Origin of the sequence: Paraburkholderia sp. BL18I3N2, from assembly GCF_003001875.1 — a bacterium.
In the GTDB taxonomy this organism is placed as follows: Bacteria; Pseudomonadota; Gammaproteobacteria; order Burkholderiales; family Burkholderiaceae; genus Paraburkholderia; species Paraburkholderia phytofirmans.
Genome location: NZ_PVNC01000017.1, coordinates 114,104 through 169,522 on the forward strand (window position 1 = coordinate 114,104; position 55,419 = coordinate 169,522).

Here is a 55,419-nt window from a genome sequence, read left to right on the forward strand (position 1 = left end):
ATGACATCGATCGAGCCGGCCTTGCAGGAAGCCGAACGGCGCAAGCTGATCACGCGCGACCACGAAAAGATCGCGCCCACGCCGCTCGGCCAGGCGTTCCTGAATGATTTGCAGGAGCTGTTTCTGAAAGATCCGCAGTGATTGTGAATCGACCGGGCGCCGCAGCGAGGTTTTTTCAGGTTACAATTTACGGCTTGGAGGTGTGGCCGAGTGGTTTAAGGCACCGGTCTTGAAAACCGGCGAAGGAGCAATCTTTCCGTGAGTTCGAATCTCACCGCCTCCGCCAGGACGTCTGTTTTGAACCGTCCGGTTCAATCTGAATCAATCACGCAAAGCCTTACCAGCTAAGGCTCTCAGCGCAAAATCCCAAAAAGTAGTTGTCCGGTTTCGTTGCAATTAATCGCGTTCAGTCGTAAATTTTATGGTGGACTGGATGGTGGACTAGCGTTGGTGGACCAGATGGTGGACTGCCGGCGCGTCGAAACGAGCAACGATGCCTAAGAAAGCCAAGGAACTCGGCCCGCTGGCCGTGAAGCGACTAACGACGCCGGGAAAGTATCCCGTGGGCGGCGTCAACGGCCTGTACCTGAAGGTAGTCACTCCAGAGGCTCGCTCCTGGGTGCTGCGCGTCGTCGTCGCGGGCAAGCGCCGCGAGATTGGCCTAGGGCACTATTCCGAAAGCGCCATGGGCGTCGCGGCTGCTCGCGCTAAAGCGCTGGCGACGCGCGAAGACATCGAGCGGGGCATCGATCCAGTGATGAAGAAAAAGGAGGCGAAAAGCCTCCTGCGTGCCAGCCAGGCGCTTGAAATGACTTTCGAGCAGGCTGCCAAGCGCTTTATCACAGCCAAAGAGCCCGAATGGCGCAACTCCAAGCACGGCGCCCAGTGGACGTACACGCTCGAGGAGTTCGCCTATCCGCTAATCGGCAAAATGATGGTGCGGCACGTCACGCGTGCACACGTGACCGAAATCTTGGAGCCGATCTGGACGACGAAAACGGAGACTGCATCGCGCCTGCGCGGCCGCATTGAGGCAATTCTCGACTGGGCGCGCGTGAAGGGCTTCCGCGACGAAGGCGTGAACCCGGCTGCATGGCGCGGCAACCTAGACAAGCTGCTGTCGGCTCCGAAGAAAACCAAGCGCGTGCGCAATCACCCCGCCCTGCCGATCGTCCAGATGGGCACGTTCATGGTGACGTTGCGCGCGACCGAGGGCGTGAGCGCGCGCTGCCTCGAATTCTCGATATTGACCGCGGCGCGATCCGGCGAGGCCCGCTTTGCCGAATGGCCGGAAATCGACTTGGAGAAAAAGGTGTGGTCGGTGCCCGCCGAGAAAATGAAGGCGAAGAAAGAGCATCGCGTCCCGCTCTCGCCGGCGGCGGTGCAGCTGCTGGAGTCGATCGAGCGGAAGAAAGACGTTGACCTGATATTCCCGAGCCCGCGCTCGGGCCGCGCGCTGTCCGATATGTCGCTGCTGGAGTTGATGCGTCGACAGAAACTTGAGGCGACGCCGCACGGCTTCCGATCGACATTCCGGGACTGGGCAGGCGAGTACACGAACTACCCGCGCGAGCTGGCTGAGGTGGCGCTGGCGCACATCAAGGGCGATGCGACCGAGGCCGCGTACTGGCGCGGCGACGTGCTCGAAAAACGCCGGCGCATGATGGTCGACTGGGCCGCATTCATAGCCACGCCGCACGAAAGCGGCGACGTGATACCGATCAACCGAACGGCGTGACAGTTTTGCTACAGGGCAAGCAATGAAAAAACAGTACATAACGAATTTCTCGCCGGCGGAGTATTTCGGTTGCGACGGTGCCGACCCCGCTACAGGCCCATGGGCGGAATGGTTTGCTGGCAAAGCTGATTTCTTCGACCCTGACTACGCGCAGTTCGTGTGGTGGCACCTTTGCGAGATGCAATTGCTGTTCTGCGACATAAGCATGGCGCTCGGCAAGCCCGTCGGCCGCTCACCCGAAGAATTCGAAGCATCGATCAATTGGCACCTAGGACTGGCGGAATCACATTTGGGCGGCTCGCTTCAGCTTGATAATCCCTTCGCCTTTGATAGTGATGTGAGTGATATGCATGACGCAGACGGGCGACACTCAGCAATGACATTGCTGGCATATGCGATCTGGTGCATTGATCGCATGATCGACGCTCTTCGTGCTAGCGACGCAAAGACGGCTGCCGCTGCGGCCGCATATGGGCTTCGTGCGCTTGAGCTGACGCACGAATACCGCGATGACTTCCCCGAGGTAAAGGCGCGGCTCGAAAGCGCACGGCAGCGTGAGCGCGCAAATGCCAGACACGCCAAGGATGAAAAGCAAGTCGATAAGAATTTTGTTCGAGGGTGCTGGCTCGAATGGCAAGAGCAACCCGACCGCTACAAGGGCAAAGCCGCATTTGCGCGCGATATGCTCGAAAAATCCAAGCATCTCCAAAGCACCAAAGTCATAGAGGATTGGTGTCGAGAATGGGAAATAGAAAACCGTAAGTCTGCCGGCAGACTGCGCATCGTTCCGGTAGGCGGATAACCCTGCGGCACACTGCGCATCCTGCCGGGACGCAGGTTTTCAGGCCTGAAGCGCATGCATAGTCTTCGCATTGACCCGTCCAATCCCGGACGCTTCAGAGTCAATGCCGATGAAAACAGCAAACACCCTCAAGAGCTTTGACGACCTGCCGAACGCGGCGGCCGTCGATGTCAAGACAGTGGCCGCTCTCTGTGGCTGCAGCACGTCAACGGTATGGGAGCGCAGCAAGCGCGGTGCTCTCCCCGAACCTATCAAGATCGGCGGCGCGGCCCGCTGGAACGTCGGCAAGCTCCGCAAGTGCCTGATGCCGGAGGCCGCATAAATGACGGGGCAAAAAAATAGCGCCCCGAAGGGCGCCGGCAAAGAAAACCTCATCAACGGCCAGCAGGTTAACACAGACAGCGAATGCCTGGTGCGCTTCCTCGATGCAGTGAAGAACGCCAGCGAGCGCGTACGCGTCGACGTTAAAACCTATCGTGGCAACACCTACATCGACATTCGCGTGTGGTATGTGGACGCCGGCGGCGAGTATCACCCGTCGAGCAAGGGCATCATGGTCAAGCCGACGCTTGCGCCCGAGCTGCTGCGCGGCATCGCACTGGCGGCTCAATCCTTCGATCCGAAGGAGGTGAATTAATGCGGCGTCTGTACGGTTGGCAATTGACAGAGGTACCCAAAGGGCCTACATTAGCATTTCAGGTTCGTGCACGTCGCAAGGACCGTTTCTCCGAAAGGAAGCCCCTCATGAAGACCCATCTTCGTGCGCGCCAGCTCGCGCCAAAACAAAATGACCTATACACCACCTTCGCCGGACGACATGGAGCGCCTCAAGCAGGAACTGGGGAAAAGCAGCACCGAAATGGCGGAGCTGTTCGGCGTATCGTCCGGACGTCAATGGCGCAAGTACATGGCAGCGGACGCGACCAACAGCCGGGACATGGGCATGCACATGCTGTTCTTTGCAATGGCGCGGTTGGAACTCGACCCGCAGACGCTGGAACGCATACTCGATCGAATGAGAGCAGCCGGCGCGACGATCGAATTGAACAAGCCTTAACCCCCCGCGCACTCACGCAAAACCCTTCCGCAATCGTCAATCAAGCGCTGCGCGACGCCGCGCTTGCTTTGACGCCCAACGCCGCAATCGACCTTCTGGCCGATGCTCTGCTGGCGCTGGTAGTGATGGCTCACCCGGTCGAGGTGAACCATGGCTGATCGCAAAGACGTCGCCAAGCGCGCGGGCCATGCCCTCGCCGATGCTTCCGCCCGCTTTGACCGCTCGCGCGTGCTTTTCGAAATGATCGAGCGCGCCAACGCGGAGGGCGAAACAGACCACGTGCTTCTGCTTTCTCAGATCGGCATTGAGATTAGCTACAGCGCATACGGCACGACTGGCGATACGGCCGATCGGTTTCTCGCGGAGGCCGACCATGATTGAACAGATCGACACCAAAGAGATTTTCAGCCTGGTCGACAACGCGTCCGGTAATTTCGCGTTCGCTCATGAGTCGTTCGCGCAGATCGCAGCCTTGTTCGAAGCAATCGCGGCGAGCTTGCCCGATTACAGCGTCGGGCACCGGCTGGCAAAGCTTGGAGAGGACGTGTGCGACGACCGCACATCTACCTTCGAAAGCATGCGCGACGAATACAACGGCCATGTCGAGCGGTATCTCCCTCACTTCTATGGCGCCGAGGGCCGCGCACTTGTCGCTTGCCAAACTCGGCGTACCTCAAGCGCTGAGCAGTCCTCACGAGGTGACGCATGAATGTACAAGCTGAAGAGGACCGCATCCGCGCGGCGCTGAGCCACGTCCCCGCCGACAGCCGGGACACCTGGGTGCAGATGGGAATGGCGGTTAAAGCAGAGCTCGGCGACTCAGGTTTCGACCTATGGGACGACTGGTCGAAAATGAGCCAGGCCTACAGCGAGAGCGACGCGCGCGCGGTATGGCGCTCGTTCAAAGCGGGCGGCATCACGATTGCCACACTGTTCAAGGAGGCAATCGCCCACGGCTACACCGAGAGCGAGCCGCTCAAGCCAATCGACCCGGCCGAGCACGCCCGGCGCCGCGCGGCGCGCGAGCAGGAAGCGAAGGAAGCCGCGGCGCAGCATGAGCGCAGCCAGGCCGAAGCCGCAGACAAGGCCCGGGAATTGTGGGAGCGGGCCGGCAAAGTTCACGCCGACCACGCCTATATCCGCTCGAAGAAGATCAAACCCTACGGCGCGAAGCAACTGCGCGAGCAGCTCGTCATCAGGATTCAGGACGTGGACGGCACCCACCATTCCGCCCAGTACATTCAGGCGGACGGGAGCAAGACGTTTCAGACCGGCGGCCGCATCAGCGGATGCTTTGCGGCAGTGACAGCCGGCGCCAGGCCGAACGCCAGGACACCCCTGTTGATCGCCGAGGGCTTCGCGACCGCCTGTTCGCTACACGAAGCGACTGGCTACCCGGTGGCCGCCGCGATGAACGCCGGCAACCTGCTGAACGTCGCGAAGGCGTGGCGGGCCAAGTATCCGCGCGTGCGCATCGTGATCTGCGCCGACGACGACACCGAGACGGCAGGCAATCCGGGCATGACGAAGGCCACGGAGGCGGCGCGCGCGGTAGGCGCATTGCTCGCCGCGCCCGACTTCGGCCTGGATCGGCCTGACCGCTCCAGCGACTTTAACGACCTGCACGCGCTTGACGGGCTCGACGCTCTACGCCGCTGTGTGGACGCGGCCACCGCGCCCGGCGGTGTCGCCAAGCCCGCGGCGGCCCGCCCGACCGCCCTGCTCACGCGCGCGAGCGACATCGTTCCCGAGGCAATCCGCTGGCTGTGGCCGAACTGGCTGCCTGAAGGAAAGTTGACGCTGCTGGCGGGCTCGCCGGGCACCGGCAAGACAACGCTGGCGCTGGCATTGTCGGCAACGGTGTCGCGCGGCGGCAAGTGGCCGGACGGCACCGCCTGCAACCGCACCGGCGACGTGCTGATCTGGTCGGGCGAAGACAATCCGGCCGATACGCTCGTCCCGCGCTTGATGGCGGCCGGCGCGGATACGCATCGAATCCACATCGTCACGGGTAGCACCGACGCAAACGGCGAGATCCAGCCTTTCGACCCTTCCAACGATATTCCGCTGCTGGCAGAACGGCTCTCGGAGATGGGCGGCGCAGCAATGCTGATTGTCGACCCGATCGTCTCAGCGGTATCCGGCGACGCCCACCGGGTCAACGATGTACGCCGCAACCTGCAAGCGTTGGTCGATATGGCTGCGAGCTATCGGTGCGCGGTGCTGGGTATCAGCCACTTTGCGAAGGGCACAAAGGGCAGTTCGCCGGCCGAGCGGGTTATCGGCTCTCAGGCGTTCGTGGCGCTCGCCCGCATGGTGCTGGTGGCAGGCAAAGACGAGGCTGCCGAGCGGCGCATCCTCGCGCGAGCCAAGTCCAACATTGCACCAGACGACGGCGGCGTGAGCTATACGCTCGAAATGGCAGATGCGGGCGGCATTCAGGCAAGCCGGGTTGTGTGGGGCGACATGATCGAAGGTACGGCTCGCGACATTCTCGGCGACGTCGAGCAGCTGGACGACGAAGAGCGAACCGGCCAGGACGAGGCTCGCGAGTTTCTCGCAAGCATTCTTTCGGACGGTCCGAAGCGCACACGCGAACTAAAAGCCGACGCAGACGGCGCTGGTTACAACTGGAAAATGATGCAGCGCGCGGCGTCGAAACTCGGCGTCGAGAAGCGCAAAATCGGAATGAAAGAAGGATGGGAGTGGGCACTCCCGAAGGGGACAAGCTACGAAGAAGACACGAAGGGGACCGCTCTCTATACCGTGTCCCCTTCGGTAATCCATGTCCCCTTCGGCTCTGGCAAGGGTTTGCGGGCGGTCGAATTTCCGGCTTCTGCCGAAGGGGACATCGGAGAGAGAGTGACCCCTTCGGAGAATTTGCCCGAATCTGAGACCGACGAACCGGGGGACGAACTGTGAATATCAGCGATCTCATTCAGGAGGCCAAGGCCGCAGGAGTTCGTCTCTACCTGCACGACGGCAAGGTGAAACTGCGCGGCGATGCAGAGGCCATGAAAGCGCTGCGGCCCAAGCTCGCACCGCACAAGGCGGAGATCCTCGCGTACCTGCAAGGCGCCGAGCAGCAAGCCAGCGAGTTTTGGCCGTGGGCACCGTATCTCACGACGGCAGACGTAGAGCGATTCCGAACCGAGCTCGTCGGGACCATTGAGAAGCTGGCCGACATGGAGCACTGGCCGGACGAGCATCGCGACGACGTGCTGAGCCGAGCGATACGCGGCCCGCTCGCCGACCTGTTGCCGAACCTGCACCACTTCAACCAACGATTGACGGAAGCGACCGCCGAGGCGGCGGCGCGCGAAGCCACCAAACAGCACACCTGGAGATTTGACCGATGAATAGCACCGAAAAGACGATTGCCAACTACCAGACGGCCGTAAAGCACCTTCTGCAAGCTGCGTTCAATCAGCAGCGGGTCGAGAACCCGACGCAGTACGCCAACTGTTCCGTGATCCTCCAATCCGGCGGCATGGTCCAACTGCGCAGCAACGCAATGGCCGGCGGCGTGCTGGAGACGGTTATCGATGTCGTTGACGCGGCCGGCGAGTCGTTCGAAGTATGTCGGCTCGAAACAGGAGTTGTTAACCACTGAGTAGTCCTGTACGATTTGGCTTGACAGAACACCCGCATGTATGCCGTGCGCTACATGCGGGCAATCCTCAACCTGAGGACGTTCCTGCATAAGGCTGCACGCCTCGCGCTGCAGTAACCACACTGAACAGCAAAGCCGAGCGCTGCTGGGCGGGTCGTGACGAAACTCCCCAAATTCATTTTGTGAGGCATCACATGCATTCGTTTACCCAAAAACCGATCGCGCGCGGCATCCAGTCTATTCGCGCTGAAGGTGGCAATTCGAACCCGGCTGTAGCCGCGATGATGGAGAACGTCACCAAGGCGTTCGCCGCGTTCAAGGAAACGCACCAAGCCGAGCTTGCCGAGCTGCGCGAAGCGGTCGATTCGCATTCTGTTCTGATGGCATCGCAGCAGATGAACAGCAACGGCGGCGCGGCGGCGCGTACCGAGCAAGAGCCGATCTACGCGGCGCGCGGGCTGCGTGCAGCACAAATCAGCGCGCACTATGCGGGGCTGTCAAAGCAGCTTGACGAAGACAAGACCATCACGATGGGCGATTTCGTGCGCGGCGTGGCCGGGGTGCGGACGACCGACGGCGTCAAGGCTGCACTCAGCGTTGGATCCGATCCGGCCGGCGGCTACAGCGTGCCTGCCATCACGATGCCCGGCATCCTTGATGCGCTGGTCGACCAGTCCGCACTGCTGTCGGCTGGTGCGTCCATCGTGCCGGTCGACGGCGGGAAAAGCTTCACGACCGCTGCTATCGACACGCTCCCGGTTCCGGCGTGGCGCAACGAGGCTGGCGCTGTGGCCGGGACTCAACCGACCTTGCGGGCCGTGACCGCGACGCCGCGCAGTCTCGCCTGCATCGTGCTCTTCAGCCGTGAGCTGCTGGCCGACTCGATCGACATTTCCCGCGCCGTTACCACGTCGATCAGTCAGGCGTTCGCGCTTGAGTTAGATCGTGCTGGCCTTGTCGGTTCGGGTGTCGCGCCGATGCCGCTTGGCCTGTACGGCATGGAGGATGTGGCGAAGATCGATCAGGTTGGCACCAAGTTTGGCTATGCCGACCTGCTGGGCGCGTACCAGGCACAGCTTGAACGCTCTGCGCCTGCGCCGACTGCGGTCATCATGGCACCGCGCACGCGTGTCGGCTTGGCCGGCTTGACGGACACGACGGGCCAGCCGCTCAACGCTCCGCCGCTGGTGGCAGACCTGCGGCAGTTCTCGACCAACGGCGTGCCGATCAATCTCGGCGCCGGCACTAACGAGAGCTTGGCATTCGTTGGTGACTTCCGGGTTGTGCAATACGTGATGCGTGAGCGCCTGAACATCGGCGTGCTGCGCGAACTCTACGCGGGCACTGGTCAGATCGCCTTCCTGTGCCACGCACGCGTCGATGTGGTTGTCACCTACCCGTCGTGCATCAGCGTCATCGATAAGGTCGTGAGCACGGCCGCAGCGTAGCCAGCGAAGCCCGCCAAGGTCGTCGGCAGCAGCGCGGCCTTGGCGGCGGCCGAGTTATCCACAGATCGATGTGTCGCCCCCTCACTTACCCACAGATAGGCCGGGGGCATCCAAAGTTGCCTGTGGATAACTTTCTAGACCCCACGTTCCCACACGCGCAGAAAATTTTCCCCTTTTGAAAAAGGAATTCAGCAAATGGCAGGCGTCAAAGGCAAGTCCGGAGGGCCGCGAGCCAATAGCGGCGGGGCTCGGCCGGGCGCTGGCAGGCCGAAGAAATCAAAACCCGCGCCCACGCCGCTCGACGAGCGCGACATGCTCCAACTTTTGCAGGACATCGCGCTCGGTCGCGTCGACGCAACCGTGATTCAGGTACGGGCGGCCACTGCGGCGCTGCCGTTTCTCTATGCCAAGAAGGGCGAAGGCGGTAAAAAGGACGAGCAGGCCGAAAAGGCGAAGCGGGCTGCAAACAAATTCGGCGCGATGCAGCCGCCGCCGCGCCTGGTAGTCAACAACCCGAAATAGGATTGGATATGGATGGAAAACCGGACCCGGTATGGGCCACCATCAAAAAGACAGACGACCCGCGCGAATTCCTGCTGGCCGTGATGAACAACGATGCCATCGATATGTCGGCTCGGATCGAGGCCGCTGATGCGCTGATGCCTTATTACCACGAGAGGCTGGCGGCCGAGGACGACGAGCAAGAGGACTGAGAATCCCTGGCAGAAAGGGAGCGGCGCTGACACAAGCCTTGAGCGCCGCGAATCTGCTGACGACCAGCCGGCGGTGTCGTCGTGCCTTGCACACAGAAAACACCGGCAGTCGGCGACGTTGCGGCGTGTTGCAGGGTTAGCCCCCTCGTACCGCGTTGGACGTGCGCCGATATTTGTCTGGCAAAACACCCTATTGTGGTGCATGTAAGCATATGAAAGAATTCATCCCCTTGGCCGGCTGATCCCTGCCAAGGCGTGTTTCGAAGGCCGCAGCTATGCCTGCGGCTTTTTTTCTTTCTGGAATGGTGGACTGGATGGTGGACTGATCGAGAATCTATCCAACAAAGCCTTGTCAGTACTGGATGATTGGCGGACACCGCCTCCGCCAGAATGCGTTATCGAATACGGGCCTCTTGGCCCGTTTTTCGTTTCCTGCCACCGAGCGCGCATAGTGGTAACGCGAAGCTCGGGGCATCGGCAGCGTCGATCGGTGTGGACGCGCTGCGCGGCGCAAGCGGCAACATCGGCGTCAATGTGGCGGCTAGCGCACTGAACGCGCAGGCCAATCCGGTCGCGTTGATCACCACGCCGAATCTGCAATCGCCTCGCAACAGAATGTGCATGCGATCGTGCGAATGACAGGAAGCGGCACCGCCGAACTCGGCGCAATCCGCATTGAGCACAAGAGCGGTAAAGTCGGCGTGAATATCGCGGCCGGGCAAGGCCCGGTCAATGGGCTCGTGATTCATTGAGCTACGGCATTCACGCGGTTCGTTGAAATCACCACACTGCCGAGCACGCGCCAACACTCAAGACACCAGGTCAGTAACCAAAAGCTAAACCAGCGCGGTCGCCTCGACCTCGATCTTGAAACCGTAGTGCAACTGCGGGACCGGCACGACCGCGCGTGCAGGCCGTGCTTCACCGGCCCAACGCGCGTAGATCTGATTGAAGCTCATCCAGTGCTCGACATCGACAATGTAGACGCGCACCTGGACCAGTTGAGCAACGCTGCTGCCCGCGCTTTCGAGCGCGGCTTGCGCATTGGCCAACACCTGTTCGGCCTGAACCTCGAACGAGGCCTCGGATAGCTTGTCGCCTTGCGCCGTGATCGGCAATTGTCCCGAGACGAACACGAAACCATTTGCGACCGCAACATGACTGTAATGACCGCCCGGCTGCGAAAGCGTAGCGGGATTGTCCACATGCGGCAGATGCGGGTCGTGCTGGCTACCAGCCATGAATATCACTCCAGATGTGAGGACGGCGCATGACACTGCGTGCGATTCATCCACACGGCAGCATCCCGTTTTTGCAAAAGCGATGAGCGATCACACGAGCAACTATGCAACGCGAGCGCTACCCGCGCGAGGCACCGCGCCTCACATCAACACGCTTCCACAAATGTGCCGCCCACATCACACGCCAAGCAATTCCAGCTTCTCGCGCGCATCCGCGCAACGGCGGTTCAGATCGCGATGCATCAACTGACTGTCGAGCAGCGTTGATACATCAGACAAACCAAAATCAAAGCGCAAGACGTATTCGATGTCTGTGTAATCGTGATAGGCGCCGCTGTCCGCCAGCTTCTGCGCTTCAGCGAAAGCAGCTTGTTGCCGTTCGCCGTTCATCAAGTCTCTGATCGCCATGAATGCCGCTCCGAGGAACAGTGGGTCCATCATAGCAACGGAAATTCAAACGCACGGTCGCGCGCACGCAACACCTGGTGTTTTCCGTAGGCGCCACGCGGCTTGCACTTCATCAGTCCTCAGACGGCAGCGACAGGCACCTTGGCCCCGTGCCACCTGACAACCAGAATCCGGCCGAGATAACACAGCAAGCCCGCCACTCCCACCGTCACGCCCATGCCCTTGGGCGAACCGTCCTGCCAGAGTCCGACAGCAAGGCTCGACAACGCGCCGAGCGCCAACTGCACGGCGCCGAACACGGCGGCCGCGGCGCCGGCATTCTGCGGATAGCGATGCATCAGATCGGTCGTGCAGTTGGCGGACAGAAGACCGACCACGCCGACCACGAAGAACAGCCCGAACACGATCGACCACAGACCACCCCAGCCGGTCAGCGACACGAGACAGACAAACAACGACGCAATGCAGCTCACGGTCGCAGCGAAAGAAATGATCGGCAGCGAACCGAGGCGGCCGACGAGCCGCGTATTCATGAAGTTGCCAAACATGATGCCGACGATATTCAGCGCGAACAGGAAGCCGTAATGCTGCGCCGACACATGGAAATATTCGATGTAGACGAAGGGCGTCGCGGTGATGTACGCGAACATCGACGCGAACGCCATGCCGCCGCACAGCATGTGCCCCCACGCAACCGGATCGCGCAGCAACTTGCCATACGCGCCGAACGACTTCAGCAATGCCGAGTGCGCACGCTTCTCACGTGGCCACGTTTCCGGCACCTTGAGAAACGCAGTGATCGCGCACACCGTGCCGAACAGCGTCAGTACGATAAACACCACGCGCCAGCCGCCGAGCAGCAGCAACTGTCCGCCGATGAGCGGCGCGAGCAACGGTCCGATCGACGTGACGATGGCAAGCATCGACAACACGCGAGCGGCATCGGTCGGGCCGTGGGCGTCGCGCGCGATGGCGCGCGCCAGCACCGAGGCGGCGCCCGCGCCCAGCGCCTGCACGAAACGGAACGTCACGAGCGAGCCGATCGAGAATGACATCGCGCAGGCGACGCTAGCCAGCGCGTACATGACGATGCCGCCGAGCAACACGGGCCGGCGGCCATAGGTATCCGACAGCGGACCATAGAGCAGCATGCCGATCGAAAAGCCGAACATGAAGCTGGTGAGCGTCGTCTGCGCGGCGCCGGTGCTGATGGCGAACGCCTGCGCGATGGTCGGCAGGCTCGGCAGATACATGTCGATGGAAATCGGCCCGCATGCGGCAAGCGCACCGAGCAACAGAATCAGCCGGCCATCGGGCCGGCTTCTGGTGACGTGAGACATGGGAATCCAGATGAAGCGCCGCGCCGTCATCGGCAGCGGAACAGGTGAAACGGAGAAAACAGCAACTTGACGGCCTCAATTGTACGCGACGGTTAACACGGCAGCCGGGCTCTGGAGCGGGTCGCAAAGAACGCGCGTTTGGCGTCGACAACTCGCGGCAGCCACGTTGCCGATCGGTTAAGCTGCCGCCTGAACGCTTTGGGTAACGCAAATCTTTGCGCAGCGCCCTTCCCGACCATTCTGTACGCGACCATGCGATGACCGCATTCCTCCTGATCTGGAGCCCCAAGAAATGGCCATGGCCCGAGTTGCCCGATGTGGCCAAACGCGTGGCCGCGGGCGTCGCGGTGGCCGACGCGTGGGGCTGCGGATTTGCGCGCAGCATCCTGCCGGGCGACCGCGTGTTCCTGCATCGCGTGGCGCAGGAACCGAAGGGTATCTTCGGCTCCGGCTATGTGACGCGCGCGCCGTACGAGGTGCCCGATCCGGCCACGAAGCGTGGCTACCGTTTGTGCATCGACTTCGTGTACGACTGGCTCGTCGATGCATACGAAGGCGTGGTGATTCCGCGCGAGATGTTGCGCGCGCATCCTTTCTCCGTACAGACGTGGGACGCGCAGAGCTCAGGCACCGTGATCAAGCCGATGGCCGAAGGCGCATTGGAAAAGCGCTGGGCGGAACTGACCGGCAAACGCAAGCCGCCGAAGTTCGACACGCCGACGTGACCAACGCAGAAAAACCAGGCAAGCGGCCCGCTGCGCAGGCGCATCCGGAAAACCTGTTCACGCTGACTCCGGTACAATTTCCCCACCTATTCCAGCGCCGCGCGACTCGCCGACAGGCGACCCGCGTTGCTGCGCAACCCCAATTCCAGTCATCGCCATGTCCAGAAACGAAACCCTTTTTGAACGCGCGCAACGCACCATTCCCGGCGGCGTGAACTCGCCGGTGCGGGCCTTCCGCTCGGTCGGCGGCACGCCGCGCTTTATCGAGCGCGCGCAAGGCCCGTACTTCTGGGATGCGGACGGCCAGCGTTATATCGACTACATCGGCTCATGGGGCCCGATGATCCTCGGCCACGTCCATCCGGAAGTTCTCGAAGCCGTGCAGCGCGTGCTGGGCAACGGCTTCTCGTTCGGCGCGCCGACCGAATCGGAAGTGGAAATCGCCGAAGAAATCTGCAAGCTGGTGCCCTCCATCGAACAGGTCCGCATGGTGTCGAGCGGCACCGAGGCGACCATGAGCGCGCTGCGCCTTGCGCGCGGCTTCACGAACCGCAGCCGTATCGTCAAGTTCGAAGGCTGCTATCACGGCCACGCGGACAGTCTGCTGGTCAAGGCCGGCTCCGGCCTGCTGACCTTCGGCAACCCGACTTCGGCGGGCGTGCCGGCGGATATCGCCAAGCACACCACTGTGCTCGAGTACAACAACGTCGCCGAACTCGAAGAAGCGTTCAAGGCGTTCGGCAACGAGATCGCCTCGGTGATCGTCGAGCCGGTGGCCGGCAACATGAACCTCGTGCGCGCTACGCCCGAATTCCTGCAAGCCTTGCGGCGCCTGTGTACCGAGCACGGCTCCGTGCTGATTTTCGACGAAGTGATGTGCGGCTTTCGCGTCGCCTTGGGTGGCGCGCAAGAGGTCTACGGCATCACGCCGGATCTGACGTGCCTCGGCAAGGTGATCGGCGGCGGCATGCCGGCAGCGGCTTTCGGCGGCCGACGCGACATCATGGCCCATCTCGCGCCGCTCGGCGGCGTCTACCAGGCGGGCACGCTCTCGGGTAACCCGATCGCGGTCGCCGCAGGCCTGAAAACGCTGCAACTGATCCAGGCGCCGGGCTTTTACGACACGCTGGCCGCGCGCACCGCGCGCCTCGTGCAGGGTCTCGCGAACGTGGCGCGCGAAGCCAAGGTGCCGTTCGCGGCCGATTCGCTCGGCGGCATGTTCGGCCTCTACTTCACGGACTCGATCCCGACCAGCTTCGCCGAAGTCACGAAGAGCGACGTGCCGCGCTTCAACGCTTTCTTTCACAAGATGCTCGACGCCGGCGTGTACTTCGCGCCGTCGGCGTATGAAGCGGGCTTTGTTTCGATCGTTCACGACGACGCAATCGTCGACGCCACGATCGACGCCGCGCGCGGTGCGTTCGCGTCGCTCGCGGCCTGAAGCCGGCGAGACAACCTACCGCTAAAACCGAAACCCATTACAGCCTAGCCACCGTACCCGACCGGACACCGATGTTTTCGCAAACCGATTTCGTCCATATGGAACGCGCGCTCGCGTTGGCCAAGCGCGGCATGTACACCACCGACCCGAATCCGCGGGTCGGCTGCGTGCTCGTCAAGAACGGCGAGGTGATCGGCGAAGGCTTTACGCAACCGGCCGGTCAGGATCATGCTGAGATCCGCGCGCTGAAAGACGCACGCTCGCGCGGTCACGATCTGCGCGGAGCCACGGCCTACGTGACGCTGGAGCCGTGCAGCCATTTCGGGCGCACGCCGCCGTGCGCGAATGCTTTGATTGAAGCCCAGGTCGCGCGCGTTGTCGCGGCAATGGAAGATCCCAATCCGCAGGTATCCGGACGCGGTCTCGCCATGTTGCGCGACGCCGGTATCGAAGTGCGCTGCGGACTGCTCGCCCACGAAGCGCACGAACTCAATATCGGCTTCGTCTCGCGCATGACACGCGGCCGCCCGTGGGTACGCATGAAAGTGGCGGCCTCGCTGGATGGCCGCACCGGCTTGCCTTCGGGCGACAGCCAATGGATCACCGGCGAAGCGGCGCGCGCCGACGGCCACGCCTGGCGCGCTCGCGCGTCGGCGATATTGACGGGCATCGGCACGGTCAGGGAGGACAATCCGCGCATGACGGTGCGGGCTGTCGACACGCCGCGCCAGCCGCAACGCGTACTGATAGACAGCCAGCTCGACGTGCCGCCGGATGCGCAGATTCTGGCCGGCGCAGCCACGCTGATCTTCTGCGGCAATCTGGATGGGCGACATACGGATCGCGCCAACGCGCTGCGCGATCGCGGCGCAGAGATCGTCCAATTGGCGAACCCGGCCGGCAAGGTCGATCTGCCTGCGGTGCTCAAAGTGCTCGGCCAGCGCAACGTCAACGAACTGCATGTCGAGGCGGGCTACAAGCTGAACGGCTCGCTGCTGCGCGAAGGCTGCGTCGACGAATTGCTCGTGTATCTCGCGCCGAGCCTGCTCGGCATGGACTCGATGAGCATGTTCAATCTGAGCGCGCCCGAAACGCTCGAAGGCCGCGTCAAACTGAACTTTCATGCGGTCGACCGGATCGGCGAAGATGTGCGGATTCTCGCGCGCTTCATGCCCCAACCCGGACCCGGCAACGACCCCGCGACCCCACCCGTTTCGAAATGATCGAGGATTAGTACGATGTTCACAGGAATCGTCGCGGCCGTGGGCCGCATTGAATCAGTCAAGCCGCTCGGCACGGACGGCGACGCGGGCGTGCGCCTGAACGTCGAAGCCGGTGGCCTCGATCTCGACGACGTGCAGCTGGGCGACAGCATTACGATCCAGGGCGCCTGCATGACCGTGGTCGCGAAGACCGCCCACTCGTTCGAAGTCGACGTGTCGCGCGAAAGCCTGAACTGCACGGCGGGCCTCGGCGAAACCGGCGAAGTCAATCTCGAGAAAGCGCTGCGCGCACACGACCGGCTCGGCGGCCATATCGTTTCAGGCCATGTGGACGGCCTCGGCACGGTCACGCATTTCGCGCCGGTCGGCGAATCGCACGAACTGCGCGTGCTGGCGCCGCGCGAAATCGGCCGCTATCTGGCGTTCAAAGGCTCTATCACTGTCAACGGCGTGAGCTTGACCGTCAACTCGGTTAAAGATCGCGACGATGGCTGCGAATTCTCGATCAACCTGATTCCGCACACGGTCGAAGTGACCGCGCTCAAGCGCCTGCGTGAAGGCACGCAAGTGAATCTGGAGATCGATCTGATCGCGCGCTACGTCGAGCGCATGCTCAACGCGCCGAAATAACCGGCCGCAAGCCCGGCTACGCATGGGCTGCTGGCGGCGCCTCGCCGCCTCCGGCCGGTTCATGCGGCCATCGTTTTCAACGAGCATAGCAACAGCGGACGGCTCATCGCCAGTCGGCCAAATGGCCTATGCCGTTCGGCGGAGGCGACTTGGGCCCGCGCGTGGCGTAAAATACGCGCTTTCTTCGAAACTCTCGCCAACATGACGCTCGCCTCCACTCTAGAGATCATTGCCGAACTGAAAGCAGGCCGGATGGTGATCCTCGTCGACGAAGAAGACCGCGAAAACGAGGGCGACCTCGTGATCGCCGCCGAATTCGTCACGCCGGAAGCGATCAACTTCATGGCCCGCTACGGCCGCGGCCTCATCTGCCTGACGCTCACGCAGGAACGCTGCAAGCTGCTGAATCTGCCGCTCATGACCTACCGCAACGGAACCCAGTACGGCACCGCGTTCACGGTCAGCATCGAAGCGGCCGAAGGCGTCACCACCGGCATTTCGGCTGCGGACCGCGCCCGCACGATCGCCGCCGCGGTCGCGCCGGACGCCAAGGCCGAGCACATCGTGCAGCCGGGCCACGTGTTCCCGATCATGGCCCAGCCCGGCGGCGTGCTGGTGCGCGCCGGCCACACCGAGGCGGGCTGCGACTTCACCCACCTGGCCGGGCTCACGCCGGCCGCGGTGATCTGCGAAGTCATCAAAGACGACGGCACGATGGCGCGCTTGCCGGACTTGATGGAATTCGCGAGCGAACACGGTCTGAAAATCGGCACGATCGCGGATCTAATCCACTATCGCAGCCGCACCGAGTCGATCGTCGAGCGGATTTGCGAACGCACCATGCAGACCGCGCACGGCGCATTCCGCGCGGTCATGTATCTGGACCAGCCGAGCGGCCAGCCGCACATCGCGCTGGTGCGTGGCACGCCGTGCACGGATCAGGACACGCTGGTGCGCGTGCATGAGCCGCTGTCGGTGCTAGACCTGCTCGAAGTTGGCGAATCCACCCATTCGTGGACGCTGGACGCGGCCATGAAAGAAATCGCCGCACGCGAGTGCGGCGTGATCGTGCTGCTGAACTGCGGCGACTCGAAAGACCATCTGATCGACGTTTTCAAGGCGTTCGACTCGAAGGAAAAAGCCGACGCGCTCAAACGCCGCCCGGTCGACTTCAAGACGTACGGCATCGGCGCGCAGATTCTGCGTGAGCTCGGTGTCGGCAAGATGCAGGTGCTGTCGAACCCGCGCAAGCTGGGCAGCATGTCGGGCTACGGTCTCGAAGTCACGGGTTTCGTGCCGATGCCGGGCGGCAAGGCACAAGCTCCGCAACACGGCTGATCCGACCATTCACGCGCTTCGCGCCCACTCAAAACACTACGGAATTCACATGGAAATCGGACAATACCAACCGAATCTCGACGGCGACGGACTGCGTATCGGCATCGTCCAGGCGCGCTTTAACGAGCCCGTTTGCAATGGCCTCGCGGACTCCTGCATCGAAGAACTCGAACGCCTCGGCGTGACCGGCGAAGACGTGCTGCTCGTCACCGTGCCGGGTGCGCTGGAAATTCCGCTGGCGTTGCAAAAGCTCGCCGAAAGCGCGCAATTCGACGCACTGATCGCGCTTGGCGCGGTGATTCGCGGCGAAACGTACCACTTCGAACTGGTCTCGAACGAAAGCGGCGCGGGCATCACGCGTATCGGCCTCGACTTCGGCATTCCCGTCGCGAACGCGGTGCTGACCACCGAAAACGACGAGCAAGCCGTCGCGCGCATGACCGAAAAGGGTCGTGACGCAGCGCGCGTGGCCGTCGAAATGGCGAATCTCGCCGTCGCGCTCGAACAACTCGGCGGCGACGACGAGGAAGAAGACGAAGAAGAGGAAGAGGCATGAAGAGCGCACGCCGACGCTCCCGCGAACTGGCCACGCAGGGGCTTTACCAGTGGCTGCTGTCGGGCTCGCCCGGCGGTGAAATCGACGCGCAACTGCGCGGCGCGCAAGGCTTCGACAAGGCCGACCACGAACATCTGGACGCCATTCTGCACGGCGTGATCCGCGATTCGGAAGCACTCTCCGCGGCAATCGCTCCGTGTCTGGACCGTCCGATCGAGCAGCTTTCGCCGGTCGAACGCGCCGTGCTGCTGGTAGCCGCGTTTGAACTGAAGAATCACGTCGACATTCCTTATCGCGTGGTCATCAACGAAGCAGTCGAGCTCGCCAAGACGTTCGGCGGCGCGGACGGCTACAAGTACGTGAACGGCGTGCTGGACAAGCTGTCGGCACAACTGCGCGTGGATGAGACGCAAGCGGCTCGCAAGCGTTGAGCGCATGGCGCAATGACTGGCGGCTCGATTGCCGTCATGCGCCTCGCTGAATGAATGCGGCGCGAGTGAATCGCTTGCAAGGACGCCGTTTCGCGCATAAGCACTCGCGTCGAACGTCGTCCCGCTTTTGCTTCTGAACTGGATTTGATCGTATGAACTCCGTGACCGAACCCTTGGTGCGGCTTGCTGCGCGTGTCGACGCCATCCAGCCTTTCTATGTGATGGAGCTGGCCAAGGAGGCCGCGCTCCTTGAGCGCGACGGCCGCGACATCATTCATATGGGCATCGGCGAACCCGATTTCACCGCGCCGGAGCCGGTTATCGAAGCGGCCGCGAGCGCACTGCGCCGTGGCGTCACGCAATACACCAGCGCGCTCGGCCTGCACGCGCTGCGCGAAGCGATCTCGGCGCATTACGCCGACTTCTATGGCGTCGACGTGGATCCGGCGCGGATCGTCGTTACCGCCGGCGCATCGGCCGCATTGCTGCTGGCTTGCGCGGCGCTGGTCGATCGCGACGACGAAGTGCTGATGCCCGACCCGTGCTATCCGTGCAACCGCCATTTCGTGATCGCCGCCGAAGGCAAGCCGGTGATGGTGCCTAGCGGCCCGGCCGAACGTTTCCAACTCACCGCCGCCGACGTCGAGCGTCTCTGGAACGGACACACCCGTGGCGTGCTGCTGGCGTCGCCGTCGAACCCGACCGGCACATCGATCGAACCGGCCGAGCTGGAGCGCATTGTCAAGGCCGTGCGGGCGCGTGGCGGCTTTACCATCGTCGACGAGATCTACCAGGGGCTGAGCTACGACGCGAAGCCCGTGTCGGCGCTCTCGTTTGGCGACGACGTGATCACGGTCAACAGCTTCTCGAAGTACTTCAACATGACGGGCTGGCGCCTGGGCTGGCTGGTGGTGCCGCCCGGCATGGTCAGCGCGTTCGAAAAACTCGCGCAAAATCTGTTCATCTGCGCTTCTGCGCTCGCCCAGCACGCGGCGCTCGCCTGCTTCGAGCCGCAAACGATCGCGATCTACGAAGCGCGGCGCCAGGAATTCAAGCGTCGCCGCGACTTCATCGCGCCGGCATTGGAATCGCTCGGTTTCTCCGTGCCGGTGATGCCCGACGGCGCTTTCTACGTGTACGCGGATTGCCGCACGGTCGCGCATGCCGCGGCCGGCGACAGCGCGGCGCTTACCAGGGCCATGCTGCACGATGCGGGCGTGGTGCTGGTGCCGGGCATGGATTTCGGTACGCACGCGCCGAAGGAGTACATCCGGCTGTCGTACGCCACTGCCTATCCGAAGCTGGAAGAGGCCGTCGACCGGCTGGCGAAATTCTTCGGCAAGGCTTGAGCGAAGCAGCTCACTCTTAATCGCCAGACGAAAAAAGGACACGCCAGATGGGTGTCCTTTTTTGTTGCCGCTCCTCTCCTGCATGGAGTCGCCAGTTCTACGTTTCCAACCTCAAGCGCCCAGCTCAGACGCCGATGCCACGTGCTTCGTCGCGTTGGCGCTCGCATCGTCCTGCTCGGAGGAAACCGGCGCCTTGACCGGTGTCGCCGCGCTCAACTGATGACTGCCCTCGAGCGTCACCTGCACGCGCTTGCCATTGCTGCCGGCAGACGCAGCGGTGTTGGTCGACGCCGTCAAAACCGGCGCCTGCGGTGCATTGATCGGCACCTTGCGGCCACGCGCCACGTCACGCAGACGGGCACGCTCAGCCATGACCTTGGCGCCGTAGCCGCCGTCGTCCGGCGAGGTCGAGCCGACGTACAGACGCAAGCCGCCCGGCAGCGAGCCGCCACGTGCGATGCAATCCTTCAGCACCAGCGCGCCCACCTTGATGTTCGCGACCGGTTCGAGCGCCGCGCTCTGACCGCCGAAATATTGGAATTTGTCCGAGTGCACCTTGGACATCACCTGCATCAGGCCTTGTGCGCCGACGCCGCTCTCGGCGTACGGGTTGAAGCCCGACTCGATTGCCATCACTGAAAGCAACAGCAACGGATCGAGACCGACTTCGCGGCCGGTGTCGAACGCCGCCTTCACGAGCTCGCTAACGGGCTCCTGAGCGACGCGATAGCGCCGCGCCAGAAATGAAGCAACCAGGTCCTGCTCACGGGTCGAGATCAGGACGCGGTCGTCGCGTGCGTCGGCGGATACGCGTTGCGACGGGATCAGGCTCGCCAGCGCGGTAACGCTTTGCATGGTGCGCGGGTCGAGGCCGTTGAGCGCCGCGACGCCCATGCCACTCGAACCGGTGGCGTCGAATGCGTTGTCAAAGCTGGAGTTGCTCGCGGTGACAGTGTTGCCGTTAGCGTTGCCGTTGTTCGTGCCGCTCACGGCATCAGGGCCGTTCGAGTTGGCGGTCAGCGAGTCGTCGGAGGACGCGCGCGCGGGCGGTCCGAAAGCCGGCAGCGGGTTGCCCTGCAGCAGACGGGCGGGACCGGCTTGCACAGCGGCGGAGATGACGGGCATCAACTTGGCGGCTAGCGTGCCGCGCAGGGCCGGCATCAGCCACAGTGCGACTGTCAGCACCACCGCGATACCGCCGACGATGCTGAACAGGTGATGACTCATTCGCGTCCCGCGACGCAGCGCACCACGCACAACTTGCGCGATACGCTCATCGGGACGCCACGATAACCAGGCGTTCATTCAGATCTCCCATGTTGCATGATCCGCGAACCCCGCCGGATGAAGAGGCGGTGAGGCACGTTCGCAGAGTCAAGACATCGCGCGCTCTGTCTGGTTAGGGCAGCAGCGACGTCGGGAAAACGGCAAATACCGTTTGTGGGGAGCCGTCCTGAAAGAGGACCGCGGCATGTCAAAAAAGCATGCGGGCGGTGGCTCCCACGCGAAAAACCAGCGTCAGTTGGCGCTGGCGAGGACATCAATAAGACCGTTAATACCGTGCAGGGAGTCGGTAAGCGGTGACGCGTTGCGTCTGATGGGACCGGGGGCAGTGGTAAAAAGGTTCACGCCCTGCAACCAATGTGGACGGATTCTATGCAGGGTTTTATAGATCGTCAACACTATAGATAGGCAAATGTATAACTAATTGTAATAATGAACGGTGTTCAGACCGTCCAAAACCGCGCGGCGCGCGCCTTTTGAGCGATCTCGATTCCTCCGTCTCACCTAGGTCGTTTGGCTGAGCTACGTGCGCCTGCCAACACAGGTAAAATCGACAATCGTTCTGGCGCCGTTAAACCCTTCTGCGCCTCCCCTTTCCGCCGCCTGCGCGGCACTGAACAGCACCAGATGAAATACAAAGACCTGCGCGATTTCGTCGGCCGTCTCGAGACGATCGGTGAACTGCGCCGCATCTCACAAAACGTCTCGCCTGTCTTGGAAATGACCGAGTTGTGCGACCGCGTGCTGCGCGCCGGCGGTCCGGCTTTGCTGTTCGAAAGCAAGGCACAGCATGAGTTCCCGGTGCTCGGCAACCTGTTCGGCACGCCGCGGCGGGTCGCGCTCGGCATGGGGGTGGACGCGCAAGCCGGCGAAGGCGACGGCACCGCGCTCGAATCGCTGCGCGACGTGGGCCGGCTGCTCTCCGCATTAAAGGAACCGGAGCCGCCGAAGGGCCTCAAGGACGCCGGCAAACTGTTCTCGCTCGCGAAGGCCGTGTGGGACATGGCGCCAAAAACGGTGAGCGCGCCGCCCTGCCAGGAAATTGTCTGGGAAGGCAACGACGTCGACCTCGCCAGGCTGCCGATTCAGACGTGCTGGCCCGGCGATGCCGGCCCGCTAATCACATGGGGCCTGACCGTCACAAAAGGGCCGAACAAGAGCCGACAAAACTTAGGCATATATCGCCAGCAATTGATCGGACGTAACAAACTGATCATGCGATGGCTCGCGCATCGCGGCGGCGCGCTCGATTTTCGCGAGTTCGCGCTGCAGAACCCGGGCAAGCCGTATCCGGTGGCCGTCGTGCTGGGCGCCGACCCGGCGACGATTCTCGGCGCGGTTACGCCGGTGCCCGACACCCTCTCCGAATACCAGTTCGCCGGGCTGCTGCGCGGGGGCCGTACCGAACTGGCGAAGTGCATTACGCCGGGCGTCGACGGCTTGCAGGTGCCGGCGCGTGCCGAGATCGTGCTCGAAGGCTTCATCTATCCGCAGGAAGGCGCGCCTTCGCCCGCTCCCGCAGGCGCGCCGCCGCGGCCGGTCAAAGGCGCGTCGGCGGCCTATGAACATGCGCTGGAAGGCCCGTACGGCGACCACACCGGCTACTACAACGAGCAGGAGTGGTTCCCCGTCTTTACGGTCGAGCGCATCACCATGCGGCGCGACGCGATCTACCACTCCACGTACACCGGCAAACCGCCCGACGAACCGGCCGTGCTCGGCGTCGCGCTCAACGAAGTGTTCGTGCCGCTGTTGCAAAAGCAATTCAGCGAGATCACCGACTTCTATCTGCCGCCCGAAGGCTGCAGCTACCGCATGGCCATCGTGCAGATGAAGAAGAGCTACCCCGGCCACGCCAAACGCGTGATGTTCGGCGTGTGGAGCTTCCTGCGGCAGTTCATGTACACGAAGTTCATCGTCGTGGTCGACGAGGACGTGAATATCCGCGACTGGAAGGAAGTGATCTGGGCGATCACCACCCGCATCGATCCGGCGCGCGACACGGTGATGGTGGATCGCACGCCGATCGACTATCTGGATTTCGCCTCACCCGTTGCCGGCCTCGGATCGAAGATGGGCCTCGACGCGACCAACAAGTGGCCCGGCGAAACCGATCGCGAATGGGGCCGCCCCATCGTGATGGACGACGCGGTCAAACGGCGCATCGACACCTTGTGGAGCGAGTTGGGCCTCTGAGGCAAACCGTATAACGAGACTGAAATAACAAAGCTATCGGAGCCGTTGCGCGGATGCATGCTTTTTCAATGATGTCAGATGGATTTTTTCTGTCGCTGTCGCTCTGTCTGGATATCGGTCTCGTGAACGTCGCCATGATTTCCCTGACGCTCTCGCATGGCTTCAAACCGGGCTTCTGGCTCGGCCTCGGTTCATGCATCGGCGATCTGATTTATGCGGCGCTCGCGCTCGCGGGCATGGCGGCCTTGCTGCAGTTCGAATCGGTGCGCTGGGTGGTGTGGATCGGCGGCGCGGGGATCCTGCTCTTCCTGACCTGGAAGATGGCGCGTGAAGCGGTGTTCCCGGCGACGGCGCCGGCCGTGGCCGGCGAGGCTAACGCGAATGCGCCGCATCTGTCCGCGTGGCGCGGTTTCTTGCGCGGCGTCTTGCTGGCGGTGTCGTCACCTTCGGCGATTTTGTGGTTCGCCGCGGTCGGCGGCGCGCTGATCGCGAAGGCTGGCGCCACGAGCGTGACGACCGCGCCGGTCTTTCTCGGTGGCTTCTTTCTCGGCGGCCTGTGCTGGACGATCTTTATCTGCGGACTCGGCAGCCACGGGCGCAAGCGCGCGGGCACCGGTTTGCTGCGCGCCTGTCACGTGCTGTCCGCGCTGCTCTTTGCGTACTTCTCGTACAGCGTGATTGTCAACGGGTATCGCGACCTGATCGTGCAAACCGCGCACGTGGCAAGCTGACGTGAAACGGCTCACGTTGGCGAGCCGTTTTCGATTGAGCGCCAAGCCAGGCGAGCGCGACAGCGCCTGCCTACACGATGTATCAGGCGAGATATTGCGCGAGCTTTTCCAGGTCGACGTTGCCGCCGCTCACCACCACGCCGACACGCTTGCCCTTCACCGGCACGATGCCATTGAGCACCGCGGCCGCGGCGAGACAGCCCGTCGGCTCGACCACGATCTTCATGCGCTGCGCGAAAAAGCGCATCGTCTCGATCAGCTGTGCGTCGCTGACCGTTTCGATCTGCGCGACCAGCTTCCGAATAATCGCGAACGTGTAGTCGCCCAGATGTGTGGAGGCGGCGCCGTCGGCGATCGTGCGCGGCGTGTCGATATGCACGATCTCGCCGCGCGCCAGCGACTGCTGGCCGTCGTTGCCCGCCTCCGGCTCGATGCCGATCACCGTGCAGGCCGGGCTCAATGCCGCCGCGGACAACGCGCTGCCGCTGATCAACCCGCCGCCACCGAGGCACACGAACAGCATGTCGAGCGGGCCGGTTTCCTCGATCAACTCCTTCACCGCCGTGCCTTGCCCGGCGATCACGTGCGGATGGTCATACGGCGGAATCAGCGTCATGCCGCGCTCTTCAGCGAGCCGCCGGCCGATCTCTTCGCGGTTCTCCGTGTAGCGGTCGTAGGTGATCACTTCACCGCCGTAGCCCTTGGTCGCCGCGACTTTGGCCGCGGGTGCGTCCTGCGGCATGACGATCGTCGCGTGGACGCCGGCAAGACGTGCCGACAAGGCGATCGCCTGAGCATGGTTACCCGACGAATACGTCAGTACGCCGGCCTTGCGCTGCTCCGCGTCGAAATGCGAGATCGCGTTATAGGCGCCGCGAAATTTGAAGGCGCCCATGCGCTGAAAATTCTCGCACTTGAAGAACACCGACGCCCCGGTGCGCTCGTTGAACGTGCTCGAAGTTAGAACGGGAGTGCGGTGGGCGATGCCGTTCAGACGCGCAGCGGCGTCGAGTACGTCGTCGAAAGTGGGAGCGGGAAGCGCTTGCATCGGCGAAACTCTCCAGAGCGGTGGCGAAACAGCCATTCTCCCAGCTTCGACCGAGGTTTGGAACGTCACGCGTGAAGTGAACTTCTGTGGCGGCGGCTCTTCGCCCTGTCTCGCTGGTGCGAATTGATACCGTCATTCCGACAAAATGCCCTACATTGACTGCATGAAAAGCCGCCAACCAAATACAAACGGCGTAACCCGGCGATCAAGCCGGCGTTACGCCGTCAACAAAAGCGCTATGTGCCGCGATCAACGGCGATAGTAGCCGTGACCGTAATAACCGCGGTAATAGCCGTGGTGATAATAAGGACGCCCATAGCCACCGTAATACCCATCCACTACGACTGGCGGCGGCGCATAAACCGGCTGCGGCGCGTAGTACACCGGGGGCGGTGCGTAGTACACCAGGGGGGGCGCGGCATAAACCGGGTAAGCCGGCGCAATCGGAACCCCGATACCGATACCGACGGAAACGTGCGCCTGAGCGGCACCCGCAAGTCCCAAGCCGAGTGCTGCGGCAACGACAAACGGAACGATCTTTTTCACTTTTATTCTCCTAGCGCGGCCCACCGAGGTCGCCGACTTCGCATGCCCTGCATGCTATGAAATCAATGTATCGAAAAAGACCGCGCCTATCTGTTCGCATTTGTTGCAAATTGCAATTGGCGGCAAAACCTCGCAATTCCCGCAAAGGCCATAAGCGGCCAACTGGCTTCGTAATGCGCTGAAAACTCAGGGATTGCGCGTGCCAAAACGCAAGCAACGCGCCGCAATGGCCGCGTCAATGCCTGAAGCATTCCTCTCACGGTAATCTTTGATTACAAATTAGCTTCAATCCTGACGGGGGTCCAATGGCGCCCTAAAATGAAAAATGCCCGGCCGACAGACCGGGCATTTCCTTACCTGCTGGGGCGGCTACGTCAGCCGACCTTCACATACGCGAACTCGCGGGAAACGCTTGGCGGGACATAAGCACCGCTGATCCGCACGCGCGGCGTCAGGCGCTTTTTCTGGTCCCACCAGCGCCGGCGCTGTGCATGCGTCAGGAACCGCAAGTGCTTTCGGTAAGAAAAAATATTCATCGTGAACCTCCCGAATCTGACTGCGAGACGAAATACCCAGAACAGCAACTGCCAAACCGGCCTTGAAGAATTGTGAGCAGTTTTCTAGCCCGCGGGGCGCACGCCGCCGGATGACCGGCCGGGCGTGCCATATCGCAAGCGCACTGATCAAGGGAAAGCCGACGTTCAGCCGCGCCGCGAGCGTGGCGGATGCGAGATACTTCTGCTTTCCCACTGTCCCGTCTGGAGCACGCACCCATGTCCCAGTCCTCTCTGCCGCGCCTCGGCTTTATCGGTGCAGGCCGGCTCGCGCGTTGCCTCGCGCTGAGCTTTTCACGCGCCGGCTATCCGGTCACGGCGGTGGCAAGTCGCTCGGCGACTTCCGCCGTCCGGCTTGCCAGTCAAATCGAGCATTGCGCGGCATTAGAGAACCCACAACAGGTTGTCGACGCCGCCGATATCGTCTTTTTAGCTGTTCCCGATGACAGCATCGGTACGTCAGCGCACACACTCCGGTTCAGCCCGGACGACCCGGCCGGCGCGCACGGCAAGGCGCTCGTGCACTGCAGCGGGGCTTCGCCGGTCGAATTGCTCGCCCCGGCACGCGATCAGGGTGCCTCGATCGGCGGTTTTCATCCACTGTACCTCTTTAGCGGCGAACTCGCCGATCTGGAGCGCATCGCCGGTTGTTCCGTGACGATCGAGGCCGACGGCGCCCTGAAGGACACGTTGACAGCGCTCGCCGTCGCGCTGCGCTGCCATCCGTTGGCGATTCCGGCGGGCGGTCGCATGCTCTATCACGCCGCCGCGCACTACGCCGCCAGCTTCGCGCTGTGCAGCCTCGCGGAATGCGTCGCGCTGTGGCGCACGCTGGGCTTTGCCGAAGACGATGCGCTGCGCGCGCTGCTGCCGATGCTTTCCGGCACCATCGAAACCGCCCGCGACAAGGGTTTGCCGAACGCGCTCGCGGGCCCGGTATCGCGCGGCGACACGGGCGTGGTTCAGAAACAGCTGGCGCTGCTGGAAGGCCTCGGCGGCGACCACGCCGCGCTGTACGGACTGATGTCGCGGCGCGCTGTCGGACTGGCCGAACGCCGCGTCACGCCGCCCGCCGCGATCGACGCCATCTCCGAGGCCGTGGAAGAATCGCTCAACCGGTCGCTGAATCAGGCCGCGGCAGGTGCAAGCGTCAAGTAAGCCGTGATAATGTGACGTCCGGCGCCGCGCGCAATCCGCCAGCGCCGCGCATCGGGACCAACAGACGAGAACGCACAATGATCAAGGTCAGCATCCTCTATCCGTATCGGGAAAACGGCCACTTCGACGTGGACTATTACTGCGTCACGCATATGCCGCTCGCGGCGAAGCTGTTCGGGCCGTCGCTGAAGGGCTGGTCGGTCGACGTCGGCATCAATGCGGGCCCGCCTGGAACGCCGCCGCCGTACGTCGCCGCGGGCCACTTCCTGTTCGACAGCGCGGACGACTTCTACAAAGTCTTCAAACCGGCTTCCGAGCAATTGGTGGCCGACATTCCCAATTACACGGACGGCGGCAACGGCGCGATTCTGATCAGCGAGATCAAGATTTCCGTGTGATGCCACGCGGAAGCGGCACGAATCGCGGCCTTTAATACAGTGAGCCGTTGAGCGCAACTTGCAAACCGTGACATCGCAACACCACGCAGCCGCTTCAAACGACGCGTAACGCGCCCGAGTGCGGAAAGGGCGCGGGAAATTCAAATGAAACCGCCGGTGCGCCGTTCGGAAAGCGCCGGCATCCTGCGGCCGGTCTGCGGCCGTCATTCGAAGGATAAGGACACGAGATGTTTGGCGATATCGCCCGTTTTCTGCTCAATACCGTCTTCACGCTGTTCGGCGCGGCGCTGTTGCTGCGCGCATGGCTGCAGGTCGTGCGCATGCCGCCCTACAACCCCGTCACGAACGCCGTGCTGCAAGTCACTAACTGGATCGTGCTGCCGCTGCGGCATATCCTGCCGAGCACGCGCAAGATCGATTGGGCAAGCCTTGTCGCAGCCCTCCTTGCGGCTATCGTGTATGTGGTGCTGATGGTGGTGCTGACCGGCGCCGATCCGCTCACGCTGTTGCCGACGCTGCTGATCGTCGCGGTGCTGACGTTGATCAAGTGGGCGCTGAATCTGATCATCTGGTTGACGATTCTGATGGCGCTGCTGTCGTGGCTCAATCCACGTTCGCCGGCCATGCCGATTCTGTACCAGCTCACGGCGCCGTTTCTGAACCCGCTGCGCCGCGTGGTGCCGCAACTCGGCGGCATCGACCTCTCGCCGATCCTGCTGTTCGTCATCGTGCAGGTGCTGCTGATGGTGGTCACCCGTGCGGCCGTCCAACTGACTTACTTCGTGATCTAAACGCACAGGTAGCGAGCATGGAGAAGCCGCCGCCCGTTGAAAAGGCGGCGGCTTTGTTTCATGCGGCGCTTATTGCTTCGCCAACTGACCGTAGGCGACCGTGTCGTTGGTCGCTGTCTTGATCATGAAGAAAATCGTGCGGACGTACAGGTTGCTGCTCCTGATCGGCAGGAACGTAATTGCGGCATTGCCCGTATATGTCGCGCCCGATTTCAACGTGCAGGATGCGGTCGTGCCGGTCACGTTCAACGTGTAGAGATTCTTGCTGGACGATGGCGTGGCGAGCAGCAACGTGCCGGAGACCGGGCAGTTGCTCAATGTCCCGCTCAGCGTGCCGTCGTTTGCAATCGTCAGCGACGAGCCGGTTTCCGCCCACGTACCCGCGACGCTCGACTGGGTAACAGCGAGCGCATTCGCCGCGTCGTAGTTCCAGGACAGGTTTACCGTCGTGCCGTTCTCGACATAGCTGCCGGTGAACGTCTGGTTATTCACAAAGGTACCCGAGCCGGAGGTCGTCGGATAATAGAAGCCGCCGATGAATGCCGTACCCGACGTGAGCGTCCAGTTCGGCGCGCTGGCCGCGATGACGCCGAAGAATTCCGACAAGCCGATGCCGCCTACCGTATTCAGGTAAGAGATGTTGCCCTGCGGATCGACCAGCGCCGTGGTCTTGTCGACGCCGAACTGGCTAGTCCAGATCCCTTCTACACCGTTGCCCGTGGCCGCAGCCGAACCGCTCTGCGGACTGGACAGACTCGGCAGTTGCTCGCCGCTGAGGGCGGGCGAAGAAGCCGGCACCGGCGCGCTTGCCACGACCGGCGCGCTGGCCACGGCTGGCGCGCTTGCCACGGCCGGCGCCGAAGCGCTTCCGGTCGAGGGCGTTGCCGCCGAATTGCCCCCGCCGCCACCGCCGCCACACGCTGCCAGAGCGAGCGAAGCGAGCAGGGATAACGTCAATTTAGCTTTGATTTTCATATCCATTTTTGTTTTTGGACGAAGTGTGCTGCCAATCAGATTGGCAGTGTCACGCCGTTGGTCATTTTGATCTCGATGTTTGCCGTCAGCGCCGATTCGTTGAATCGTTCCAAAAATCCACTTGACAGAATCGAATCGAATGCATTCTTGAAATTTTTTGAAAGGGCGCTAAAGAAGTAAACGGCGGCATTCCGGTAAGCTTTAATCTTTATCCGAACTTTTTTGAGAGTCCGCTCAGTCGAGCCTGATGGAACATCATGCATAACGAATTAAAAAATCGAAGCTGGAAGCGCGTATCTATTTGATTGGCCTTGTATTTACACGGGCTTCTAACCGCATTCAATTTCCCCGATGTGGTTGGCAGTCGAAGCGCTAATCAGCTAGTTCCGCGCCGTGCGCGGTATCGGGCGGTGCCTGCCTCGGCCTACTCAGCTGCGGCGCCTGTTAACGGCGAAGCCACTTCATGCGCGTCAAATAGCAACCGCAAGGGAGATAGCCGACCGAATGGCCTAGAGCACGCAACGAACTGCTGAATACGGCCGGCCTGGTGCGGTAAGTCGGCGCATCGTGGCGCGGAACACCGCATACGCTCCCGGAGCGAGCACACACCCAGATGGGCCGCAAACGTCCACGTTTGCCAAATCGCGTGAAACGCGCGTAGAATGGCGTGCTCTGCGGGCGTCGTATAATGGTAATACCCTAGCTTCCCAAGCTAGAGCCGTGGGTTCGATTCCCATCGCCCGCTCCAGATACTTTCTAGTCGGCTTTTGAGCAACCGGGCAGATTCGCGAAAGGATTTGACTCTCCCGTTCTTCTCGTCCCTACCGATTAAAAGCTTTTCCCGACCGCCGAATCCGGCAATCGCGTCGCTTGCGCAAACCGGCAGAGAAAAATGTCGAGCAGCGACGCCGCCGCGAATGGCATCTCATAACGAAGTGCGCGCCACCGGTAGTTGAAACGACGGTAAAGCCCCCCGGCGACGACACGCATATTCGCTGATGATCGTCACTCGCCCAGATAATCGCCCTCAGCAAAACACCTTACAAAACAATTAAACCAATTGCGCGGGCATCTGCGTTATTTAAACGTAGCATTCCCACCCACATCCATACTCCCGCCGTCCGCAGTCCGTCTGGACGCGCCCTTTTCGGTTGTGCTACCTTACGCGCACTTGCAACGCCCGCTCCACTTTCCTGCTGACACCTTCAGCAGAATCCAGCACGAGCCGCCTCCATGAAGGCGGCTTTTTTGTCATAGCGGCGGCCTGGCGCAGCGACCCGTCAACCTCGTGCTTACCAGCCGCGCCTGTCGGAACTCGCCGCCCCACACCACGCGAGCTCCGACGGACACCGTGCAGCACGCGAGGCAAGCCGCGAAGCCCTTCACCCTTGTAGCAGCATCGACGATGATCCACGATCCAAACGACGCCGGCCTGCCGGACGACCTCCCGACGCCCTCCAGCGATACCGAACACCAGTCGGACGCCGACAGCAACGCGCCGCAAGAAGCCCTGCACCGGCGCCGCATCCGCAGCTTCGTCACGCGCGCCGGCCGCGTCTCAACCGGCCAGCGCCGCGCCATGGACGAACTCGGCCCGCGCTTCGTGGTGCCGTTCGCGCCGCAGCAGCCCGACTGGAATGCCGTATTCGGCCGTGAGGCGCCACGCGTGCTGGAAATCGGCTTCGGCATGGGGGCGACCACTGCCGAGATCGCCTCGCACCGTCCCGGCGACGATTTTCTCGGCGTCGAAGTACACGAGCCGGGCGTCGGCGCGCTGCTGAAACTGATGGGTGAACAGAATCTGTCGAACATCCGCATCATTCAGCACGACGCGGTCGAGGTGCTCGAACAGATGATCGCGCCCGATAGCCTCGACGGCGTGCACATCTTCTTTCCGGACCCGTGGCACAAGGCGCGCCACCACAAGCGCCGGCTGATCCAGCCGAAGTTTGTCGCGCTGCTCGTATCGCGCCTGAAACCCAGCGCCTATCTCCATTGCGCGACGGACTGGCAAAATTACGCCGAACAGATGCTCGAAGTACTGGGCGCCGATCCGGCGCTGGAAAATACCGCCGACAGCTATGCGCCGCGTCCGGAGTACCGTCCGGTGACGAAGTTCGAACGCCGTGGATTGCGGCTCGGACACGGCGTGTGGGATCTCGTCTTCCGCAAACGCGGCGTCGCATAAACGCCCTGCGAGATTGCCACGCAACGAAAAAGGTCCGCAAATGCGGACCTTTTTCTCATGGCTCAAGCGAAACGCACGCGCTCACTCCGTCCAGCTCAACGCGCCGCTATAACCGACCAGCAGGATCAGCAGTCCGAAGCCGATGCGATACCACGCAAACGCGGTGAAATCGTGCGCGGCGATATAGCGCAACAGCCAGCGCACGCAGGCAAAAGCACTGACGAACGCCGCCGCGAAACCGATCGCGAAGGTGCCGAGCGCGTCGACGGAAAGCAGGTGCCAGTCTTTGTACAGCTCGTAAGCGGTCGCGCCGAAAATGATCGGAATCGCGAGGAAGAACGAAAACTCCGTGGCGACGCGCCGGTCGAGACCGAACAGCATCCCGCCGATGATCGTCGAGCCCGAGCGCGACATGCCTGGAATCAGCGCGAAACATTGCGCGAGGCCTACTTTCAGCGCGTCCAGCGCGCTCAGGTCGTCCACGCTTTGCACGCGCGCTTGCGTCTCGCCTTGCGCGCGCTGACGCGCCTCCGCCCACAGGATCACGACGCCGCCCGCCACCAGCGCGAACGCGACCGGCACCGGCGAGAACAACGCCGCCTTGATGGATTTCTCGAACAGCAAGCCGAGCACGATCGCCGGAATCGTGGCGATAATCACATTCAGCGTAAAGCGGCGCGCATCCGGCCGGCTCGGCAGACCGGACACCACACTGCCGATACGGCGACGGAATTCCCAGCACACGGCGAGAATCGCGCCGAGCTGGATCACGACATCGAAGGTTTTCGCGTGCTCGTCGGTAAAGTTCAGCAGACTGCCCGCGACGATCAAATGCCCGGTGCTCGACACGGGCAAAAACTCCGTCAATCCCTCGACGACGCCCAGAATCAGCGCCTTGCAAGCCAATAGCCAGTCCATCCCTGCCCCTAATCGCTGTAGTTAGTCGGAACGAACAGGGCCGGCACGGAAAGCGCGGCCCTGCCGGCCGCGCGCTGCGTCATTTTTCGACGATTTGCACGCGTATGCCGTTTGTAAGGATGGTGATTGTACCGGGTTCGTAATTCACTCCGGCAAATTGCAGCTGTTCGGGCTTGAATGTATAGATCGGATAGTTGGTCAGCAACTGCGTGGCGAGCACCGCCGCCGCCGCATTGATCTGCTGCGTATAGGCCTGCGCCTGTCCGCTCACGCTGACGTTGTCGACGTTCGGCGACTTGAGCACGACCGATTTGCTGGCGGCGTCATAGGCCAGCTCGCTCGACAGCGTGAACACGCCGTCGACCGGCTGCGGCATGAAGGGGCTCACGAGGCGTGCGTCGAGCTTCACCGAGACGCGGTTGGCGTCCGGCAGCAAACCAACCACCGGGTGGGTCAACGCGACATCGAACACTTGCGAAACCGTGCGCTGATACGGGAATTTGCGCTGCACCGCGTCCTGCACCTGCTGCTGCGAGAACGTGTAATGCGAAGGGATGAACGGAAAAGTCGAGGTTGCGCAGGCCGAGAGCGAAACGGTGATGCCGAGCGCGCTACAGCCCGTCAGCGCAGCAAGCAGGAAGCGGCGCCGGGCCGGCGCAGCGGGTCGAGTCATGCGAAATCTCCTGTGAAAACCTGTTCGGGCATGCGATTGCGGTGTTCGTTTTTCGGCTTGTGGTGTTGCGGTTTGCGCCTGGCGGCGCTTCGCTTGCGCGCGTTCAGAGCGGAGCCACCGGTTGTGCGTTCGGTCGAGTCTGCATCTCAAGCTGCGTGAGCCACACGAGCGCCTCGCCGCGATTCGTGCCGCACATTTCCATCTGCGGTTGCAGACCGGAACAGCACGCCGGCCGCTCAGGCTGACCGAAGATCGCGCAGCGCAGATCGTCGCCGAGTTGCGCGCAGCGTACGCCCGCCGGCTTGCCGTTCGGCATGCCCGGAATCGGACTCGAAATCGACGGCGCAATACAGCACGCGCCGCAATCGGGGCGGCACGCGTGACCGGCCACGTGGAACGGAGACTCGCGCTTCACGGCGCTGTTCGGCACATCACTCACGACATTTTTTCCTGAACCCAAAACGGGCAATGCACTATCAGACCCGCATTGTGCCACCGCATTCCATGCGACCTTTTTACGCAATCGGGCGAATGGTCACTCGCGTAAACTCGAAAGATCTTAAAGGCCATGCGCAAGGGGCGCCCGCGCGGATCGATCTGATCGCGCGAATCGCGGCGGTCCGCCTCTTCCTCGATGGCCGCAGCCAGCCCTCGAGTCCCTCATGTCCATCGCCAGCACGCTGTTCCGCCCTGACCTGCTCGCCAAGTACAGCGCGAACGGCCCACGGTATACGTCCTATCCGACCGCCCTGCAGTTCCGTGACGAGTTCGACCGCGCCGACTATTTACGCGCCGCCGCCGACCCAGGCGCGTCGGCCACGGATCTCTCGCTGTACTTCCACATTCCGTTTTGCGACACCGTGTGTTTCTACTGCGGCTGCAACAAGGTCGCCACCAAGAATCGCGCCCATGCGCGTCCCTACCTCGATCGGTTGAAACGCGAAATGGCGTTGCAGGCGGCCTGTTTCGATACGCGGCGTCCGGTATCGCAATTGCATTGGGGCGGCGGTACGCCGACTTTTTTGTCGCACGACGAAACAGCCGAACTGATGGCCGCCACGCGCGAGCACTTCAAGGTGCTGCCTGACGCCGAAGCCGAATATTCGATCGAAGTCGATCCGCGCGAAGCGTCGCCCGATACCATCGCGCATTTGCGCAAGCTGGGTTTCAACCGGCTGAGCCTCGGCGTGCAGGACTTCGATCCGATCGTGCAGCAGGCGATCAACCGCATTCAGCCGCTCGAAATGACCGCCTCGGTGATGCAGGCGGCGCGCGACACCGGCTTTCACTCGATCGGTGTCGATCTGATTTACGGACTGCCGCATCAAACGGTCGAGAGCTTCAGCCGCACGCTCGACACGATGCTCGCGCTCGCGCCCGATCGTCTCTCGGTCTTCGCCTATGCGCACATGCCGCAGCTCTTCAAGATGCAACGTCAGATGGACCCCGCCACGCTGCCTTCACCTGAAGTGCGACTCGCGATCCTGCAGCGCGTGGTCGAACGTCTGACAGGCGCGGGCTACGTGTACATCGGCATGGATCACTTCGCGCTGCCCACCGACGAACTCGCGCGCGCGCAAGCGCAGCGCACCTTGCATCGCAATTTTCAGGGCTACAGCACGCGGGCGGAATGCGACCTGATCGGCTGCGGCGCATCGTCGATCGGCAAAGTCGGCGACGTGTACGCGCAGAACGTCAAGGATTTGCCGGGCTATGCCGCGGCGATCGATGCAGGCACGCTTGCCATCGCACGCGGCGTGCGCCTCACCGCCGACGACCGTCTGCGCCGCGACGTGATCACGCAACTGATGTGCAACCTCGAGTTGCGCTTCGACGAATTTGAAGCGGCGTATGGTATCCGCTTCGCCGAGACGTTCGAGCCGGAGCTAGAGCGTTTGCGCGGCTTCGAGCAGGACGGTCTGGTGTCGCTCGAAGCGCGCAAGCTCGAAGTGCGGATGGCCGGCCGCATGCTCGTGCGCAACATCGCGATGGTGTTCGACCGCTATCTCGGCCAGCAGACACTCGAACGATTTTCCCGCACGGTTTGAAGCCCTTGCGGCGGATGAAAGCAACTGGCTTGCCCGTCGCCGAATTTTCGGCCATAATCTGCGTCTTCGCCGCGCGCCAGCTTCTGACGCGTGCGCTGCAAGACCTGCCCAGGTGGTGAAATTGGTAGACGCAGGGGACTCAAAATCCCCCGCCGCAAGGCGTGCCGGTTCGATTCCGGCCCTGGGCACCAAAGAATTCGAAAGACCGCTGTTTCAGTATTTCCTCGAACCCCGCCAGCACATGCTGCTCGCGGGGTTTGTCGTTTCTGGCCCGTCTAAAAACTTCAAGGGAATCAAACGGCGTGAGCGCGAACGTCGCCCCTCACGCCATTCGAGACACCTTACTGCCCCATCGCCCTTGCCCCACCCTGCACAACCGCGCGCCGGCGCTTGAACACATATCCGGCCCACATCACCACCAGCCACGCCGGCACCAGCCACACCGAAACCGACAGGCCCGGCGTCATCGCCAGAATGACGAGGATCAGCGCCATGAACGCGAGGCAAATCCAGTTGCTGACCGGAAACCAGAACGACTTGAACACGAGCGTCTCACCGGCCGCGACCATCGCCTTGCGCGACTTGAGATGCGTCAGGCTGATCAGTGCCCAGTTCAACACGAGCGCGGCCACCACCAGCGCCATCAGCAAGCCGAGCGCTTCGGCGGGAATCAGATAGTTGACGATCACGCACGTGAACGTGGCGAGCGCCGACAAGCCGATCGCTATATACGGCACGCCGCGCCGGTCGACCTTCATCAGCGCGCGCGGCGCATTGCCCTGCTCCGCGAGGCCGTACAGCATGCGGCTATTCGCATACACGCCGCTGTTGTACACCGACAGCGCCGCGGTCAACACCACCACGTTGAGGACGTTCGCGGTCAGCGTCGAACCGATCTGCGAGAAGATCATGACGAACGGACTGCCGCCGGCCGCCACTTCATTCCACGGGTACAACGACAAAAGCACCGCCAGCGAGCAGATGTAGAAAATCAGAATACGGTAAATCACCTGATTCACGGCTTTCGGAATGCTCTTCTGCGGCTGGTCGGCTTCCGCCGCAGTAATGCCAATCAGCTCGAGCCCGCCGAATGAAAACATGATGACCGCGAGCATCATGAACAGGCCATGAAACCCATGCGGGAAGAATCCACCGTGGGACCAAAGGTTGGTGATCGAGGCTTGCGGGCCTCCGTGGCCGCTGATCAGCAGGTAACCGCCGAACACGATCATGCCGATCACCGCCACGACCTTGATGATCGCGAACCAGAACTCGGTTTCGCCGTAGGCTTTGACGTTGGCGAGATTGATTGCATTGATCAGAGCGAAGCACACCAGCGCCGACACCCACGTCGGCACGCCCGGCCACCAATAGTGAATGTAAGTGCCGACAGCGGTCAGTTCGGCCATGCTGACGAGCACGTACAGCACCCAGTAGTTCCAGCCGGACAGAAAGCCGGGAAAGTCGCCCCAATACTTGTACGCGAAGTGGCTAAACGAACCCGCCACCGGCTCCTGCGCCACCATTTCGCCCAATTGCCGCATGATCATGAAGGCGATGATGCCGCCGATCGCGTAGCCGAGAATCATCGACGGTCCGGCTGCCTGCAACACGCTGGCGGAGCCGAGAAACAAGCCGGTGCCGATCGCGCCGCCCAGCGCGATGAGCTGGATATGGCGATTCTTGAGCCCGCGCTTCAGGCCGTCTTGCTGTTGTGCACTATTCAACATTGCGCCCCAGTGTATGGATATCGATCACCCGATCGGACTTGTGGTCCGGCCCGGCAGAACCCAAAATTTTACCGTGGCCGATAAAGCCTAAATACTGGGAGCAACCCGCGCTTGGTTCTGCGCCGCACTTAACGGCGAGGATAGTGATTGTCACTGGCCCAGGGCTTCTGTATGTTGCCCTAGTCGAGCTTTCCGCCTTCGGAGATTCAACATGTCGCCCAAACGTCTGCTTTGCGCCGCTGCTGTGTGTCTCTGCTTCACGGGGGCCGCCGCGCTCGCCCAGACCAACGCGCCCGCCGCGACGCCCGCGCCCACCATGGCGCCGAGCGTGGCGCCCGCGGCCGAGCCGGCTGACGAGCCGGACACGGAGGCAAGCTCGCCCGAAGCGCCGGCACCGGCACCCATGGCACCCATGGCACCCATGGCACCGAGCATGACACCCGCCGCGCCGCCCGCCAAGGCCGCCGCCGCGCCGCCGCCCGCGCCACCCGTCGCGCCCATGACCGGCCCGGTGCGCAACGTCGTGCTGGTGCACGGCGCGTTCGTCGACGGATCGAGCTGGAACGGTGTGGTCGCCAAATTGCAGCAGAAGGGCTATCACGTAAGCTCGGTGCAGAATCCGCTCACCTCCCTCGCCGACGATGTCGCCGCGACCCGCCGCGTCCTTGCGCGTCAGAACGGCCCGACCATTCTGGTGGGGCATTCGTGGGGTGGCGTCGTGATTACCGAGGCGGGCGCGAACGCGCCGAACGTCGCCGGCCTGGTGTATGTCGCGGCGATCGCGCCGGACCTGCACGAGTCGACCGTGGATCTGATGAAGCGCGCCGCGCCGGCGCCCGCCGGCGCCGGCATCATGAAGGATTCGAGCGGCTTCCTGTGGCTCGATCGCACGAAATACCACACCGACTTCGCTGCGGATGTCCCAGAGAATCTGACGCGCGTGCTGGCCACCGCGCAGGTGCCGATCGCCGCGACAGCTTTCAGTGAAACGGTCAGTCAGGTCGCGTGGAAGGAAAAACCGTCGTGGTACGTGCTCACGACTCGCGACCGTGCGGTATCGCCGGAAGTCGAAAAATTCATGGCTGACCGGATGGGCGCCAAGATCGTGCCGATGGCGTCGAGCCACCTGGCGCCCGTGTCGCACGCGGGCGCGATCGCCGACGTGATCGACCGCGCGGCGCGTGAGTTGAGCCGGCAGCAATAGTCGAAGTCAGGCGTATGCGCGAATGCCATCGCGCATACGCCAATCGCGCCACAACGCGTCTCAGCGCAGATTGGTTGTCGCCAGTTCGACGACCTCATCCCCTCGACCGTTCAGCACCGCCTTCAGCATATACAGGCTGAAGCCCTTGGCCTGCGCCCACTGGATCTTCGGCGGCATCGCGAGTTCGTGCTTCGCGGTCACCACGTCGATCACGGCCGGACCCGGATGCGCGAACGCCTCGCGCAAAGCCGGTTCGATGTTCTCCGACAGTTCGATTCGGACACCGTATATTCCCGCGCCTCGCGCGATCGCTGCGAAGTCGGTCGTCGCCAGATCGGTGCCGGCCTCCAGATAGCCGCCCGCCTTCATCTCCATCGCGACGAAGCCGAGCACACTGTTGTTGAACACCACGACCTTGATCGGCAGATTGAGCTGACGCGCGGTAAGCAGATCGCCAAGCAGCATCGACAGGCCGCCGTCGCCCGATAGCGAAATCACCTGGCGGCCCGGCTCGGCCGCCTGCGCGCCCAAGGCCTGCGGCATTGCGTTGGCCATCGAGCCGTGATTGAACGAACCGTGCAGCGTGCGCTTGCCGTTCATGGTCAGATAACGGGCGGCCCAGAGTGTCGGCGTGCCGACGTCGACGGAGAACACCGCGTCCTCGTTGGCGACCTTGTCGACGATGCTGGTGAGGTATTGCGGATGTATCGCGCGACCCGGCGCGGATGGCCGCGCGAGATCGTCGAGGTCCTTGCGCGTATCCGCATAGTGTTTGCGCGCATTCTCCAGGAAACGCCGGTCGCTCTTGTGCTTGAGCCGCGGCATCAGCGCCTGCAAGGTCGCCTTCACATCGCCGACCAGACCGAGCTTCAACGGCGCACGCTTGCCGAGCGCGGAACCGCGCCGGTCGATCTGCACCACGTTGCCGTGCGACGGATAAAAGTTGCGATACGGGAAATCCGTGCCGAGCATGACGAGCGTGTCGCACGACATCATCGCGTGATAGCCGGAGCTGAAGCCGATCAGCCCGGTCATGCCGACATCGAACGGATTGTCCCACTCCACGTATTGTTTGCCGCGCAACGCGTGCACGGTCGGCGCGCCGAGCTGATCGGCGAAGGCGACCACTTCATCGTGCGCGCCCGCGCAGCCGCTGCCGCACAGCAGCGTCACGGCGCCCGCCTGGTTGAGCAGATCGGCGAGGCGGTCGAGATCCGCCTCGGACGGCACCACCGTCGAGCGTTCCAGCGTGCCGGCCCAAGCCGGCGTCTCGTCGGGCGCATCGCCCAACGCGACGTCGCCCGGCAGCACGATCACGGCCACGCCGCGTTCTTCGATCGCGGTGCGCATGGCGCGCGCCAGCACGCGCGGAAACTGCGACGGGTTCGTCACCAGTTCGACGTAGTGACTGCACTCCTTGAACAGCTCTTGCGGATGGGTTTCCTGAAAGTAACCGAGGCCGATTTCCGAAGACGGAATATGCGCGGCAATCGCGAGCACAGGTTGATGATTGCGATGGCAGTCGTACAGGCCGTTGATCAGGTGCAGATTGCCGGGACCGCAACTGCCCGCGCAGACGGCGAGCTTTCCGGTCGCGGCGGCATCGGCGCCGGCGGCGAAGGCGGCTACTTCTTCGTGGCGCGTGTGCATCCAGCGAATCGAACCGAGGCGTTGCAAGCTATCCGACAGGCCGTTCAGGCTGTCGCCCGTCACGCCCCAGATTCGCTCGACGTCTGCCGCAGCCAGTGTTCTGGCCAGATAATTCGCGATAGTCTGCTTACCCATGCTGTACCCCGCTCAGTGAGAAAGACGCCGCCTCCGGAATGCAGGAGAGTAACGCTTCCTCACGAAACGTGCAGTCACGGCGCCGCTGTAAGCGCGGTGAAATGGCCGCGTATGAGAACGGCTCGTTGCCGCGCGCTCAGCGCAACATGAACGACATCGCCGACAGGCAATTCAGCATGCGGACCACATGTTCCGCCGACGCCGCGCTAAAGCGCAGCGTGACCGCGTCGACACGCGTGAGCGTCGGCCATTGGCAGAACAGATCGGCGAGCGCGCTGGTTTGCACGCGCAGTTCGCATTCCACCGGCTTCGCCTCGGCGCGGGTGGATTCGCGCGCGTGTCCGTTGGCGAGATGCTGCTGAACCACTTCGCGCGCGGCGGCTTCGATAACGGCGCGCGCGCTGGCCGGCGATTGCGTGACGCCGCTCGCATGCCCCGTCGCGCTCTTGGTGACGACAAAACGCGCGCCCGGAAAACGCGGCGCGGTTTCTTCAGCGAAGACGTCGTCGCCGGATAAAAGCGCTACCTGTGCGCCATATTCTTCCGCCAGCGCGCCATAGATGCCCGCCTCGCCGACCTCGACGCCGTTCAGCGAAACGCGTGTGAAGGCAAAGCTGTTGATGGTGTGCGCGAGGATGCCGCGCGTTTGCGACATGGCGTGATAGCCGATCATGAAGACCAGCGCCGCGCCGTATTCGAGCCCGGCCATCATGCCCAAAGTGCGCGGCTTGCCGAGCACGATCTGCGCGCGGGCGTCGAGCAGGTCGGGCAGCAGATTGCGAAAGCCGCCATGAGAGTCGTTGACCCACACCCGCGTCGCGCCGCCGGCGAATGCGCCTTCGATCGCGGCGTTGGCTTCGAGCGTCATCCAGCGGCGCGCGGCTTCGTATTCGCCGTTGCCCGCGCGCGTCTGTTCAGGATGGAACACGCCGGCAATGCCTTCGATGTCGGCGGAAATGAGGACTTTCATCAGCGGGTGCGTTCGAGTAATTGGGCGAGATCGGGCACGGAGTCACGCAGCGATAGACGCTGGTGAGCGTCGCGCCCGGTTACGGATACGGCGCTCCACAAGGCGTCGAGAATCGCCTGCTCGACGCTGTCGGCGCATGCGCGAAAGAGCGGGTCGAGACGTTCGTCGGCGAGGAGCGGTGGGAGCGTGATGAAGTCGGCGCCGTGCGGCACGGTATAGGCCGTTGAAAACGCGAGCGCGATATCGCCGCTGCCGTGGCCGTACACCGAACCCGTGCGCGCGAGACCCGCCGCCGCGCGCAAGGAAAGACGTTTGAGCTGGCGTGCGTCGAGCGGCGCATCGGTGGCGACGATCATGATGATCGAGCCTTGCTCGGGCTTCATCGCGGACGTGGCCGACGATGCCGCCGCCACCGCTTTGGTCGCCCGCTCGGCGAGCATACGGCCGAGCGGCGTGCCGTCGATGGTCAGCATCGGCAGCCGGCCAAAGTTCGCCAGTACGAGTGCGCCGACGGTATAGCTACTGTTCGCCACACCCACAACGCGCGACGCATTGCCAATGCCGCCCTTCATATCGAAGCACGACATGCCCCGCCCCGCGCCGACAGAGCCGCTTGCGACATTTGCGCTGGCGGCTGCATATGCATCGTCGAAATGCTGCGCGGTGACGGCCAGTGCCTGGATATCGTTCAGATACCCGTCATTGCATTCGAACACCAATGGATTGACCGTCGACCACTCACGTCCAATCCGTGGATTCGCGCGAATGGCCGCATGAATCTGCGCCTGCGCGACGGCGCTGACACAAAACGTATTGGTCAACGCGATCGGCGTTTCCAGCGTGCCGAGTTCTTCGACTTGCACGAGCCCGATGCTTTTGCCGAACCCGTTGATCACCGACGCCGCCGCCGGCACCTTCGCGAGAAACGGATCGCCGTCATGCGGACGAATTACGGTCACGCCGGTTTGCACGGTGCCTGCATCGAGCGTGCAATGTCCGACTGTCACGCCCGGCACATCCGCAATCGTGCCGAGCGGACCGCCTGGCAACGTGCCGATATGCGGCGCGTTTTGAAGCTCGCTCGAATTCATGGCCGGTCGAGCTTCGGATCGAGCGCATCGCGCAAACCGTCGCCGAGCAGATTGAACGCCAGCACGGTCAGGAAAATCGCGAGACTCGGAAACAGCGCGATATGCGGCGCCGTGACCATGTCGGCGCGCGCTTCGTTGAGCATCGCGCCCCACTCCGGCGTCGGCGGTTGCGCGCCGAGACCGAGAAACGACAGGCTCGCCGCGGTGATGATCGAGGTGCCGATACGCATCGTGAAGTACACCACCACCGAGGAAATCGTCCCCGGCAGAATGTGCCGCACGATGATCGTCCAATCCGACGCGCCGATGCTGCGCGCCGCCTCGATATACGTGAGCTGCTTGAGCATCAGCGTATTGCCGCGCACGAGCCGCGCGAACGCCGGAATACTGAAGATCGCGACCGCGCAGATCACGTTGATCATGCCGTTGCCGAGAATCGCCACCACGCCGATGGCTAGCAAAATGCCGGGAAACGCGAACAGCACGTCGGCCACGCGCATGGTGATGCGATCCCACCAGCCTTCGTAATAGCCGGCGAGCAAACCGAAGAACGTGCCGATCACCGCGCCGATTGCAACGGACAGAAAACCCGCTTCGAGCGAAATGCGCGAGCCCGCGAGAATGCGGCTGAAAATATCGCGGCCCAGCGAATCCACGCCGAACCAGTGCGCCGCGGACGGCCCCGCGTTCAACGCGTCGTAGTCGAAGAAATTCTCCGGATCGTACGGCACGATGTGCGGTGCGACGATCGCGACCGCAATCAGCAGCAGCACGAAGATGCCGGCGCCCAGCGCCACGTGCTGCTTACGGAATTTGCGCCAGAACTCGCTCCACGGGGTGCGGATCGCTCGTTCGGCTTTAACTGTGCTGGCCGCGTTCGGCTCGGTGGCGGTCGTGCTCATGCGGGCCTCACTTGAAACGGATGGTGGGGTTGATCACGGCGTACAGCACGTCCACGACCAGATTGATGATGATGAATTCCAGCGAGAACAACAGCACTTCAGCCTGAATCACCGGATAGTCGCGCATCGAGACGGCATCCACCAGCAGGCGTCCCAAGCCCGGCCAGTTGAACACCACTTCGACCACGATCGAACCGCCCAGCAGAAAGCCGAATTGCAAACCCATCATCGTGATGACGGGAATCATCGCGTTGCGCAGGCAGTGTTTGACGATCACGAGACGTTCAGGCACGCCCTTGGCGCGCGCGGTCCGCACGAAGTCTTCGTTCATCACTTCGACGAACGACGCCCGCGTGAAGCGCGCCATGACCGCCGCGACGGCCGCGCCGAGGGTGAGCGACGGCAGCACGTAGCTCTGCCACGAACCATCGCCGACAATCGGCAGCCAGCCGAGCTTCACCGAAAAAATCTCCATCAGCAGCATGCCGAGCGCGAAAGCGGGAAACGAAATACCCGATACCGCGAGCGTCATGCCGAGCCGGTCCGGCCAGCGGTTGCGCCACACGGCTGAGACGATGCCGATGCCCATGCCCAGCACGACCGCCCACACCATGCTGGCGAGCGTGAGCAACAGCGTCGGCATGAAGCGCTCGCCGATTTCCTGGCTGACCGGGCGCTTGCTGCGCGTCGAAATGCCGAAGTCACCGTGCGCGATCTTCACGAAGAAGCTCGCGAATTGCTGCGGCATCGGCTTGTTCAGGCCGAGGTCGGCACGCACCAGCGAAACGGTCGCCTCGTCCGCATCGGGACCGGCGGCGAGCCGCGCCGGATCGCCCGGCAGCATATGCACGAACAGGAACACCAGCACGGCGACGATGAAAAGCGTCGGCAGCAGGCCAAAGAGACGTTTGACGAGGAAATTCAGCATGACATCCAATCCGGCAAAGATGCGGGCAACGAAAGATCTTGTGCGGCGCGTAGTGGCGCAAAGTAGCGACCGTGCAGCGCGGCGTGCTAGTGAAACGGCACGCCCGCGCTCACGCTCACGCTCAGCTCATCACTTGATCGCGATCTCGTCGAAATTGAACGAACCGTCCGGCGCCACATACGCACCCGACAGACGCTTGCTGCGCGCGTACACGACCTTTTCCTTGACGAGGAAAATCCACGGCGCGTCGGCCCAGATGCGTTTTTGCGCGTCGGTGTAGAGCTCGGCTTTCTTCGTGCGGTCGGTGGTTTCGAGCGCCTGCTTCAGATCGCTGTCGACAGTATCGTTCTTGTAGTACGCGGTATTGACCATCTTCGGCGGGAACGAGACCGACGCGAGCAGCGGCGTGATCGCCCAATCCGCTTCGCCCGTCGACGACGACCAGCCCGCGTAGTACATGCGAACCGGCGCCGTCGCGGCGTCCTGCGCGCTTTCCACCTTGGCGACGCGTTGACCCGCTTCGAGCGCTTCGACCTGCGCCTTGATGCCCACTTGCGCGAGTTGCTGCTGCACGAACTGGATCACCTTCTGCGCGGTCGAGTAGTTATACGCGGACCACAGCGTGGTTTCGAAACCGTTCGGATAACCTGCTTCCTTCAGCAACGCGCGCGCCTTGGCCGGATCGTACGGCCACGGGCCCTGCTTCACCGCATAGTCGACGCCTTGCGGCACGACACCGTCGGCCGGCGTCGCGTAACCGGCGAACACGACCTTGGTAAGCGCGTCCTTATTGACCGCGTAGTTCAGCGCTTCACGCACCTTCGGATTGTCGAACGGTTTCTGGTTCACGTTCAGGCTGATATAGCGCTGAATGATCGACGGCGACGCGATCAGATCGACCTTCGGGCTCGACTGCAATTGCGCGGCCTGTTCGAACGGCACCTGGAACGCGAAATCCGCTTCGCCAGTACGCATCAACGCAGCGCGCGTGTTGTTGTCGACCACCGGCTTCCAGTCGATCGCGTCGACCTTCGGGTAACCCTTCTTCCAGTAGCCGGCAAACTTCTTCACCGTCAGATCGCCCGCCGGATCCCACTTCACCAGTTCGAACGGACCCGTGCCGACCGGATGGAACGCGATGTCCTTGCCATACTTCTTCAGCGCGTCCGGCGAAATCATCACCGCCGACGGATGCGCCAGCACGTTGACGAACGCCGAGAACGGCGCCTTCAGCGTGATCTTCACCGTGTACGGATCGACCGCTTCGGTCTTCTCGATGCGGTTGAACATGTTGTAGCGTTTGAGCTTGTTCGCCGGATCGGTCACGCGGTCGAAGTTCGCTTTCACCGCCGCCGCGTTGAAGTCGGTGCCGTCCTGGAACTTCACGCCGTGGCGCAGCTTGAACGTGTAGACCTTCGCATCCGGGCTGGCTTCGTAGCTGCCGGCCAGCACGTTGACCAGCTTCATGTCCTTGTCGAAGCCGAACAGACCCTGATAGAACGACTTCGCGACGGCTTGCGAGAGCGTGTCGTTGGCATCGTACGGATCGAGCGTCGTGAAGGTCGAGGCGACGGCCATCACGGCCGTGGTGTCGGCGTGCGCCGCATTGCCCGCGAGCATCGCGAACACCACCGCGCCGCCGCTGATCAGCGCGCGCAAACGAAACGGAGAAGACGGGACCAGCAGGTTCATGAGGTTGGCTCCAGGCTGCGAAATGAAAACAGGTTGTGATGCTGCGAGAAGAAACGTGTGGCTAGAGGTTCTGGTACGTTGTTTTAATACGCGCCGCCCACGTGGTGCTGGGCGACGAAATGATCTGGGCCGACTGCCACGAGCGGCGCGACGATAGGTTCATCGTTCAGCGCGCGGATCGGGCTCGGAATCTCGTCGGCGGCGAGCATGCGCTTTGCGTGACGGCGCGCCGGATCGGCGACCGGCACCGCGCCCATCAGCTTGCGCGTGTACGGATGCCGCGGCGCCTCGAACACCGCGCGGCGCGGGCCGATTTCGACGATCTGGCCGAGATACATCACCGCGACGCGATGACTGACGCGTTCGACCACGGCCATGTCGTGCGAAATGAACAGATACGCGACGCCGAGTTCACGCTGCAAATCGAGCATCAAATTGACGATCTGCGCTTGCACGGAGACGTCGAGCGCCGACACGGATTCGTCGGCGATCACGACTTTGGGGTTCAGCGCCAGCGCGCGCGCAATCGCGATGCGTTGCCGCTGACCGCCGGAGAATTCGTGCGGATAGCGGCGTGCGGCTTCGGGCGGCAAGCCGACTTTGTCGAGCAGCCACGCCACGCGCGCCTGTGCTTCGGCGCCTTTCGCGACGCCGTGCACGAGCAACGGCTCCATGATCGAGAAGCCAACCGTCAAACGCGGATTCAGCGAAGCGAACGGGTCCTGGAAAATAAACTGGATATCGCGCCGCAGCCCCTGCAACGCGGGGCCGGCCAGAGAGCTGATTTCCTTGCCGTTGAATTCGATCGACCCGCTTTGACTTTCGACGAGACGCAGCAGCGAGCGGCCCGTGGTCGATTTGCCGCAACCGGATTCGCCGACCAGTGCGAGCGTTTCGCCCGGCCGCAAATCGAAGCTGACTTTTTCCACCGCATGCACGCGGCCCGTCAAGCGGCCGAACAATCCACTCTTGACCGGAAAGCGCGTGACCAGATCGCGAACCCGCAGAATGGGCGGCGTGGTTTCATGCACCAGCGGCTGCGTTTCTTCCGCGACGGCGGCAGCGGGACGCACGGCCTGGTCAGTGCCGCTCAGGCTCGCCTGCTCGACGGTCAGGATCGGAAACTTGGCCGGCTGATCGGTGCCTTGCATCGCGCCGAGACGCGGCACCGCGGCGAGCAACGCCTTCGTATAAGGATGCGACGGCGCGGCGAACAACGCGTCGGAGGCGCCCTCTTCCACCTTCTCGCCGCGATACATCACCAGCACGCGGTCCGCCACTTCGGCGACCACGCCCATGTCGTGCGTGATGAAGATCACGCCCATGTTCATCTCGTCCTGCAAGCCGCGGATCAGTTGCAGAATCTGCGCCTGGATCGTCACGTCGAGCGCGGTGGTCGGCTCGTCGGCGATCAGCAATGCAGGTTTGCACGACAGCGCCATCGCGATCATCACGCGTTGACGCATGCCGCCCGACAGTTGATGCGGAAACCGCGCCGCCACGCGCCGCGCCTCAGGAATGCGCACGAGTTCGAGCAGACGCAGCGTTTCAGCGTGCGCGGCAGAGCGGCTCTTGCCCTGATGCAACGCGATCGCCTCGCTGATCTGATCGCCCACCGTGAAGACCGGATTGAGCGAGGTCATCGGCTCCTGAAAAATCATCGCGATGTCGGCGCCGCGAATCGAACGCATCGTGCCGGACGACGCTTTCGCGAGGTCGAGCACGCTGCCGTCGCGGCGCCGGAAAGCGATGCTGCCGCCGGCAAGGCGCCCACCGCCATGCTCGATCAGCCGCATCAACGCGAGCGAGGTCACTGATTTTCCCGAACCCGATTCGCCGACGATCGCCAGCGTCTCGCCGCGCTCGACCGTCAGCGACAGATTGCGCACCGCGTTGAAGGTGGTGTCGCCGCTGCGGAAGGCGACCGACAGATCGTCGACCGCGAGCACGCATTGCGGCGGCAAGGTTTCGATAAGCGGACGGGCGGTGTGCGATGAAGTCGGCACGGTGGTTCCTTTGAATTCAAACGCGGCAAACGGGGGTTCAAGCTGTAAGCGGCCGGACTGACTAGCGGTAAATCGCCGTGACCGGCGTTTCGCCGAGCCGCGCAAAACCGCGGTACATGCCTTCGGTGTTGAACGGCAGCGTGACGTTGCCGCGCGCATCGACGGCGATCAGGCCACCGCGTCCGTCGATCTTCGGCAAGCGGTTCATCACCACGTCGTCGGCCGCTTCCTGCAGCGACACGTTGCGATAGGCCATTTGCGCGGCGACGTCGTAGGCCGCGACCATGCGCATGAACATTTCGCCCGAACCGGTGGTCGAGACCGCGCAGGTCGCGTCGTCCGCATAGCAGCCCGCGCCGATCAGCGGCGTGTCGCCGACCCGGCCGGCCTGCTTGTTGGTGACGCCGCCGGTCGATGTCGCCGCCGCCACGTGGCCGTGCTGATCGAGCGCGACCGCGCCGACGGTGCCGAACTTACGGTTCGGATCGATCGGTTCATGCGGCGTCGGATCGTCGGCATTCGGAGACGGCGCGGCCGCGAGCGTCGCGCCATCGTGATCGAGCATGGCGCGTTGCTGACCGCGCGCGATCAGCCATTGACGATGACGCGCTTCGGTGTGGAAATACTCCGGCTCCGCAAATTCGAGACCTTGCGCGGCGGCGAATGCTTCCGCGCCTTCGCCGGTGAACAGCACGTGCTCGCTGCGTTCGAGCACCCGGCGCGCCGCCAGAATCGGATTGCGCACGCGCTTCACGCAGCAGATCGCACCGGCTTCGAGCGTGCTGCCGTCCATGATCGCCGCGTCGAGTTCGTGCGTGCCGGCGGCCGTGTAGACCGCGCCGCGGCCCGCGTTGAAGAGCGGACAATCTTCGAGCAGGCGCACGGCTTCGCTGACGGCGTCGAGCGCGCTGCCGCCGTCGGCGAGCACGCGCTGGCCGGCGCTCAGCACCGCGTGCAAGGCGGCGTGGTATTCGGCTTCGGCGCTGGCCGACATCGACGTGCGCAGGATCGTCCCTGCCCCGCCATGAATGGCAATGACTGCGTTGGAGTTCATCGTTTGGCTTTCGTAGTGCGAGGAGTACGGGAAGTGCGGGTGGCTCGGGCCGCGCCGCGCGCGGGCCGCGTGTTCGTGCCGGCGGCCTCGGCTTGTGGATCGACGAGCCACGGCAGCAGGAATTCGCTGACTTCGGCGGCGGCCTTCACCGAGCGTTTCGCGCGATACGCGACCGCGTCGCACAGCGCTTCGATCACGGCGAGCACGGCCGAATCGGCGTTCGCCGCGAGCCGCCGATCGGCGCGGATGTAGAGCGAGATGTCGGCGAACTGCGCGAGCGGCGAACGCGGACTGTCGGTGAGCGCGAGCACGCGAGCGCCACGGCCCGCCGCGCGATGCGCGAGTTCGATCGTGTCTTCGACGTAGCGCGGAAATGCGAGGCCGATGACGAGATCGCTCTCGTTGGAAGCGAACAGACGCCGCGCTGCATGCGACGCTCCGCCCATTAGCGCGAGCGACTGCACGTTGTCGTGATACGGCATCAAGCCGTGTTCCATCAGACCCGCGAGAAACGCGCTGGCGCCGAAGCCAAGCACGAACACACGGCGCGCGGCGATGATCGCTTCGACAGCGGCTTCGGCCGCGGCGCTGTCGATTGCGGTGCGGGTGGCTTGCAGATTGTTGGCGGCCTGTTCGAGCGAGGCGTCGACCACGTCGTCGCCGGCTGCGAGCGACTCCTGCGCACTGCGCAAGCGTTCGACCGGTGCGAGCGTCGCCTCGAAGCCGCGCACCAGCGCCTCACGAAATTGCGGATAGCCGTCGAAACCGAGCGCGCGGGCGAAGCGATTCGCCGTCGCCACCGAGGCGCCGACCACGCTCGCCAGCTCGTCGATCCGCATGGTCGCCGCGCGAAACAGATTGGCCAGCACGTAGTCGCCCATACGCCGATGAATTGGCGTGAGGGTCGGCATGGCCGCGGCAATGCGTGCGGCAATGGCCTGCTCGGCGGAATCGGATGCAACGGACGGTTGATGAATCATGCGAACGGGGCGGCGCGGCGCGTGGCGTAATGAAAATGAATGAAAGTATATTTACACGGAAAACTCGCAGAAAAAAATTCATTTTCATTTTCGAGGGTTTTCACCGACGCACTGTGCTGAAAAACGACGCGTGTCGGGCGCACCGACACGCAGTATGAAAATCTGTTTTCAGCAAACCGCGGCGCTTTGCTCCGGAATGCGAGCCAGCCGCGCCGCCGGCGACATCACGATGATCAAAGCCTGCACGAGGAACGCCGCCGCCGCCGCAACCAGACACGCGTCCATGCCCCAGCGCGCGCTGATCGCCGCACCGAGCAAGGCGCCGAGCGGCCGCGCGCCGTAGGTGGCGGTGCTATTGAGTGCGGAGACGCGACCCATCATCCGTTGGGGAGTGATGGCCTGGCGCAGCGTGGTCGAGCCGACCACCCACAGAATCGGTCCGGCGCCGAGCAGGAAGAAGCTCAGCATCGCCAGCCAGAACGACGGCGTAACGAGTGTCGCCACCATCACGAGCGACGCGAGCAGCCCGCACGACGGCCCGATAATCAGCACGCGGCGGAATGCGAGACGTCGCGCGATAGCGGGTGCAGCGAGCGCACCGCACACCATGCCGACACCGTAGGCGCCGAGCGTCACGCCAACCGCCGACGCGCTCAGGCCCAGCCGATGCACCGCGTACGGCACGTACACCGCTTGCAGCACGAAGAAGCCGAGGTTGAAAAAAACCGCGGTTGCGAGCATCGGACGCAGCAACGCATCGCACAGCACGAAACGCGTACCGTCTCGCAGTTCCAGCATGAAGTGACGTTGCGGCAGTGCCGTGCGCGGCGGTTCGTGCAAGCCCGCCAGCAACGCGACGGCCAGTGCCGACAGCGCGGCCGCGCAGCCATACGCCCAACCCGCGCCGATCCAGCCGACCAGCAGGCCGCCGAGCGCCGGCCCCGCGGAATACGCCACGCTGCGCGCGAGTTCGAGCCGGCCGTTCGCGCTGACACACGCTTCGCGCGGTACGAGCGCGGGCACGAGCGACGGAGCCGCGACGTTGTAGGCCACGGTGCCGGTCGCGGCGATGAAGCCGAGTGCGGCGAGCAGCGGCAAGCTCAGCGTATGGGTCATGACGAGCAGCAGCACGCACAGCATGGCGATCACGCGCACGCTTTCGGCGAGGGTCATCAACGTGCGGCGCGAGCGGCGGTCGGCCCAGACGCCGAGCGGAATCGACAGCAACAGGAACGGCAGCGTCTGCGCGGTTTGCAACAGGCCCGTATCGCGCGCGTCGGCGCCGAGTGCGAAGACCGCGACGAGTGGCGCGGCGGCGAGGCTGATCTGTTCGGCGGATTGCGCGACCAGGTTCGACCACCCGAGCCGCTGAAAGGCGGCCGACAGTCGAGGCGCGGAAGATGTTGAGGATGTAGCGTGCATCAATGAACTCCTGCGACGTGACATGAGGAGTTCATCGTGTTCCGACTCGTGCCGCGGGGCGCTCCGCTTCTTGCGGTGTTATTCTTCGCTCGCCATGAATCTCGAAAGCATCCTCTTCACTCAAGGTTTCGGCTCGCGCCGCCAATGCCGCGCGCTAATCGCCGACGCGCGCGTGAGCATCGGCGGCGTTGCCTGCACCGATGCCGACGCCGATTTCCCCACCGGCGACACCGCCTTCTCCTTCAGCGTGGACGGCGTCGACTGGCCGTATCGCGAGCACGCCTATCTGTTGCTGAACAAGCCGGCGGGCTACGAATGTTCGCGTGATCCGCAGCATCATCTGAGCGTGTTCAGCCTGTTGCCGCCGCAGTTCGCCGAGCGCGGCGTGCAATGCGTGGGCCGACTCGATCAGGACACGACCGGCCTCTTGCTACTCTCCGACGACGGCAAGTTCGTGCACCTCTTCACGTCGCCGAAACGCAAAGTGCCGAAGGTGTATATCGCAACCACGCGTCATCCGCTCGACGACGCGCAATTGAGCGCGCTGCGTGACGGCGTGCTGCTGCACGGCGAGCCCAAACCGATTGCCGCAGTCGACGCAGCGGCGCGCGGCGCTAACACGCTCGCGCTCACCGTGATGGAAGGCAAGTATCACCAGGTCAAGCGGATGATCGCCGCGGCCGGCAACCGTTGCGAAGCGCTGCATCGCGAGCGGATCGGCGGACTCGCGTTGCCCGAAACGCTTGCGCCGGGCGCATGGCAATGGCTCGACGAAACCGACCTCGGATCTTTACGGAGCGGGTAAACCGGTAGCGCCCCTTTAAGGTCTTGATGCGGCAGGAAAACGCGTGAGCGGCTGCCCACATAGCGCGCGCGGCGCCTGCTCACGCGCTGCGTCGCAGCATGATCTTCCTTACACCTCGCCCTATACTCGTTTAAACAAAGACTACAAAGAGTTCAAGGAGGGGCGCCATGATCATCCACGACGGTTTCCAGATTTCGTCCGTGATGATTGCTTTCGTGTGCGTCGGACTCGTCCTGATCGGCGGATTGCTGGTCATGATGCGGCTGCGGCACAAATATCATCCGAACCTGATCGGCGCATTGATCGGCGCGATGCTGTGTTTCCTGTTGCTGGAAGCATTGCCCGCGCTGACGTAGGCCTCGCGAGGCCGCGTCGCGCTGATGCGGTAGAGCGCGGCGCGGATGGGATTTTCCGGGCGACGCCCGGAGAGATGGCTTTTTGCCGCGCTTTTTCGTGGCTTTCTGTGGTGCGTGAAGCGGCTTGATGCGGTGCGCTTCGGGCTACGCCTTCACGCCTTCACGCCTTCACGCCTTCACGCAAAAAATCTTCCACGCTCGGATACCGCAAGCGCACCCGCAATTCCTCTTTGAGACGCCGGTTTATCAGCCGCCTCGATTCACGCATGAACGACAGCAAGGTCGGCTCGATCTGCGACTCCGCTTCGGCTCGCGTGATGCGCGGCGCGCGCGCGAGGCCGAACGCGTCGGCGACTTCGTCGAAGTACTCGCCCATTTTCAGCGACGTGTCGTCGGATGCGTGCACTACGCGCCCCGGCCGCCCGTGCGTGGCGAGGCGCACGAGGATCGCGGCCAGATCGTCGGCGTGAATGTGGTTGGTGTAGACGTCGTCGGCATCGACCAGGGCCGGCGTGCGCTTTTCGAGCCGCGCGAGCGGCAGGCGGTTGCTCGCATAGATGCCAGGAATGCGCGCGATGCTCGTCGCGACGCTGCCGCGCGCGGTCGCGCGCCGCAATTGCCGCTCGGCCGAGACGCGCCGTTTGGCGCGCGGATTGGCGGCATGCGTCGCGCGGGTCTCGTCGATCCACGCGCCGCCGCAGTCGCCATAGACGCCCGTCGTGCTCGCGTACACGAGGCGCACGGGCGCACGCGAACCGGCGGTCCGGCGCACCCCGTCGGGTACAATATTGGCTGTTCCAGATTCCGCCCACGAGGCACGAAGTTGGCGCAACCGCCCTACCGGCGAGACCGCAGGCGCCACGGCGGCCCGCGCTGAAGCGCGGCGCGTGCTTAAAGTAGCGAGCAAGGCGCGGGTACGGCGGTCGTCGTCGCCGGTTTTCTGTGGCGGCGCGAGATGCAGCACCGTCGGCGCGAGACCCGCCAACCGTTTCAGGCTGCCGCGCACGTCGAGATCGCCGATCAGCGGCGTGACGCCAGCGGCGCGCAATTCGGCGCAGCGCCCGGCGTGGCTGGTAAGCGCGAAGACATGCGCGCGTGGCTGCAGCAAGGGCACGCAGCGCATGCCGACATCGCCGCAACCAACGATTAACACGCGCGGCCGGCGGAAGTTTCGTGTCGCTTTCATGGTGGACGCATTGTAGCCGTCAAGCGCGGCACGTACCGCGCAGTTGACACGCCGGGTCCGATCACGCGGGTCCGATAACGATTACCGACTTTTCGATTTCGAACACTTTATGGCATTTAACGTCACGCTCCGGCAAAGCGGCCGGCAGTTTCAGGTAGAACAGGACGAACCGGTGCTGAGCGCCGCCTTGCGCCAGGGCATCGGCCTGCCCTACGGCTGCAAGAACGGCGCCTGCGGTTCGTGCAAGGGCACGGTGGTCAGCGGGGAAATCGAGCAGCGTGCGCATTCGTCGTCGGCTTTGTCGAACGACGAAAAGACGCGCGGCATGGCGCTCTTCTGCTGCGCGACCGCCTGCACCGATCTCGAAGTGGACATCCGCGAAGTGGCGGGCGTCGGCGACGTGCAGGTCAAGAAACTGCCCTGCCGCGTGAACGCGATCGAGCGCAAGGCCGACGACGTCGTCGTGCTGAAGCTGCAATTGCCCGCCAACGAGCGTCTGCAATATCTCGCCGGCCAGTACCTCGAATTCATTCTGAAAGACGGCAAGCGCCGCAGCTATTCGATGGCGAATGCGCCGCACACCGAAGGTCCGATCGAATTGCACATCCGTCACATGCCCGGCGGCGCGTTCACCGATCACGTGTTCAACACCATGAAGGAGCGCGACATCCTGCGCTTCGAAGCGCCGCTGGGCACGTTCTTCCTGCGTGAAGATTCGGACAAGCCGATCGTGCTGCTCGCGTCCGGTACGGGTTTCGCGCCGCTAAAGGCGATCGTCGAGCACGCGGTGTTCAAGAACCTGAACCGGCCGATGACGCTCTACTGGGGTGCACGTCGCAAGAAGGATCTGTATCTGCTCGAGCTGGCCGAACAATGGGCGCGCGAGATTCCGAATTTCAAGTTCGTGCCGGTGCTCTCGGAGCCGGACGCGGGCGACGCATGGACGGGCCGCGTCGGTTTCGTGCATCGCGCGGTGATCGAGGATCTGCCGGATTTGTCGGCATATCAGGTGTATGCGTGCGGCGCGCCGGTGATGGTCGAGTCGGCGCAACGCGATTTCACGCAGCATCACGGTTTGCCGGAAGACGAGTTCTACGCGGATTCGTTCACGAGCGCAGCGGATCTGGCGAACGCAGTTTGATGGGACACGCGGCCTGATCGAGCAATCGGTCGGGCCGGACCTGAATAACGTGTCAGCATGATGGCTGACACGCAAAAATCCGTTCCGGCGCCGCTCAACGCAAATTCATGGTTTACACCAGCGCTTTCCTTGTCGTATTCTTTCGCGCATGAACCGCATCCAGTCCGAACTTCGACGTCGCCGCTCGCCGCTCCCCTAGGGACGCCGCTGGCTTCGTCACGGATTCGCGCCACATCAAGGCGCAAGCTGTTCGAATCATGAAAGCCACGGCATGCCGTGGCTTTTCTGTTTTTCCGGCCCCCGCTTCGTAGTTGGCCAATCTTCATCCACCCCTCACCCCCGCTGTCTGGAGCCTGCCGTCATGAATTTCAATGAATATCCGATCGAGTCGCTGATGTACATCACGAACCGGCCCGAAATCGTTTTCACGCACGGCAAAGGCTCGTGGCTCTACGACAACAACGGCAAGCGATATCTGGACTTCATCCAGGGCTGGGCGGTCAACAGCCTCGGCCATTGCAACGACGGCATGATCGAAGCGCTGAACAAGCAGGCGCAATTGCTGATCAACCCATCGCCGGCCTTCTACAACCAGCCGATGGCGCA

At 63.0% G+C, this 55,419-nt stretch carries 58 protein-coding genes and 3 tRNA genes (2 of these 61 only partly in view); 37 read left to right on the plus strand and 24 right to left on the minus strand.

Annotated elements, in window-relative coordinates; genetic code table 11:
* From hemW to B0G75_RS31285, 15 genes are all read left to right on the plus strand, one after another.
* Positions 1-141 carry the 3' end of a radical SAM family heme chaperone HemW gene (hemW, locus tag B0G75_RS31215; RefSeq protein ID WP_106313871.1) on the plus strand. The gene continues 1,089 nt to the left of window position 1, outside the view, so 141 of the gene's 1,230 nt are visible here — the last part of the coding sequence; the start codon falls outside the window, past its left edge; the stop codon is at positions 139-141.
* A gap of 55 nt (positions 142-196) precedes the next feature.
* Positions 197-286: transfer RNA gene (locus B0G75_RS31220), tRNA-Ser, on the plus strand.
* Between the two features lie 207 nt (positions 287-493).
* Positions 494-1,738: a site-specific integrase gene (locus tag B0G75_RS31225; RefSeq protein ID WP_106313872.1), complete on the plus strand. Its 1,245-nt coding sequence runs from the start codon at positions 494-496 to the stop codon at positions 1,736-1,738.
* A gap of 22 nt (positions 1,739-1,760) precedes the next feature.
* Positions 1,761-2,540: a hypothetical protein gene (locus B0G75_RS31230; protein ID WP_106313873.1), complete on the plus strand. Its 780-nt coding sequence runs from the start codon at positions 1,761-1,763 to the stop codon at positions 2,538-2,540.
* 109 nt (positions 2,541-2,649) lie between these two features.
* Complete coding sequence (locus tag B0G75_RS31235; RefSeq protein ID WP_106313922.1) at positions 2,650-2,862, plus strand: AlpA family transcriptional regulator; 213 nt, start codon at positions 2,650-2,652, stop codon at positions 2,860-2,862.
* A complete protein-coding gene (locus B0G75_RS31240) occupies positions 2,863-3,177 on the plus strand; it encodes a transcriptional coactivator p15/PC4 family protein (RefSeq protein WP_106313874.1) in 315 nt (104 codons plus the stop codon). It begins immediately after the preceding gene.
* Between the two features lie 123 nt (positions 3,178-3,300).
* Complete coding sequence (locus B0G75_RS31245) at positions 3,301-3,597, plus strand: XRE family transcriptional regulator (protein WP_308705939.1); 297 nt, start codon at positions 3,301-3,303, stop codon at positions 3,595-3,597.
* A 150-nt stretch (positions 3,598-3,747) separates the two neighbouring features.
* On the plus strand, positions 3,748-3,978 hold the full coding sequence (locus tag B0G75_RS31250; RefSeq protein WP_106313875.1) for a hypothetical protein: 231 nt from the start codon (positions 3,748-3,750) through the stop codon (positions 3,976-3,978).
* Positions 3,971-4,306 (plus strand): hypothetical protein, encoded by a 336-nt coding sequence (locus tag B0G75_RS31255; protein WP_106313876.1) that lies wholly within the window; start codon positions 3,971-3,973, stop codon positions 4,304-4,306. Before B0G75_RS31250 ends, B0G75_RS31255 begins: the two co-directional genes overlap by 8 nt.
* Positions 4,303-6,519, plus strand: a complete 2,217-nt coding sequence (locus B0G75_RS31260) for an AAA family ATPase (protein WP_106313877.1) — start codon at positions 4,303-4,305, stop codon at positions 6,517-6,519. The genes B0G75_RS31255 and B0G75_RS31260 overlap by 4 nt, the downstream gene beginning before the upstream one ends.
* Positions 6,516-6,956: a hypothetical protein gene (locus B0G75_RS31265; protein WP_106313878.1), complete on the plus strand. Its 441-nt coding sequence runs from the start codon at positions 6,516-6,518 to the stop codon at positions 6,954-6,956. Before B0G75_RS31260 ends, B0G75_RS31265 begins: the two co-directional genes overlap by 4 nt.
* The gene (locus B0G75_RS31270) at positions 6,953-7,210 is read left to right on the plus strand and encodes a hypothetical protein (protein ID WP_106313879.1); all 258 of its coding nucleotides are present in this window, start codon (positions 6,953-6,955) and stop codon (positions 7,208-7,210) included. Before B0G75_RS31265 ends, B0G75_RS31270 begins: the two co-directional genes overlap by 4 nt.
* A gap of 194 nt (positions 7,211-7,404) precedes the next feature.
* The gene (locus tag B0G75_RS31275) at positions 7,405-8,658 is read left to right on the plus strand and encodes a phage major capsid protein (RefSeq protein ID WP_106313880.1); all 1,254 of its coding nucleotides are present in this window, start codon (positions 7,405-7,407) and stop codon (positions 8,656-8,658) included.
* Positions 8,659-8,853: 195 nt separating this feature from the next.
* On the plus strand, positions 8,854-9,180 hold the full coding sequence (locus B0G75_RS40865; protein ID WP_181309392.1) for a hypothetical protein: 327 nt from the start codon (positions 8,854-8,856) through the stop codon (positions 9,178-9,180).
* A gap of 8 nt (positions 9,181-9,188) precedes the next feature.
* Entirely contained in the window at positions 9,189-9,371 is a 183-nt protein-coding gene (locus B0G75_RS31285) for a hypothetical protein (RefSeq protein WP_106313881.1), read from the plus strand.
* 395 nt (positions 9,372-9,766) lie between these two features.
* Here the strand turns inward: B0G75_RS31285 and B0G75_RS40325 are convergent, their stop codons facing one another.
* The 4 genes from B0G75_RS40325 to B0G75_RS31300 all read right to left on the minus strand — a co-directional run bounded on the left by B0G75_RS40325 (position 9,767) and on the right by B0G75_RS31300 (position 12,360).
* Positions 9,767-10,180 (minus strand): hypothetical protein, encoded by a 414-nt coding sequence (locus B0G75_RS40325; protein WP_146142554.1) that lies wholly within the window; start codon positions 10,178-10,180, stop codon positions 9,767-9,769.
* 27 nt (positions 10,181-10,207) lie between these two features.
* A complete protein-coding gene (locus tag B0G75_RS31290; protein ID WP_106313882.1) occupies positions 10,208-10,612 on the minus strand; it encodes a RidA family protein in 405 nt (134 codons plus the stop codon).
* A gap of 177 nt (positions 10,613-10,789) precedes the next feature.
* A complete protein-coding gene (locus tag B0G75_RS31295; protein ID WP_106313883.1) occupies positions 10,790-11,020 on the minus strand; it encodes a hypothetical protein in 231 nt (76 codons plus the stop codon).
* Positions 11,021-11,139: 119 nt separating this feature from the next.
* Positions 11,140-12,360 (minus strand): Bcr/CflA family multidrug efflux MFS transporter, encoded by a 1,221-nt coding sequence (locus B0G75_RS31300; protein WP_106313924.1) that lies wholly within the window; start codon positions 12,358-12,360, stop codon positions 11,140-11,142.
* Between the two features lie 257 nt (positions 12,361-12,617).
* Between B0G75_RS31300 and B0G75_RS31305 the strand changes: the two genes are divergently transcribed.
* From B0G75_RS31305 to B0G75_RS31340, 8 genes are all read left to right on the plus strand, one after another.
* Positions 12,618-13,085 (plus strand): hypothetical protein, encoded by a 468-nt coding sequence (locus B0G75_RS31305; protein ID WP_106313884.1) that lies wholly within the window; start codon positions 12,618-12,620, stop codon positions 13,083-13,085.
* Between the two features lie 157 nt (positions 13,086-13,242).
* Complete coding sequence (gene hemL, locus B0G75_RS31310) at positions 13,243-14,526, plus strand: glutamate-1-semialdehyde 2,1-aminomutase (RefSeq protein ID WP_106313885.1); 1,284 nt, start codon at positions 13,243-13,245, stop codon at positions 14,524-14,526.
* Positions 14,527-14,597: 71 nt separating this feature from the next.
* On the plus strand, positions 14,598-15,749 hold the full coding sequence (gene ribD / locus B0G75_RS31315; RefSeq protein WP_106313886.1) for a bifunctional diaminohydroxyphosphoribosylaminopyrimidine deaminase/5-amino-6-(5-phosphoribosylamino)uracil reductase RibD: 1,152 nt from the start codon (positions 14,598-14,600) through the stop codon (positions 15,747-15,749).
* Between the two features lie 15 nt (positions 15,750-15,764).
* Positions 15,765-16,379: a riboflavin synthase gene (locus tag B0G75_RS31320; RefSeq protein ID WP_012434067.1), complete on the plus strand. Its 615-nt coding sequence runs from the start codon at positions 15,765-15,767 to the stop codon at positions 16,377-16,379.
* Positions 16,380-16,580: 201 nt separating this feature from the next.
* Positions 16,581-17,717 (plus strand): bifunctional 3,4-dihydroxy-2-butanone-4-phosphate synthase/GTP cyclohydrolase II, encoded by a 1,137-nt coding sequence (gene ribBA, locus B0G75_RS31325; protein ID WP_106313887.1) that lies wholly within the window; start codon positions 16,581-16,583, stop codon positions 17,715-17,717.
* 49 nt (positions 17,718-17,766) lie between these two features.
* A complete protein-coding gene (gene ribH / locus B0G75_RS31330) occupies positions 17,767-18,273 on the plus strand; it encodes a 6,7-dimethyl-8-ribityllumazine synthase (protein WP_006050161.1) in 507 nt (168 codons plus the stop codon).
* A complete protein-coding gene (nusB, locus tag B0G75_RS31335; protein WP_012434069.1) occupies positions 18,270-18,704 on the plus strand; it encodes a transcription antitermination factor NusB in 435 nt (144 codons plus the stop codon). The genes ribH and nusB overlap by 4 nt, the downstream gene beginning before the upstream one ends.
* A gap of 152 nt (positions 18,705-18,856) precedes the next feature.
* Complete coding sequence (locus B0G75_RS31340; RefSeq protein WP_106313888.1) at positions 18,857-20,053, plus strand: pyridoxal phosphate-dependent aminotransferase; 1,197 nt, start codon at positions 18,857-18,859, stop codon at positions 20,051-20,053.
* Between the two features lie 111 nt (positions 20,054-20,164).
* Here the strand turns inward: B0G75_RS31340 and B0G75_RS31345 are convergent, their stop codons facing one another.
* Positions 20,165-21,358, minus strand: coding sequence for a transglycosylase SLT domain-containing protein (locus B0G75_RS31345; RefSeq protein WP_106313889.1), 1,194 nt, complete (start codon positions 21,356-21,358; stop codon positions 20,165-20,167).
* Between the two features lie 606 nt (positions 21,359-21,964).
* Here B0G75_RS31345 and B0G75_RS31350 point away from each other — a divergent pair.
* Positions 21,965-23,533 (plus strand): UbiD family decarboxylase, encoded by a 1,569-nt coding sequence (locus B0G75_RS31350; protein ID WP_106313890.1) that lies wholly within the window; start codon positions 21,965-21,967, stop codon positions 23,531-23,533.
* 53 nt (positions 23,534-23,586) lie between these two features.
* Complete coding sequence (locus B0G75_RS31355) at positions 23,587-24,264, plus strand: LysE family translocator (RefSeq protein ID WP_106313891.1); 678 nt, start codon at positions 23,587-23,589, stop codon at positions 24,262-24,264.
* An 82-nt stretch (positions 24,265-24,346) separates the two neighbouring features.
* Here the strand turns inward: B0G75_RS31355 and B0G75_RS31360 are convergent, their stop codons facing one another.
* The 3 genes from B0G75_RS31360 to B0G75_RS40870 form a co-directional block, all read right to left on the minus strand.
* Positions 24,347-25,312: a threo-3-hydroxy-L-aspartate ammonia-lyase gene (locus B0G75_RS31360; protein ID WP_106313892.1), complete on the minus strand. Its 966-nt coding sequence runs from the start codon at positions 25,310-25,312 to the stop codon at positions 24,347-24,349.
* 249 nt (positions 25,313-25,561) lie between these two features.
* Positions 25,562-25,858 (minus strand): hypothetical protein, encoded by a 297-nt coding sequence (locus B0G75_RS31365; RefSeq protein WP_106313893.1) that lies wholly within the window; start codon positions 25,856-25,858, stop codon positions 25,562-25,564.
* Positions 25,859-26,232: 374 nt separating this feature from the next.
* Positions 26,233-26,394 carry a hypothetical protein gene (locus B0G75_RS40870; RefSeq protein ID WP_007180743.1) on the minus strand — a complete coding sequence of 54 codons (162 nt, stop codon included), beginning with the start codon at positions 26,392-26,394 and terminating at the stop codon, positions 26,233-26,235.
* Positions 26,395-26,631: 237 nt separating this feature from the next.
* On the opposite strand from B0G75_RS40870, the gene B0G75_RS31370 reads away from it, so the two are divergent.
* The 3 genes from B0G75_RS31370 (at position 26,632) to B0G75_RS31380 (ending at position 28,759) form a co-directional block, all read left to right on the plus strand.
* Positions 26,632-27,570: a Rossmann-like and DUF2520 domain-containing protein gene (locus B0G75_RS31370; RefSeq protein WP_106313894.1), complete on the plus strand. Its 939-nt coding sequence runs from the start codon at positions 26,632-26,634 to the stop codon at positions 27,568-27,570.
* A 77-nt stretch (positions 27,571-27,647) separates the two neighbouring features.
* Positions 27,648-27,968, plus strand: coding sequence for an EthD family reductase (locus B0G75_RS31375; RefSeq protein ID WP_106313895.1), 321 nt, complete (start codon positions 27,648-27,650; stop codon positions 27,966-27,968).
* Positions 27,969-28,195: 227 nt separating this feature from the next.
* Positions 28,196-28,759 (plus strand): YggT family protein, encoded by a 564-nt coding sequence (locus tag B0G75_RS31380; protein WP_106313896.1) that lies wholly within the window; start codon positions 28,196-28,198, stop codon positions 28,757-28,759.
* 69 nt (positions 28,760-28,828) lie between these two features.
* Here B0G75_RS31380 and B0G75_RS31385 read toward each other — a convergent pair whose 3' ends face one another.
* Entirely contained in the window at positions 28,829-29,740 is a 912-nt protein-coding gene (locus tag B0G75_RS31385; RefSeq protein ID WP_106313897.1) for a hypothetical protein, read from the minus strand.
* Between the two features lie 668 nt (positions 29,741-30,408).
* On the opposite strand from B0G75_RS31385, the gene B0G75_RS31390 reads away from it, so the two are divergent.
* A tRNA-Gly gene (locus B0G75_RS31390) sits at positions 30,409-30,482 on the plus strand.
* Positions 30,483-31,139: 657 nt separating this feature from the next.
* Positions 31,140-31,922 (plus strand): tRNA (guanosine(46)-N7)-methyltransferase TrmB, encoded by a 783-nt coding sequence (gene trmB / locus B0G75_RS31395; RefSeq protein ID WP_106313898.1) that lies wholly within the window; start codon positions 31,140-31,142, stop codon positions 31,920-31,922.
* Between the two features lie 81 nt (positions 31,923-32,003).
* Here the strand turns inward: trmB and B0G75_RS31400 are convergent, their stop codons facing one another.
* From B0G75_RS31400 to B0G75_RS40330, 3 genes are all read right to left on the minus strand, one after another.
* Positions 32,004-32,840 (minus strand): undecaprenyl-diphosphate phosphatase, encoded by an 837-nt coding sequence (locus tag B0G75_RS31400; protein WP_106313899.1) that lies wholly within the window; start codon positions 32,838-32,840, stop codon positions 32,004-32,006.
* Between the two features lie 79 nt (positions 32,841-32,919).
* Positions 32,920-33,513 carry a DUF1439 domain-containing protein gene (locus B0G75_RS31405; RefSeq protein WP_106283388.1) on the minus strand — a complete coding sequence of 198 codons (594 nt, stop codon included), beginning with the start codon at positions 33,511-33,513 and terminating at the stop codon, positions 32,920-32,922.
* A gap of 103 nt (positions 33,514-33,616) precedes the next feature.
* Positions 33,617-33,952 (minus strand): YkgJ family cysteine cluster protein, encoded by a 336-nt coding sequence (locus tag B0G75_RS40330; protein ID WP_146142555.1) that lies wholly within the window; start codon positions 33,950-33,952, stop codon positions 33,617-33,619.
* Between the two features lie 223 nt (positions 33,953-34,175).
* Here B0G75_RS40330 and hemN point away from each other — a divergent pair, with 223 nt between their 5' ends.
* Together hemN and B0G75_RS31420 are read left to right on the plus strand one after the other, a co-directional pair.
* Complete coding sequence (gene hemN / locus B0G75_RS31415) at positions 34,176-35,561, plus strand: oxygen-independent coproporphyrinogen III oxidase (RefSeq protein ID WP_106313901.1); 1,386 nt, start codon at positions 34,176-34,178, stop codon at positions 35,559-35,561.
* Between the two features lie 106 nt (positions 35,562-35,667).
* Positions 35,668-35,752, plus strand: a tRNA-Leu gene (locus B0G75_RS31420).
* Positions 35,753-35,902: 150 nt separating this feature from the next.
* Here B0G75_RS31420 and B0G75_RS31425 read toward each other — a convergent pair.
* On the minus strand, positions 35,903-37,288 hold the full coding sequence (locus tag B0G75_RS31425; protein ID WP_106313925.1) for an amino acid permease: 1,386 nt from the start codon (positions 37,286-37,288) through the stop codon (positions 35,903-35,905).
* A gap of 214 nt (positions 37,289-37,502) precedes the next feature.
* Between B0G75_RS31425 and B0G75_RS31430 the strand changes: the two genes are divergently transcribed.
* Positions 37,503-38,495, plus strand: coding sequence for an alpha/beta fold hydrolase (locus tag B0G75_RS31430; RefSeq protein ID WP_106313902.1), 993 nt, complete (start codon positions 37,503-37,505; stop codon positions 38,493-38,495).
* Between the two features lie 60 nt (positions 38,496-38,555).
* Here B0G75_RS31430 and poxB read toward each other — a convergent pair whose 3' ends face one another.
* From poxB to B0G75_RS31480, 10 genes are all read right to left on the minus strand, one after another.
* Positions 38,556-40,280, minus strand: a complete 1,725-nt coding sequence (gene poxB, locus B0G75_RS31435; RefSeq protein WP_106313903.1) for a ubiquinone-dependent pyruvate dehydrogenase — start codon at positions 40,278-40,280, stop codon at positions 38,556-38,558.
* 136 nt (positions 40,281-40,416) lie between these two features.
* On the minus strand, positions 40,417-41,250 hold the full coding sequence (locus tag B0G75_RS31440) for a M55 family metallopeptidase (RefSeq protein ID WP_106313904.1): 834 nt from the start codon (positions 41,248-41,250) through the stop codon (positions 40,417-40,419).
* Positions 41,250-42,341 carry a P1 family peptidase gene (locus B0G75_RS31445; RefSeq protein ID WP_106313905.1) on the minus strand — a complete coding sequence of 364 codons (1,092 nt, stop codon included), beginning with the start codon at positions 42,339-42,341 and terminating at the stop codon, positions 41,250-41,252. The genes B0G75_RS31440 and B0G75_RS31445 overlap by 1 nt, the downstream gene beginning before the upstream one ends.
* The gene (gene gsiD / locus B0G75_RS31450) at positions 42,338-43,243 is read right to left on the minus strand and encodes a glutathione ABC transporter permease GsiD (RefSeq protein WP_106313906.1); all 906 of its coding nucleotides are present in this window, start codon (positions 43,241-43,243) and stop codon (positions 42,338-42,340) included. Before gsiD ends, B0G75_RS31445 begins: the two co-directional genes overlap by 4 nt.
* A 7-nt stretch (positions 43,244-43,250) precedes the next feature.
* Entirely contained in the window at positions 43,251-44,171 is a 921-nt protein-coding gene (gene gsiC / locus B0G75_RS31455; RefSeq protein WP_106313907.1) for a glutathione ABC transporter permease GsiC, read from the minus strand.
* Between the two features lie 129 nt (positions 44,172-44,300).
* Positions 44,301-45,863 carry a glutathione ABC transporter substrate-binding protein GsiB gene (gene gsiB / locus B0G75_RS31460; RefSeq protein ID WP_106313908.1) on the minus strand — a complete coding sequence of 521 codons (1,563 nt, stop codon included), beginning with the start codon at positions 45,861-45,863 and terminating at the stop codon, positions 44,301-44,303.
* 83 nt (positions 45,864-45,946) lie between these two features.
* Positions 45,947-47,869 carry a dipeptide ABC transporter ATP-binding protein gene (locus tag B0G75_RS31465; RefSeq protein WP_106313909.1) on the minus strand — a complete coding sequence of 641 codons (1,923 nt, stop codon included), beginning with the start codon at positions 47,867-47,869 and terminating at the stop codon, positions 45,947-45,949.
* 61 nt (positions 47,870-47,930) lie between these two features.
* Positions 47,931-48,923, minus strand: coding sequence for an isoaspartyl peptidase/L-asparaginase family protein (locus B0G75_RS31470; protein WP_106313910.1), 993 nt, complete (start codon positions 48,921-48,923; stop codon positions 47,931-47,933).
* Positions 48,920-49,903, minus strand: a complete 984-nt coding sequence (locus B0G75_RS31475; protein WP_106313911.1) for a MurR/RpiR family transcriptional regulator — start codon at positions 49,901-49,903, stop codon at positions 48,920-48,922. Before B0G75_RS31475 ends, B0G75_RS31470 begins: the two co-directional genes overlap by 4 nt.
* Positions 49,904-50,071: 168 nt before the next feature.
* Entirely contained in the window at positions 50,072-51,325 is a 1,254-nt protein-coding gene (locus B0G75_RS31480) for an MFS transporter (RefSeq protein WP_106313912.1), read from the minus strand.
* 94 nt (positions 51,326-51,419) lie between these two features.
* Between B0G75_RS31480 and B0G75_RS31485 the strand changes: the two genes are divergently transcribed.
* Both B0G75_RS31485 and B0G75_RS31490 read left to right on the plus strand, forming a co-directional pair.
* Positions 51,420-52,130, plus strand: coding sequence for a pseudouridine synthase (locus tag B0G75_RS31485; RefSeq protein WP_106313913.1), 711 nt, complete (start codon positions 51,420-51,422; stop codon positions 52,128-52,130).
* Positions 52,131-52,297: 167 nt separating this feature from the next.
* On the plus strand, positions 52,298-52,486 hold the full coding sequence (locus B0G75_RS31490) for a hypothetical protein (RefSeq protein WP_106313914.1): 189 nt from the start codon (positions 52,298-52,300) through the stop codon (positions 52,484-52,486).
* A gap of 160 nt (positions 52,487-52,646) precedes the next feature.
* Here the strand turns inward: B0G75_RS31490 and B0G75_RS31495 are convergent, their stop codons facing one another.
* A complete protein-coding gene (locus tag B0G75_RS31495; RefSeq protein ID WP_106313915.1) occupies positions 52,647-53,672 on the minus strand; it encodes an NAD-dependent epimerase/dehydratase family protein in 1,026 nt (341 codons plus the stop codon).
* Between the two features lie 109 nt (positions 53,673-53,781).
* On the opposite strand from B0G75_RS31495, the gene B0G75_RS31500 reads away from it, so the two are divergent.
* Both B0G75_RS31500 and B0G75_RS31505 read left to right on the plus strand, forming a co-directional pair.
* Positions 53,782-54,813 (plus strand): CDP-6-deoxy-delta-3,4-glucoseen reductase, encoded by a 1,032-nt coding sequence (locus B0G75_RS31500; RefSeq protein ID WP_106313916.1) that lies wholly within the window; start codon positions 53,782-53,784, stop codon positions 54,811-54,813.
* Positions 54,814-55,174: 361 nt separating this feature from the next.
* A protein-coding gene (locus tag B0G75_RS31505; protein WP_106313917.1) for an acetylornithine transaminase crosses the window boundary here: on the plus strand, positions 55,175-55,419 show its 5' end (the start). 940 nt of this gene lie beyond the right edge of the window; 245 of the gene's 1,185 nt are visible here — the first part of the coding sequence; it begins with the start codon at positions 55,175-55,177; its stop codon lies beyond the right edge, outside the window.

What these genes read in the sequence shown, in the direction of transcription:
- B0G75_RS31225 (WP_106313872.1), top strand. Translation starts at nt 494, where the DNA reads ATGCCTAAGAAAGCCAAGGAACTCGGCCCGCTGGCCGTGAAGCGACTA.
- B0G75_RS31230 (WP_106313873.1), top strand. Translation starts at nt 1,761, where the DNA reads ATGAAAAAACAGTACATAACGAATTTCTCGCCGGCGGAGTATTTCGGT.
- B0G75_RS31235 (WP_106313922.1), top strand. Translation starts at nt 2,650, where the DNA reads ATGAAAACAGCAAACACCCTCAAGAGCTTTGACGACCTGCCGAACGCG.
- B0G75_RS31240 (WP_106313874.1), top strand. Translation starts at nt 2,863, where the DNA reads ATGACGGGGCAAAAAAATAGCGCCCCGAAGGGCGCCGGCAAAGAAAAC.
- B0G75_RS31250 (WP_106313875.1), top strand. Translation starts at nt 3,748, where the DNA reads ATGGCTGATCGCAAAGACGTCGCCAAGCGCGCGGGCCATGCCCTCGCC.
- B0G75_RS31255 (WP_106313876.1), top strand. Translation starts at nt 3,971, where the DNA reads ATGATTGAACAGATCGACACCAAAGAGATTTTCAGCCTGGTCGACAAC.
- B0G75_RS31260 (WP_106313877.1), top strand. Translation starts at nt 4,303, where the DNA reads ATGAATGTACAAGCTGAAGAGGACCGCATCCGCGCGGCGCTGAGCCAC.
- B0G75_RS31270 (WP_106313879.1), top strand. Translation starts at nt 6,953, where the DNA reads ATGAATAGCACCGAAAAGACGATTGCCAACTACCAGACGGCCGTAAAG.
- B0G75_RS31275 (WP_106313880.1), top strand. Translation starts at nt 7,405, where the DNA reads ATGCATTCGTTTACCCAAAAACCGATCGCGCGCGGCATCCAGTCTATT.
- B0G75_RS40865 (WP_181309392.1), top strand. Translation starts at nt 8,854, where the DNA reads ATGGCAGGCGTCAAAGGCAAGTCCGGAGGGCCGCGAGCCAATAGCGGC.
- B0G75_RS31285 (WP_106313881.1), top strand. Translation starts at nt 9,189, where the DNA reads ATGGATGGAAAACCGGACCCGGTATGGGCCACCATCAAAAAGACAGAC.
- B0G75_RS31290 (WP_106313882.1), bottom strand. Translation starts at nt 10,612, where the DNA reads ATGGCTGGTAGCCAGCACGACCCGCATCTGCCGCATGTGGACAATCCC.
- B0G75_RS31295 (WP_106313883.1), bottom strand. Translation starts at nt 11,020, where the DNA reads ATGGCGATCAGAGACTTGATGAACGGCGAACGGCAACAAGCTGCTTTC.
- B0G75_RS31300 (WP_106313924.1), bottom strand. Translation starts at nt 12,360, where the DNA reads ATGTCTCACGTCACCAGAAGCCGGCCCGATGGCCGGCTGATTCTGTTG.
- B0G75_RS31305 (WP_106313884.1), top strand. Translation starts at nt 12,618, where the DNA reads ATGACCGCATTCCTCCTGATCTGGAGCCCCAAGAAATGGCCATGGCCC.
- hemL (WP_106313885.1), top strand. Translation starts at nt 13,243, where the DNA reads ATGTCCAGAAACGAAACCCTTTTTGAACGCGCGCAACGCACCATTCCC.
- ribD (WP_106313886.1), top strand. Translation starts at nt 14,598, where the DNA reads ATGTTTTCGCAAACCGATTTCGTCCATATGGAACGCGCGCTCGCGTTG.
- B0G75_RS31320 (WP_012434067.1), top strand. Translation starts at nt 15,765, where the DNA reads ATGTTCACAGGAATCGTCGCGGCCGTGGGCCGCATTGAATCAGTCAAG.
- ribBA (WP_106313887.1), top strand. Translation starts at nt 16,581, where the DNA reads ATGACGCTCGCCTCCACTCTAGAGATCATTGCCGAACTGAAAGCAGGC.
- ribH (WP_006050161.1), top strand. Translation starts at nt 17,767, where the DNA reads ATGGAAATCGGACAATACCAACCGAATCTCGACGGCGACGGACTGCGT.
- nusB (WP_012434069.1), top strand. Translation starts at nt 18,270, where the DNA reads ATGAAGAGCGCACGCCGACGCTCCCGCGAACTGGCCACGCAGGGGCTT.
- B0G75_RS31340 (WP_106313888.1), top strand. Translation starts at nt 18,857, where the DNA reads ATGAACTCCGTGACCGAACCCTTGGTGCGGCTTGCTGCGCGTGTCGAC.
- B0G75_RS31345 (WP_106313889.1), bottom strand. Translation starts at nt 21,358, where the DNA reads ATGAACGCCTGGTTATCGTGGCGTCCCGATGAGCGTATCGCGCAAGTT.
- B0G75_RS31350 (WP_106313890.1), top strand. Translation starts at nt 21,965, where the DNA reads ATGAAATACAAAGACCTGCGCGATTTCGTCGGCCGTCTCGAGACGATC.
- B0G75_RS31355 (WP_106313891.1), top strand. Translation starts at nt 23,587, where the DNA reads ATGCATGCTTTTTCAATGATGTCAGATGGATTTTTTCTGTCGCTGTCG.
- B0G75_RS31360 (WP_106313892.1), bottom strand. Translation starts at nt 25,312, where the DNA reads ATGCAAGCGCTTCCCGCTCCCACTTTCGACGACGTACTCGACGCCGCT.
- B0G75_RS40870 (WP_007180743.1), bottom strand. Translation starts at nt 26,394, where the DNA reads ATGAATATTTTTTCTTACCGAAAGCACTTGCGGTTCCTGACGCATGCA.
- B0G75_RS31370 (WP_106313894.1), top strand. Translation starts at nt 26,632, where the DNA reads ATGTCCCAGTCCTCTCTGCCGCGCCTCGGCTTTATCGGTGCAGGCCGG.
- B0G75_RS31375 (WP_106313895.1), top strand. Translation starts at nt 27,648, where the DNA reads ATGATCAAGGTCAGCATCCTCTATCCGTATCGGGAAAACGGCCACTTC.
- B0G75_RS31380 (WP_106313896.1), top strand. Translation starts at nt 28,196, where the DNA reads ATGTTTGGCGATATCGCCCGTTTTCTGCTCAATACCGTCTTCACGCTG.
- B0G75_RS31385 (WP_106313897.1), bottom strand. Translation starts at nt 29,740, where the DNA reads ATGGATATGAAAATCAAAGCTAAATTGACGTTATCCCTGCTCGCTTCG.
- trmB (WP_106313898.1), top strand. Translation starts at nt 31,140, where the DNA reads ATGATCCACGATCCAAACGACGCCGGCCTGCCGGACGACCTCCCGACG.
- B0G75_RS31400 (WP_106313899.1), bottom strand. Translation starts at nt 32,840, where the DNA reads ATGGACTGGCTATTGGCTTGCAAGGCGCTGATTCTGGGCGTCGTCGAG.
- B0G75_RS31405 (WP_106283388.1), bottom strand. Translation starts at nt 33,513, where the DNA reads ATGACTCGACCCGCTGCGCCGGCCCGGCGCCGCTTCCTGCTTGCTGCG.
- hemN (WP_106313901.1), top strand. Translation starts at nt 34,176, where the DNA reads ATGTCCATCGCCAGCACGCTGTTCCGCCCTGACCTGCTCGCCAAGTAC.
- B0G75_RS31430 (WP_106313902.1), top strand. Translation starts at nt 37,503, where the DNA reads ATGTCGCCCAAACGTCTGCTTTGCGCCGCTGCTGTGTGTCTCTGCTTC.
- poxB (WP_106313903.1), bottom strand. Translation starts at nt 40,280, where the DNA reads ATGGGTAAGCAGACTATCGCGAATTATCTGGCCAGAACACTGGCTGCG.
- B0G75_RS31440 (WP_106313904.1), bottom strand. Translation starts at nt 41,250, where the DNA reads ATGAAAGTCCTCATTTCCGCCGACATCGAAGGCATTGCCGGCGTGTTC.
- B0G75_RS31445 (WP_106313905.1), bottom strand. Translation starts at nt 42,341, where the DNA reads ATGAATTCGAGCGAGCTTCAAAACGCGCCGCATATCGGCACGTTGCCA.
- gsiD (WP_106313906.1), bottom strand. Translation starts at nt 43,243, where the DNA reads ATGAGCACGACCGCCACCGAGCCGAACGCGGCCAGCACAGTTAAAGCC.
- gsiC (WP_106313907.1), bottom strand. Translation starts at nt 44,171, where the DNA reads ATGCTGAATTTCCTCGTCAAACGTCTCTTTGGCCTGCTGCCGACGCTT.
- gsiB (WP_106313908.1), bottom strand. Translation starts at nt 45,863, where the DNA reads ATGAACCTGCTGGTCCCGTCTTCTCCGTTTCGTTTGCGCGCGCTGATC.
- B0G75_RS31470 (WP_106313910.1), bottom strand. Translation starts at nt 48,923, where the DNA reads ATGAACTCCAACGCAGTCATTGCCATTCATGGCGGGGCAGGGACGATC.
- B0G75_RS31475 (WP_106313911.1), bottom strand. Translation starts at nt 49,903, where the DNA reads ATGATTCATCAACCGTCCGTTGCATCCGATTCCGCCGAGCAGGCCATT.
- B0G75_RS31480 (WP_106313912.1), bottom strand. Translation starts at nt 51,325, where the DNA reads ATGCACGCTACATCCTCAACATCTTCCGCGCCTCGACTGTCGGCCGCC.
- B0G75_RS31485 (WP_106313913.1), top strand. Translation starts at nt 51,420, where the DNA reads ATGAATCTCGAAAGCATCCTCTTCACTCAAGGTTTCGGCTCGCGCCGC.
- B0G75_RS31490 (WP_106313914.1), top strand. Translation starts at nt 52,298, where the DNA reads ATGATCATCCACGACGGTTTCCAGATTTCGTCCGTGATGATTGCTTTC.
- B0G75_RS31495 (WP_106313915.1), bottom strand. Translation starts at nt 53,672, where the DNA reads ATGAAAGCGACACGAAACTTCCGCCGGCCGCGCGTGTTAATCGTTGGT.
- B0G75_RS31500 (WP_106313916.1), top strand. Translation starts at nt 53,782, where the DNA reads ATGGCATTTAACGTCACGCTCCGGCAAAGCGGCCGGCAGTTTCAGGTA.